A 45,996-nucleotide genomic window follows, 5' to 3' on the forward strand; every position below is an offset into this window, starting at 1 on the left:
GCCGCCCACACCGCGGCCGTCCGCTCCTCCAGCGTGACCGCGAGCGCGACCGCGGTCGCCGGGAACACGCCGAACAGCACCACCGCCCCGAGCAGCGCCACCCACGCCGACCATCGCCGCAGCAGCACCGCCAGGGCCGCGAGGGCGACCACGGCGGTCAGCACCGGGCCGGTCGCGTACAGCACGCCCGGCCAGCCCCACACCGGCAGCTGGTCGGCCAGGTGCGCCGTCACGGCGGTCACGCAGGCCACGAGGAGCACTTCGGCGAGCACCATGGGGAGCCGCCACCGGCCAAGGACGTCCCGCATGGCTGAGCTCTCCCGTTCGTCTGTTCGACCGATCGGGAGACAGCATCACATGTCAGCTGCCCGCCTTGACGCCGCACCTGGCGGGGGCTGCGGGCGGGGTCAGGTCGATGAGGTAGCGGTTGACGGCCGCGTCGACGCAGGGCGAGGTCCCGCCGTAGACCGAGTGCCCGATGTCCTCGTTGGTCAGCAGCGCCGCCGAGGGCATGCTCGCCGCCAGCGCCTGGGCCCACCGGTACGGGGTCGCGGCGTCCACGGTGGTCGCGACCAGCAGGATCGTCGGCGCCCCCTCGGCCCGGATCACCTTCGGCTTGCTCGTGGACGGCGGCAGGAACGCGCAGCTGAGCAGCTCGGAGCCGTCGGCGAGTCGGGAGACGTCGCGGATGCGCTGCGCCGCCTCCTCGTAGGCGGCCAGGTCGGAGGGGTGCGGCCGGTCCAGGCAGTTCACCACGGTCAGCGCCTCGGTCGTGTCGTCCGTGGCGGGTTCCTCGGTCTGCTCGGTCTGTTCCTCTTCCTGAGGCTCCGCGGGCCGATCCGCGTTGATGACGATCTCCGACAGCTCGGGCCACTCCTGCGGGAACGTGAGCTTGCCCGAGATGTCGCCGCGGATCGTGGACCCGTCCCCGGCCTTGTCCGCCTTGTCGATCACCCGGTTCACCGTGGCGATGATCTCCGCCTCGGTGCGGCCGGGGCACGGCTTGCCGGTGCGTGCCGCGCAGTCGCGGGCGTAGGCGTGCAGGGCCTGCTCGATGCTTTCGGCCTGCTGGATCGGGTCGTCGCGCCAGTCGAGGGACATGTTGTCGACGCCGTCGAGCACCATCGCGCGGATCTTTTTGGGGAATCGATCGGCGTAGAGCTGGCCGATCCGGGTGCCGTAGGAGTATCCGACGTACGTCAGCTTCTCCTGGCCGGTCACGACCCGCAGCACGTCGAGGTCACCGACCACGTCGGCGGTGCCGACGTGGCTCAGGACGCTGGCGTCGGTGTGCTTCAGGCACGCCTCGGCGTACTGCTTGCTCTGCGCCACCATCTCGCCGACCAGCGGCAGGTCAGGTCGCTTCTCGGCGGGCGGCTCGCCCTGGGTCTCGCACTTGAGCCGCGGCTCGCTGCCGCCCACGCCGCGCGGGTCGAAGCTGACCAGGTCGAACCGCTCGCGGACCTCGGCGGGCCAGCTGGTCGCCAGGTCCTTGAGCATGGAGACACCGGACTGGCCCGGTCCGCCCGCCCCTGCGATGAGGACCCCGATCCGTTGTTCCGGCTTCGTCGCCGCGGCCTTGATCAGCGGCAGGGTGAATGTCCGTCCGTCCTCCGGCTTCGCGTAGTCCACCGGCACGGTGAGCTTCGCGCACTCGAGCTTGTCGCACGGCTCCCATTTGACGGACTGTTTGTAGAACGCCGCGAGCCTGCTGTCGGTCTCCGGCTCCGGGGCGGCCGACGGCGTGGGGACACCGTTGTTCGCCGAGGGCTGGCACCCGGCCAGCAGAACCCCCACCACGACCGACACGACCACCGCGCGACCCGGCCGGGGTGACCCTCCCGTGCTCGGCGCCTTTCCCCGCGGTGTGCCCATCGTCGCTCCTCGTGCTCGGTGGAAACGGTCAGCCCAAGACAACCGCGCGGCGGCCACCGGGCACGACCGTCCTCGGTCTTGACTATCCGCCGAGTGTCAGCCTCGGGAACTACCCCGAAAGACATATTCCCCGATCAGAGCCAACCCCGCCGCTGGGCCTGCAGCGCCATCTGGAAGCGGGTCGTGGCGCCGAGGCGGGTCATCAGCAGCTCCACTCGGCGGAACAGGGTGCGCCTGCTGACCCCGAGCTCCCGGGCGATGTCGTCGTCGGACACGCCGCCCGCGAGCAGGGCGAGCAGCCTGCGGTCGGCGGTCAGCAGCCGCTGCGGCTGCGGTTCGCGGCCGTAGAACGGCAAGGCGTTGAGCCAGGACTCCTCGAACAGCGCCACCAGCGCGGAGAACAGCCCGCACGGCTGCACGATCAGCATCGAGTTGGCCACGTCGGCCTCCTTGACCGACAGCGACACCAGGGCGAACGCGTCGTCGATGATCACGAGTTTCACCGGGACCGACGGCAGGACCCTGGCCTGCTCGCCCGCCTCGACGCAGGGGTCGATGCTGTCCTCCAGGTTGCCCGGGTACTCCAGCGACTCGCGGCAGTACACGACCCGCTGCGTGACGCCGCGGGCGAGCGTGGCCAGCGAGTCGGCGGTGGCGTCGACGATCGGGACGTACGGCGGCGAGTCGAACTGGCGGATCTCGGTGCGGGCGCTGGCCCACGCCTGCCGCATCCTCGGGCCGATGGCGTCGCCGGTGACCACCTCGACGAGGTTGGTGTTGTACTCGGCCAGCCGCAGCCGCCGGAACGACTCGAACGCCCCGGAGACGGCGATCCGCGACTCGTCGAGTTCGGCCGCCCGGTGCCTGCCGAGGATCTCCAGGCCCGCGGCGGGCGGCAGGGGAGCGACGGTGTCGGACTCGTCGGAGATGGCACTGGCCAGACCCGCGTCGACCAGTTCGGCGTAGGCGGGGCCGAGCTGCTCGCGGGCCACCCCGGCCTTCCCCTCGACGGCGTTCAGCGGTGTCGGCCCGAGATCCAGCAGCGCGAGGTAGATCCGGGCCGCCTCGGCGCCGATTCCCAGCCGCCGCAGTGCTTCGCCGACCTTCGGGTTCGCCATGGTTTCCAAAGTTAACAGCTCCAGGCGGGCGCATCCCCGGCTCGCGGGAATGCGCCCGCCACCGGCACTAGCGGGCGGGAAGTCATCCTCGAAGGCATCGTCCGACTCTGCCCCTAACGTCTTACAAGATCGGTAGTCCGCGACTGGATCCACCCGTAGGATGACCGTGCACCTCTCGCCGAGGTTGTTTGCCCCCGGTCGACGGACCGGGGGCTCTCGGTGGAGGCACCTCGGCGAAAAGGGTGGGACGTATGTCCGTCGACGAACTCGCAGGCCTGTCGATCGGCTCCCGACTGCAGACGATCCGCATGCGCAAGGGCAAGACCCGTGCAGTCGTGGCCGGGCTCGTCGGCCGCACCGACGAATGGCTCAAAGCCGTCGAGCGTGGGCGACTTCAAGAGCCGCGGTGGCCGATGCTCGTGCAGTTGGCCAGTGCGCTTGGCGTCCACATCGCCGAGATCACCGGCGACACATCAGCGGCATAGAAATGGACCTCACCGGCCGCTCAGGCCACGAGGCCGTGCCCGCGATGCGCGAAGCCATCGAGTCCCAGATGCTCGTCGTGACCGGTGAGCCCGTCGACGTCGACCAGCTCGTCCAGCGCGCCGGCGATGCCTGGGCCCTCTGGCACTCCTCGCCGAGCCCTCGTGCCGCTGTGGGTGCCGTGCTGCCGAGGATCATCTCTGACGGTCGGCGGTCGACCCGCCTCCTTGAGGGAGACCAGCGGCGCCGCGCACATGCCGCACTCTCATCGGCCTACGCCCTGTCGGAGCAGCTGCTTGCATGGGTCGCTGACGGCCAGTTGCTGTGGCTCACCGCGGACAGGTGCATGGCCAGCGCCGAACAGGCGGACGACCCGCTCGCGCTCGCGCTCGCAGCGTGGGTCGTTGGCAACGTCTGGCGGGTGACCGGCCGCGAAGACGATGCGCTCAGGCTCGCGACAGACGCGGCCGACCTGCTCACCCCGCGCCTCGACAGCGGCCAGGAGGCGCGCGCCCTCTGGGGAGCCGTTCGCCTGCACGCCGCGATCACCAGCGCCAAGATGGGCCGCGAGGGCGACGCACTGCGCTACCTCGACGACGCGGCTGAGATGGCCGCGGCGATGCCCGACTATGCGCACGCGGCGACCCTGTTCGGAATCCCAAACGCAACCCTCACTGGCGTCTCTGTGCACGTCGAGCTGCGCAAGGGCAGCAAGGCTGTTGATGTCGCCGACGCCGTCGACCCGGACAGCATCCCGTCCCAGGATCGACGGGCCCGTGTCTGGCTGGAGGTGGCGCGCGCCTACAGCCAACGCAAGGACAACACTGTGGCGGTGCACGTTCTTCAGCGCGCCGTGAATACGTCACAGGAGGCGATGATGTGCCATCCGCTCGCGCGCTCCCTTGCCAGTGAGCTTGTCACCTCCGGCGGCCGGATCGTCGAGCGAGATGCTCGCGCTCTGGCGTCCGCGATCGGCGTCTCCGTATAGCCCCGGGGTACAAATTGTCCCCGTTGACGATGGGGGGCTACCTGTACCTGTCGTAGATCGTTGTCACTCTTAGCGTCACTTCCGATACCGGAGGTGACGCGTGAGTCTGTTTTGGATCATCGTCGCGATCGTCATTGTGATCGCGCTCGCGTGGGCCGTTGTTGGCCTCAAGCACGGCCAGCATCGAGATGATGACGAATGATCGCCGTCGTAGTCCTAATGGGCTTCGTCGCCCTGCTCGCGATTTTCGGTGCCGTGGCAGAGCCGGCCATCGCCCGATGGCAGGTCCGTCGCGAGGAACGCGCGCGGCTCGGCGCTGTCGTGGCCGTGATGCACATGTTCAACGGTGGCGGGCGGTCTCGATGATCGCCGATCTGTACGTCACTGGTCCCGCCGTGCGCCTGGCCGCGAGCAAGATCGGCATACATGTCGGGGGAACGTCGGCGCTTCGGCTGCAACCGATTGACTTTGTCCCGGCGAGGATCACATGACCTCCCTCGAACAGGTCGATCTCGCGAAGAACCTGGCAGCGCTGGCGAAGGTCTTGACCGACGTCGTGGTGCCGAAGATGCACGACTACGCCGCCGGCTTGATCATCGAATGGTCGACGCCGGAGAAGGCCGACGACCTCGCCGCGGTGCTCGAGGAAACCGCCCGCCACGTCCGGGCCTGCAAGCCAACTCGGTTGAACTCCAAGGAGGAGCCATGTTCCGTCGTCGATTCGCGCCCCCTGGTGTCGAGATGGAAACCTGTCCCGCCTGCCTCGGCAGCGGACTCGACGCCTGCGGCCGCAATCCCTACTGTCGGCGGTGTGGAGGCCTCGGAGAAGTCCGCAAATGAGTGCTCGCACTGCGACGGCCACGGCGTCATCCGGTGGCAGCAACCCTGGCCGGACGGCGAGGGCGGCACGATCCTGCGCGACATGGAGCACCCCTGCCCGGCTGGATGCGGCCCTGAATGGAAGCATCCACACGCGGAGCGAGGCCGGGTCGTCGAGTCCAGTGGGATCGATGCTCCGACGCGGGTCGCCGGCCAAGCGAAGGCCGCGCAGCAGTTGCATCCGCTGCTCGACGCCGAGCTGAAGCGGATCTACGAGCGCTACAGCCGCGACTAGGAGGGGTTACCAGACACGAAAGCCCGTGGCGGCTGGTCTTTGCCAGTGACCGATTTTCGGTCACATAGGAAAACCCGAGTCCGGCGCGTGCCGGACCCGGGTCGGGTGGATCTTGTGGGGCTCAGACTGTCGGCGGGCGGTCGACCGTCTGCGCGAGGTAGAGCTGCTCGCCGAGGCGGTCCATTAGCTCCAGCTGCGTCTCGAGGTAGTCGATGTGGTGCTCCTCGTCGGCGAGGATCTTCTCGAACAGGGCCGCGGTGGTCGCGTCGCCCTTCGAGCGGCACATCGGGACGCCCTTGCGGAGTCGCTCGACGACCTCGACCTCGATGGCCAGGTCGGCGGTGAACTGCTCGCGCAGCGTCTGCCCGATGCGCAGCGGCAGCAGCTTCTGGTAGTTCGGCAGGCCCTCGAGGAACAGGATGCGGTCGGTGATGATCTCCGCGTGAGTCATCTCCTCGATGGACTCGGCGCGAGTGTGCTCGGCGAGCTTGGTCAGGCCCCAGTTCGCCTGCATCTTGGCGTGCAGGAAGTACTGGTTGATCGCGGTGAGCTCGCTGGTCAGCTGCTCGTTGAGCAACGCGATGACTTCTTCGTCGCCACGCACGGGGGCACCTCCGGTCGAACGGGTTGACGCCCGACCGTAAACCCAGACCTGTGACCTCGCACCACGGAAGCGTGGCGGTCACCCTTAAGGGCGCGTCTAAGCGGCGCTTGTGGCCGCCATCGTGTGATCTTCGAGCATGTCGTCGATGCGGTCGAGGCAGCTGCCGCAGCCGGTTCCGGCCTGGCAGCGGTCGCCGACCTCCTCGGCCGTACGGGCGCCCGCCAGGATGCAGGCGTGCACCCGGGCCTCGCTGACCGCGGCGCAGATGCAGACGTACATGACTCTCCTCGACGCTTTCTTAGGTGAGCCTATGCTAAACACAGCATCAGTGAATTGGGAAGGGGTGCTGCGCCACATTTCGTGGTTCGTGGTGCCGACCGATGGGGATGACCAGCGGCGTTCCGCTCACCGGGTCGGTGACCACGGAGCACCGGACGTCGAAGACCTCGTCGACCAGTTCGGCGGTGAGCAGTTCGGCGGGCGGTCCCTGGGTGACGATCCGGCCCGATTTCATCGCCACGATGTGGTCGGCGTAGCGGCAGGCCTGGTTGAGGTCGTGCAGCACCATCATCACTGTGCGGCCACGGGTGCGGTTGAGGTCCATGACCAGGTCGAGCACCTCGATCTGGTGGGCCATGTCGAGGAACGTGGTGGGCTCGTCGAGCAGCAGGATGTCGGTGTCCTGGGCCAGGGCCATCGCGATCCAGGCCCGCTGGCGCTGGCCGCCGGACAGCTCGTCGACCGGGCGTTCGGCCAGGTCCAGCATCGAGGTGAGCTCCAGCGCGTGCCGGACGGTCTCCTCGTCGCTGTGTGACCACTGGCGCCACCAGCTCTGGTGGGGCGCGCGGCCGCGGCCGACGAGGTCGATGACCGTCATCCCCTCGGGCGCCACCGGGGACTGCGGCAGCAGGCCGACCATCCGGGCCAGCTTGCGGGTTGGCATGGCGTGGATGGACTCGCCGTCCAGGCAGACCTGGCCCGCGGCCGGGGACAGCAGCCGGGCGAGCGACCGCAGCAGCGTCGACTTGCCCGACGCGTTGGCGCCGACGATGACGCTGATCTTGCCGGGCGGGACCGTCAGGTCGAGGTCGGTGATGATGGAGCGGTCGCCATAGGACACCGCGAGCCCCTCGGCCCGCAGTGTCGGCGCGATCTCGGGTCGCATTCGGTCAGCCTCCAGACCCGACCCGGTTCGCGCGGGTCAACAGCCACAACAGGAACAGTCCGCCGAGCGCGCCGGTCACCACGCCGATGGGCAGCAGGGTGCCGGGAATGACGCGCTGGGCGATGAGATCGGACCCCAGGACCAGGAACGACCCGGTCAGCCCGGACGCCACCAGCGGCGGCCAGGCGCTGCCGGTCAGCCGCTGGGCGATCTGCGGGGCGGTGAGTGCGACGAAGACGATCGGCCCGGTGGCGGCGGTGGCGAAGGAGACCAGCGCCGCGGCGGTGACGATCAGCGCGGGCTGCGCGAACCGCACCGGCACCCCGAGCGCCGTGGCGACGTCGGTGCCCAGCTGCAGGAGGCGCAGCCACCGGGAGAGCAGGAGCACGGCGATCCCGAGCGTGACGGTCGCCCAGGCCAGCGGGGTGACGTGCACCCAGTCGGCGCCGTTGAGGCTGCCGATGATCCAGCGCAGGACCTGCTGGGCCTGCCACATGTCGGCCTTGACCAGCAGGTAGCTGGTGAGGCTGGTGCACATCCAGGAGACGCCGATGCCGACGAGGACGATGCGGTAGCCGGTGGTGCCGCCCTTCCAGGCCAGCCCGTAGATCAGCACGGCGGTGGCGATGCCGCCGAGCAACCCGAGGGCCTGGGTGCCCAGTCCGGAGCCGAACCCGAGGACGATCCCCGCGACCACGGCGGTCGCGGAGCCGGCGCTCAGGCCGATCATGTCCGGGCTGGCCAGCGGGTTGCGGGTGAGGGTCTGGAAGAGGGCGCCGGAGACCCCGAAGGCGCAGCCCGCGAGGAGGCCGACCAGGGCACGGGGAAGACGCAGCTCCTCGATGACGAAGAGCGTCGCGCGGTCCCCGACGCCGAAGAGCGCCTGGACGACGTCGGGCAGGGGGATGGGGTAGTCGCCGAAGGACAGTTCGACCGCGAACAGGAGTGCCGAGGCGAGAAGCAGTCCCAGGCAGACGCCGAGCATCCGCGGTCGGATGATCGCCGAAGTGGGGCCGAGGCGGACGGCGATCCGGCCCGGCTGGCGGGTGAGTTCGACGAGGGCCATCACAACTCCGCGAGTCGACGACGCCGGATCAGCGCGATGAAGAACGGCGCCCCGAGGAAAGCGGTGATCACGCCGACGCCGATCTCCCCGGGCCGCGCCACGACCCGTCCCAGGATGTCGGCGGCCAGCACCAGACACGGCGCCAGGACCATTGTGTACGGCAAGATCCACCGGTAGTCCGACCCGGTGATCGCCCGCGCCACATGTGGGATCACCAACCCGATGAACACGATCGGCCCGACCACCGCCGACACCGTCCCGGCCAGCAGCGTGACCGCGACAACCCCGCCGAGCCGGATCAGCCCGAGCCTGCGCCCCAACGAGGACGCCACGTCATCGCCCAGTGCGAGGCTGTTCAACGCGGGCGCCACCGACACCGCCAACGCCGCCCCGACCACCAGGAACGGCACCATCTGGGCGACCACCGCGGTGTCCTGCCCGGTCAGTGAACCGACCGCCCACGAGCGGTACACGTACAGCGCGTTCGGGTCGAGCAGCAGCACTCCGCTGGTCAGCGAGGTCAGCAGCGCCAGCATCGCCACCCCGGCCAGCGCCAGCTTCACCGGGGTCGCGCCGCCGCGGCCGTGGCTGCCCAGGGCGTAGACGACGACGCTGGCGATGGCGGCCCCGGCGAAGGCGAACCACACGTAGGAGTAGAACGACGACAGCCCGAACGCCGCGACCGCCACCGCCACGGCGAAGCCCGCGCCCGCGCTGACGCCGAGGATGCCCGGGTCCGCCAGCGGGTTGCGGGTCAGGCCCTGGATGAGCGCGCCGGACAGTCCCAGTGCCGCGCCCGCGAACAGGCCCAGCAGGGTTCGCGGCAGCCGCAGCCCGCGCACGATGGCTTCCGTCTCACCGCCGTGCGGGTCGAACAGGACGCTGAACACCTCGCCGAACGGGATGGTCTTGCTCCCGATCGCCAGCGACGCGACGCACAGTCCCGCGAGCAGGAGGGTGGCCAGGAGCAGGATCACCGGACGGGTGCCGCGACGGACGCCGGTGGTCACGGTGCGAACGGTCTGATCCACAGGGCTCCCGTCCGGTCCGCGTCGTGTTAGGTTAGCCATACTTTAGTAGAAGGCCGCGCGGGCTTACTAGGCCGTCCGCGCTCCGCCAAGCAGCTTCGCCCAATGCGCGGCCGTCGGGTTCTCGGCGAGCTCCACGAACGGCACCTCGACGCCATGGCGCTGCCAGCGGCTGGCCAGGCCCATCAGCTTGATCGAGTCGACGCCCAGCATGAGCAGGTTGTCCTCGGGGCCGACCCGGTCCACGTCGATGGCCAGCATTTCCGCGACCGACGCGCGGATTCCGTCCACGGTCAGCTCATCCGGGGTCGTCATGGCTTTCTCCTTGCTGGTGGGGGTGTTCAGGTGTCTGATCACGGTGTCGATCACCTGGGCGCGGTGCGGCTCCAGGTAGAAGTGCCCGCCGGGGAACACTTCCAGGCCGAACCCGGCGTCGGTGGCCTCGGCCCAGTCCGCTGCCTGCGCAACCGTCATCCGCGGGTCGTCGGCACCCGCGAGCGCGAGGATCGGGATGGGCAGCGGGTCGGCGGGCGCCGGACGGTACGTCTCGATCAGCCGGAAGTCGTTGCGGACCATGGGAAGCACGAGTTGGCGCAGCTCCGGCTGGTCGAGCACGGCGATGCCCGAACCGCGCAGTGTCGCCAGTTCCCCGACGATCCCGTCGTCGTCGCGCAGGTACACCTCGGTCCGGGTGGCCCGCTGGTGCGACGGTGACGGCCGGGCGGAGACGAACAGCCGTTCCACCGCGGCCCCGCGGCCCAGCAGCCGGCGAGTGACCTCGTAGCCGACGGCCGCGCCCATGCTGTGCCCGAACACCGCCGTCGGCAGGTCGAGCACCGGTGCCAGCGCGTCGGCGATCAGGTCGGCCAGGGTGTCCATTTCGGGCACGCACGGCTCGGTGAAGCGGTCCTCACGCCCCGGGTACTGCACGGCCCACAGCTCGACGTCGGCGGGCAGCGTGTCCACCCATTGGCGGTAGAAGCCGGCGCCACCCGCCGCGTGCGGGAGGCAGATCAGCCGCCGGGTCGCGTACGGCCTCGGTCTGTAGCAGCGGATCCAGTCGCCGCGGAAGATCGTCATCGGCGCATCAGCTCCGCCTCGACGTCCTCCTCGGGCATCCGCGAGATCTCCAGGTACAGCTCGGCGACCTGCTCGATCCGGCCCGGCTGTTCCTGGTCGGCGGCCATCGCGGCGGCGAGCTGGCGCACGGTCACCGTGGACAGCACCGACAGCAGGCCGAGGCCCGGTGTGTCCAGGGCCTCGCGCAGCCGGGCGACGATGCGGGTGGCGAGCAGCGAATCCCCGCCCAGGGCGAAGAAGTCGTCGGTGACACCCACCCGCTCGACTTCCAGGACGTCGGCCCACACCTCGGCGATGACCTCTTCGAGCGGGCTCACGTCGCCATCGACCACGGCGTCCACCGGCTCCGCGGCGGCTGACGCGAGCCCGGTCCGGTCGATCTTTCCGTTGCGGGTCAACGGGAACCGGTCGTGCACGGTCACCGTCGCGGGCACCATGTGCGCGGGGAGCCGCGCCGACAGTGCGCGGCGGATCTCCTCGGGGTCGAGCGACTCGCCGACGACGTGGCCGGCGAGCGCGCGGTACCCGGGCCGGTCCGCGTGCGGCACGGCGGTGACGACGGCGTCACGCACGCCGGGGACCGCCGCCAGGGCGGCCTCGATCTCCCCGAGTTCGATGCGCTGCCCGCGGATCTTCACCTGGCTGTCGCCGCGCCCGGCGAACTCGATGACCCCGCCCGGCAGCAGCCGCCCGCGGTCGCCGGTGCGGTAGAGCCGTTCCCCGTCGTGCTCCACAAAGGACTGCGCGGTGCGGTCCGGGTCGCCGAGATAGCCCCGGGCCACGCCCGGGCCGGCGCAGTACAGCTCACCGGCCACGCCCGCGGGCCGAGTGCGACGCCACGGGTCGAGGATGTGGTAGCGCGTGTTCGCGATCGGCGCGCCGTACGGGACGCTGCGCCAGGATTCGTCGAACTCCTCGACCGGGTGCCAGATGTTCCACAGCGTCGTCTCGGTCGGCCCGCCCATCGACACCAGCCGCAGGCTCGCCGACACCTCGGCGGCCAGTCGCAGCGGAATCCAGTCGCCGCCGAGGAAAGCCAGCCGCAGCGACGACGGCACCGGGCCGGTCTCCAGGAGCATCTCCATCATGGCGGGCACCGAGTTCCACAGGGTGACGCCGTGTTCGGCGATCAGGTCGGCCCAGTGCTCGGCGTCGCGCGCGCGGACCGCGTCCGGGATAACGATCGCGCCACCCGCGCCCAGTACGCCGAAGACATCGAACGTCGACATGTCGTGGTGCAGCGCCGTCACGGCCAACGCGCGGTCGCCCGGCCCGATGCCGAACGTGTCGATGGTGTCGCGCAGGCAGTTGACCATGCCCGCGTGCTCGATCATCGCGCCCTTCGGCGTTCCGGTGGAGCCGGAGGTGAACAGCACATAGGCCAGGTCCGACGGGGTCTGGACGGCATCGAGCGGTGTGTCCGGCAGGTCGCCCGCGTCGTCGACGCACAGCACCTGACGTGCCCCAACATTGTCCACAAGGGACTCGTAGAGCCCGCTTCGTGTCAGCACCAGGGAAACACCGGCCGCGTCGAGCAGACTGGTGATCCGCGCGGGCGGCAGCGCCGGGTCGACCGGCAGGTAGGGCGAGCCCGCGAACAGCGAGCCGTAGGCCGCCACCACTTGCTCCCAGCCCTTGTCCAGCACGACCGCCACCGGGGTCTCGGTGCACGCGCCGTGCTCGCACAGCCAGTGGGCGACCTGCCGGGCGCGCGACCGCACCTCCCGGTAGGTCAGCGAGCAGGCGGAGGTGATCACGGCGACGTCGTCGGGCCGCTGCTCCACCTGGTCCAGGAAAAGCCGCTGCACCAACACCTCGGGCACCGGTCGCTCCGCGCCGGAGAGCGGAGCCGAAGCGGCGAGGGCGAAGTCGGTCGCAGACCAGCTGTCCGGGTCGGTGGCCAGTCGCGAAAGGAGCGCGCCGAACGCGGCGAACGCGTCGGCGATCAGGCCCGCCGGGAAGATCTCGTCGACGCTGTCCCAGTTGTAGGTCATCGCGCCGGAGGGGGACTCCTCGATCTGCACGTCGAGGTACACCTGCGGGGTCTGCGAGATCGCGAACACCCGCTCGATCCGACCGCCGAGCAGGGGAGCGGGCCCGGCGTCGAAGCCGAGGGTGCTGGTCAGCACCACGGGCATGGCCGCGCCGCGCAGCCCGCCGCGAACCCGGCTCAGCTCGCGCAGCACCTGCACGCCGCTGACCTGCTGGTGCGCGAGGTCGGTCCACAGCCGGCGCTGCACGGCCTTGGCCCGCTGGGTGAACGGAGCCGAACCGTCGTGCTCGACGGCCAGCAGCGAGAAGGAGGCGAACTCACCGAGGATCTCGTTGGCCTGCGGGTGCAGCGGCAGGCGGTTCATCCGCGGCACGTTGATGGTGAAGCGCGGCTCCTCGGACCACACCGCGAGCACCTCGGCGAACGTGGCGAGCACGAGCGCGGTCGGGGTGAGCCCGGCCTGCCCGGCCAGCGCCTTGAGGGCGCGCCACGGCTCGGCGTCGAGCGTGCCCGCGCGGCTGGTCCAGCGCGGATGGGAGATGCTCTTGGGGTCGGTGCCGATCGGCAGCCGCGGCGACTCCGGCAGGTCCTCGACCCGGCCGCGCCAGTACTCCTCGGCGCGGCGGTAGGAGTCGGTGTCCTTCAGCGCCCGCTGGGTGTGCACGTAGTCGCGGAAGGTCAGGTCGAGCGGGTCGAGCCGCAGGTCCGGGTCGGCGTAGAACCGGGTCAGGTCGGCGACGAGCAGCTGCCAGCTCAGGTAGTCGAGGGTGAGCCCGTCGAAGCTGATGTGCACCCGGGCCCGCGCGTCGTCGAGCCTGCTGACGACGACACCGAACAGCGGGTACCGGTCGGCGGGCCGCACCTCGTGCGACATCCGGTCCCGCAGCGACGTCAGCCGCGCGGACACCTCGTCCTCGCCCAGTCCGCGCAGGTCGACGACCTCGGGCGCGAACGGCGGCACGTCGGAGAGGATCACCTGCTGCTCGCGCTCGGGCAGCAGGACCGCGCGCAGCATGTCGTGCCGCTCGACGACCCGCTGCCAGGCACGGGTGAACCGGTCCAGGTCGAGTTCGCCCTCGTACTCGTAGTACGCGTGGGTTGACACGTTGCCCAGCTCGAACTCACCGGTCCGGCCGACGAGGTAGGCGTGCTGCTGGTCGGTGACGGGGAACGGCTCGAACCGCGCGTTCGGCGCGGGCTCGACCGTCGGGAATGCCTCAAACACCTGCTGCTGCTCCGTTTTCCTGTGCCGCGCTGCCGAGCATGAACTCGCCGACGGCGCCCTCGGTGAAGTAGTCCCGGCCGGTCGCCGCGGTGAACACGTCCGCGTGGCCGCCGCCGATCGCGCACGCGGCCAGGCCCATGGCCGTGGCGACGGAGTACATGACGTGGTACAGCACGCCGACGTCCTTCAGGATCGCCGCGTAGCCCATCGCCTCGTACTTCCACAGCAGCCTGCCGAAGCGGGCGGCGACGACGAAGACCACCTGCGGGTCCTTGGCGCCGGCGGCCAGTTCGGCCGCCATGATCAGCGTCTTGGTCGCGTCGTTCTCGCCGCACACCGGCTGAAGCCGGTGGGTGTGCCCGTCGTAGTGGTACATCCCGGACTCCAGGCCGTCGACCCGCCGGATGACCGGGTAGATCTCCAGCTCGTGCAACGCGCCGCCGGAGGGGTACGGGCGGTCGACGTGCTCGATGCCGTCGAGCAGGTTGGTGCCGCGCACTCGCATGCAGCGGAACAGGAACTCGCCGAGTTGGTCGACCGTCAGCGGGTTGCTGTCGTCGTGCTCGCGGATCGAGCGCCGGTCTTCGAGCACGGTGGTCAGGCTGGGATCGTCGCGGCGCAACGCGTCCAGGTCCGGCCGGAACAGGTCGATCGGCGTGCCCGGGTAGGGCTCGGGGCGCGCGGGCAGCGGGCGGAACGTGCCGTCGGCCCAGGCGGTGAGGCCCCACGACGCGTTGAAGCCACCGGCCTCGCCGAGCCTGCTTCGGTTGTGCAGCCACAGTTCGAACGGGCTCCACTGGCGCAGCCGCAGCTCGGTCTCCTCCTCCGCGCCGTACGCGACGACCAGCCGCGCCCGCCACAGGTCGGCGATCAGCTGCTCGGTCGCCGCCGCGGGCAGGACCTCCGGCAGCGCCGAGAACCGCAGCGGCGTGGACAGCGCACCGATGACAGTCAGCACGGCCGGGTCGTGCACCCGCACGTCACACCACGCGCGCGGCGACTCGACGAGCAGGGCCGTGCCCTCGCGGTGGATGACCGCGAACCGGGACAGCACCAGTCCGGCGCCTTCCGGCAGCGGACCTGGGTCCTCGCCCCGGCGGGCCGGGTACAACGTGTAAAGCGGGCGCCCGTCGACCGACCGTTCGAGGGGCGTGTCCGCCAGTTCGGCGGTGTTCATTCGCCCATCGCCTCGATCAGGCTCTTGGGCCGCATGTCGGTCCAGTTCGCGCTGATGTGGTCCAGGCAGGCCTGCCGGGTTTCCGGGCCGAACGCGACCGTCCAGCCTGCGGGGACGTCGGCGAACTCGGGCCACAGCGAGTGCTGGCCCTCGTCGTTGACCAGCGCCAGGTACGTGCCGTCGGGGTTCTCGAACGGGTTGGTCACGTGTCGTTCCTTTCGATGGTGGTGGCTAGCAATTCGGGTGTCGGGTGGGCGAACAGGTGGGCGACCGGGACCGGTCTGCCGAATTCCTCGGTGACGCGGGTGCGCAGCGCGACGATCAGCAGCGAGTGCCCGCCCAGGGCGAAGAAGTCGTCGTCGACCGCGACCGACGGGACTTCCAGGACGTCGGCGAACAGTCCGCAGAGGATCTTCTCGGTGAGCGTGCGCGGTTCCCGGCCCACGGTGGTGGCGAGTTCCGGCGCGGGCAGCGCGGCCCGGTCGACCTTGCCGTGCGGGGTCAGCGGCAACGCGTCAAGCACGACGAACGCGGCCGGAACCATGTAGTCGGGCAGCCGCTCGCCGAGGTGTTCACGCAACCCCATCGGCGTGTCCACTGTGGACGAGACGACATGTGCGACCAGCTTGCCCGACATTTGGGTGACCACGGCCTGCGCGACGTCGGGGTGCGTGGCCAGGGCCGCGGCGATCTCGCCCAGCTCGACCCGGAAGCCACGCACCTTGACCTGCTCGTCGACCCGGCCCAGATAGTCGATCTTGCCGTTCTCGGTCCACCGCACCAGGTCCCCGGTGCGGTACATCCGCGACCCGGTCGGGCCGAACGGGTCGGCGACGAACCGCTCGGCGGTCAGACTCTCCCGGCGCAGGTAGCCGCGCGCCAGGCCCGCGCCGCCGAGGTACAGCTCGCCGGCGACACCCGGCGCGACCGGCCGCAGGGCCGCGTCGAGGACATACGCGCTGGTGTTCGCGGTCGGCGTGCCGACCAGCGGGGTGTCGCTGTCCGCCGCGCGCGCGGCGAGCGCGTCCACGGTTGTCTCCGTCGGGCCGTACAGGTTGTGGCACTCAGTGTTCCGCAGCGACCGCATCGTCCGCCAGAACGCGGGCGGCACGGCTTCGCCGCCGACACCGAGGGCCAGCAGCGGGCATTCGCCGGCACTGATCAGGCCCGCGTCGGCGAGCGCGACCGCCAGCGACGGGCTGACCTCGATGAAGTCGAGCCGCTCCGCGCGGACCTGCTCGGTCAGCATGGCCGGGTCGCGCAGCGTCTCCTCGGTGACGATGTGCAGGGCGTGCCCGTCGAGCAGCCACAGCTGCGGCTGCCAGGACGCGTCGAACGCGAACGACCAGGTGTGCCCGACCCGCAGCGTCCGCCCGCCCGCCGCGGCCACGGTCGGCTGGTAGAGCGTCTCCCGGTGGCTGTGGAACAGGTTGACCACGCTGGCATGCGTGACCACGACACCCTTGGGCACGCCGGTCGAGCCGGACGTGTAGATCACGTACGCCGGGTGCCGGCGATCGAGCCCGACCTCGGGCGCGGTGTCCGGGAAGCCTTCGAAGGTCTGTTCGTCGAGCAGCATCCGAGGCGTGTCACCGAGAATGTCGGCGACGGCCGCCATGCTGATCACCAGGTGCGGGTCGGCGTCGGCGATGGTGGCGGTGATCCGCGCGGCCGGGTAGGCCGGGTCGATCGGCAGGTACGCCCCGCCCGCCTTGAGCACCGCCAGCATCGCCACCACGAACTCGGGCGTCCGGGGGAGCAGCAGCGCGACGATCCGCTCCGGCCCGACCCCTTGGGCGACAAGGGCGTTGGCGAGCCGGTTGGCCGCCGCGTCCAGCTCGGCGAAGGTCAGCCCGGTGCCTCCGCACACCAGCGCGCTGCCGTGGGGGTCGCGGGCGACCGCGTCGGCGAACAGGCTGGGCAGCGTGGCCGCGGGCGGCACGTCGAGCGCGGTGTCGTTCCACGTCCGCAGCACCCGGTCGCGCTCGTCGTCGGTTAGCGGATCCACTGCGGCGACCCGGATCGACGGGTCGGCGAGCAGCCCGTCGAGGACCCGGAGGAACCGGTCGAGGACCCGCTGGGTGCCGTCGCGGTCGAAGCACTCGGGGTGGTATTCCAGGTGCAGGTCCAGCTCGGCGCCGGGCAGCACGGCCAGGGTCAGTGGGTAGTGCGTGGCGTCGATGCCCTCCGCGGCGGTGACCCGCAGGCCCGGCGCGGGTTCGATGCGGGTCTGCTCGTCGACCGGGAAGTTCTCGAACACCACCAGCGAGTCGAACAGCTGCCCGGAACCGGCGGCACGCTGGATGTCGGTCAGGCCCACGTGGTGGTGCGCCATGAGTGCGGCCTGCTCGTCGGCGATCCGGCCGAGCAGACCTGCGACGGTTTCGGCTGCCCGCAAGGCGATCCGCACCGGAACGGTGTTGATCATCAGTCCCACCATGGCCTCCGCGCCGGGCAGCTCGGCGGGCCTGCCGGACACGGTCTGGCCGAACACCACGTCGTCGCGCCCGGTGAGCTGGGCGAGCACGAGGCCCCAAGCGGCCTGCAGCACGGTGTTCTGGGTGACGCCGGTCGTCCGTGCCACCTCCGCGAGCCGCGCGGTCAGCGAAGCCGAGAGCCGCGTGCTGACCCGCGTCCGCTCGGTGGAGCCGCCACGCACGGTCTTGGCGACCAGACGGGTCGGCTGTTCGAGCCCGGCGAGCGCCTTGCGCCACGCTTCGCGGCCCGCGTCGGTGTCCTGCGCGTCGAGCCACGCCAGGTAGTCGCGGTACGGGGTGGGGGCGGGCATCGGCCCGCCTTGGTAGAGCCCGAACAGGTCCTGCGCGAGCAGCTGAGTGGACCAGCCGTCGAGCAGGACATGGTGGCAGGTGAACACGATCCGGTGCTGTTCGGAACCCAGGCGCAGCACCAGGAACCGCAGCAGCGGCGGCGCGGTGACGTCGAAGCGGCGGTCGCGCTCCCGCGCGGCGAGCCGGTTGGACTCGTCCTGCTGGGCCGCCGGGTCGAGGTGCGACAGGTCGATCTCGTGCCACGGCAGGTCGGCGGCGACCGGGACGACCTGCACGAGCTGACCGGCCTGATGGAAACCCGCGCGCAGGTTGGGATGCCGGGTCAGCAGCCCCTCGGCCGCGCCCCGCAGCCGGTCCAGGTCGAGCGGGCCCGCCAGGTCGATGAGGTCCTGCACGGTGTAGACGTCGATGGCGTCGGACTCGTCCGCGGCCATCGAGTGGAACAGCAGGCCCGCCTGCAGCGGCGTCACCGGCAGCACGTCCGCGGCCGGGCCGAGCGTGTCGAGTCGGTCCTGGGTCAGGGAGACGAGCGGGACATCCGACGGGGTCAGCGCACCGGCTTCGGTGTGCACCAGCGTGTCGAGCGCGGCGATCCACCTGTCGGCGAGGTCGGCCGCCTCGGCTTCGCTGAGCACGCCGGACGCCCAGGTCCAGTGCGCGAGCAGCTCCGGGCCGTCGGCCGTGTCGCGGACCGCGGCGTTGACCGCCAGCGCGTGTGACAGGGGCGCGGAGCCCGCGGACGCGCCGCCGAACAGCGCATCCGTGTCGGCGGGGGCGAACGGGCCGGTCTCCGCGCCACCGAGCCTGCCCAGGTAGTTGAACTCGACCTGCGGCTTGGCGAGGTCGGCCAGCGCGGGCGCGGTCTCCGGGTTCAGGTGGCGCAGCACGCCGTAGCTCAGGCCGTTGTGCGGCACCGCGCGCAGCGATTCCTTGACCTGACGGACAACCTGGCCCGGGTCGCCCGCCGCGTCGAGCCGGACCGGGTACTGGCTGGTGAACCAGCCGACAGACTGGGACAGGTCGACCGGCTCGGCGACGAACTCTTCCTCGCGGCCGTGCCCTTCGAGGTCGACCAGCAGCGACGACCGCCCGCCGGTGATCGCGAGCGCGGCGAGCAGCAGTTCGGAAACCGAGGCGCGGTAGCGGTTCGCGGTCTCGCCGAGGAGCTCAGCGGTGAGCGTTGCGGGCAAGGTCCGGGTGAGAAGACCGGCGGTGTCCAGGGTGTCGCGGGCGGGATCGAGCGGCCGCGAGCCGATCGGGTCCTCGGGCTGCGCAAGCGTTTGCCGCCAGTGCGGCAGATAGGCCAGCACGGCAGGCGCGCTCGCCTGCGTGTTGAGCAGCCGCGCCCAGCGGCGGAAGGACGTCGTCGGCTGCCGCACAGCCGTGCCATGTCCGCACGCGGCGGCCAGTTCCGGCACGAGGATGCGCCAGGACACCCCGTCGACGACGAGATGGTGGGCGAGCACGAGCAGCCTGCCGTCGCGCTCGGGTCCGCGGTCGAACCACATGAACCGGACCATCACGCCGTTCGCCGGAGCCAACAGCGCGGCCTGCTCCGCGGCGACCTTGGCGACCAGCGCGTCCAGGTCCGACCCGGTGGCGTCCACTCGCGACACCGCGGGCTGCACACCGCGCGGCGGGACGTCCATGGTCCACTGGCCGACGATGTCGCGGCGCAGCGTGGCGCGCAGCAGGTCGTGCCGGTCGAGCAGCGCGGTCGCTGCGGTGATCAGCGTGGACAGCGTCAGGTCGGCGGGCGTGTGCAGCACGACCGACTGGTGCACCTGGTCGATCGAGCCGGGCACAGCGAGCAGCGCGTGCATGATCGGGGTCAGCGGGACCGCGCCGATGCCCGCGTCGGGGTCCTCGGCGCGCTGTGTCTCCGGAGCGTCGGCCGAGCGGGCGACGGCGGCCAGCGCACGGGGCGTGCGCTGCCCGAAGACGTCGCGCGGCCGGATCAGCAGACCGGCGGCCCGGGCCCGGCTGACGACCTGGATGGACAGGATGCTGTCGCCGCCGAGGGTGAAGAAGTTGTCCTCCACGCACACCGCGGGCATGCCGAGGACTTCGGCGAACACCTCGCACAGGATCCGCTCGGCGTCGGTAGTCGGCTCGGCCAGCTCACGGGCGGTGAACTTCGGGTCGGGTAGCGCGGCGCTGTCGAGCTTCCCGTTGGCGGTCAACGGAAGCGCGTCGAGCACGACGAAGGTCGCCGGGACCATGTAGTCGGGCAGCCGCGCCGCGAGGTGCGCGCGCACCGTGTCGGTGTTGATGCCGGTGTCGACCGTCGCATTGGGGACGAGGTAGCCGACCAGCCGCGCGCCTCGGGCGACGACGGCGGATCGGGCGACGCTCGGATGGGCGTCGAGGGCGGCTTCGATCTCGCCGGGCTCGATGCGGAAACCGCGGATCTTGACCTGGTCGTCGGCCCGCCCGACGTAGTCGAGCATGCCGTTCTCGTCCCACCGGGCGAGGTCGCCGGTGCGGTACATGCGTTGTCCTGGTTGCCCGAACGGGTCGGCGACGAACCGCTGGGCGGTGTGCCCGGGAAGGTCGGCGTAGCCGCGGGCCAACGGCGCCCCGGCCAGGTACAACTCGCCGACCGTGCCCGGCGGGACCGGGCGCAGCCAGCCGTCGAGGACGTAGGCGCGGGTGTTCGTCAGCGGCCTTCCGACGACCGGGGTGTCCGCGTCGGCCAGTGCGCACGCCAGAGTGTCCACAGTGCACTCGGTCGGCCCGTAGTAGTTGTAGCCCACGGTGTCCGGCGCGTCGCGTACCTCGTTCCACAGCGCGGTTCTGGTCGCCTCGCCGCCGAGCATGAGCACTCGTGGCCGATGGCGGGTGTCGGTGAGCAGTCCGGCCGCGACGACTTCCTGGGCGAACGACGGGGTCAGGTCGAGCAGGTCGACCCGCTCGCTCGCGACATAGTCCACGAGAGCGCGCGGGTCGCGGCGGGTGTCGTCGTCGATCAGGTGTAACTCGTGGCCTGCTGCCAACGCCAGCAGGCCCTCCCACGACGTGTCGAATGACAGCGCGGCGGTCAGCGCGACCCGCAGCCGTCCGCCGACTTCGCCGGCGTGCGGGGAGAACAGGGTGCGGGCGTGGTCGCGGTAGAGGTTGGCCAGCGACCGGTGCTCGATCACCACGCCGCGCGGGGTCCCCGTGGAACCAGAGGTGTAGAGCAGGTACGCGGGGTTCGCCGGGTCGAGGGTGAGCGGGGGAGCGGAGTCGGGGTACTGGTGCGCGCGCGTCAGGGTGAGTTCGTTCAGCACGAACGCCGGGCGGGCCGTGCCGAGCAGGAAGCTGATGCGCTCGGTGGGCAGGCCGGGGTCGATCGGCACGTACGCGCCACCCGCCTTGTGCACCGCGAGCAGTGCGACGATGAGATCCGCCGAGCGCGGCAGCAGCAGGGCGACCAGCTTCTCGGGTCCGACACCGGCTTCCACCAGCAGGTTCGCCAACTGGTTGGCCCGCCGGTCGACCTCGGCGAAGGTCCAGCGGACCGGTCCGGCCACCAGCGCGGTCGCCGTCGGGGTGCGGTGCGCCTGGTCGGCGAAGAGCTCCGGCAGCAGTGGACCGGCGGTGTCGCCTGCGGTGTCGTTCCACTCCTCCAGGAGCAGGTGCCGCTCGTTCGCGCCGAGGGCGTCGAGTCGGCTGACCGGCTGGTCCGGGTCGGCCAGGAGGGCGTCGACGAACCGCTCCAGCCGCCTGGCGATGGCGTGGACCTCGGGTTCGGCGCACACGTCGGGGCGGTAGCCGAGGTCGAAGCGCAGTCGCTCGCCGGGCAGGACGGTGAGGGTGAGCGGGTAGTGCGTGGCGTCGCCGCCCGCGACGTCGACCAGCTTCAGGCCGGGTGCGGGCTCGAACACGCCGTCAGCGTCGAACGGGTAGTTCTCGAAGACGGCGAGGGTGTCGAACAGGTCCCCGCCGCCGGCGAGCTTCTGGATGGCTGAGAGGCCTAAGTGCTGGTGTGCCAACAGGTCCGCCTGCTCGCCCTGCACCCGGGTGAGCAGGTCGGCGAACGTCTCGTCCGGGCGCAGCCGCAGCCGCACGGGGACGGTGTTGATGAACAAGCCGATCATCGACTCGACGCCGGGGAGGTCGTGCGGGCGGCCGGACACGGTGGTGCCGAAGACGATGTCGTCGCGGCCGGTCAGGGTGTTGAGCAGCAACCCCCACGCCCCGGCGACGACCGTGTTCAGGGTCAGGCCCCGAACTCGGGCGAACGCGGTCAGCCCGGCCGTGCGCTCCGCCGACAGCTCGACCTTGAGCGTGCGTGGGGCGACCGCGATCGGACCCGCCTCCGGGGCGACCCGCGTCGGGCCGTCCAGGCCCGCCATCGCGTTGCGCCAAGCCGACTCGGCGGCGCCCTGGTCCTGGCGGGTGAGCCAGGCCAGGTAGTCCCGGTATGGCGTCGCCGCGGGCAGCGGGGTCCCGGCGTAGAGGGCGAACAGCTCGGAGACGAGCAGCGGCATGGACCAGCCGTCGAGCACGATGTGGTGATTGGTGATCACCAGTCGGTGCCGGTCCGGGGCCTCGGCGAGCAGGGCGAAGCGGATCAGCTTCGGCTGTCCGAGGTCGAACGGCTCACCGCTCTCCTCCGCCGCCACTCGGGCGACGGTGGCTTCCCGTTCGGCGGCGGTTCCGGTCAGGTTCTCCTCGCGCCACACGGGTTCGGCCGAGTGCGGGATGAGGGAGACCGGGGTTCCGTTGGCCCGGTAGCGGAACGCGGCACGCAGGTTCGGGTGCCGCGTCAGCAGTGCCTGAGCGGCATCCCGCAGCGCCTTGCCGTCGAGGGCGCCGTCGAGGGTCAGGATCGTCTGGACGACGTAGACGTCCGACCCCGGCTCCTCCAGCTGGGACTGGACGAGCAGCCCTTCCTGCAGCGGCGAGAGCGGCAGGATGTCCGCAAGACCCGATTTATTCGTGGTGCTCAAAGGAAATCCGCCTCGAACTCGTCGATCTCGTCCTGGCTCAACGAGACCAGGGTCAGGTCGGCCGGGGTGTGCCCGCCCGCGTCCGGTGCGTCGGCGTGGGCCGCCAACGCCTCCAGGTAGCCGAACCAGCGTTCGGCGAACCGGGCCACGACCGCCTCCGACACCACCGCGGCAGGCCACGACCAGGTGGCCGACAGCACCGGCCCGTCGGCTTGGTCGAGCGTGACCACGTTGAGCTCCACCGGATACGCCACGCCCGCGCGGTCGTCGACCCCGGCGGGCAGCGGGCGCAGGTCGACGGCCCAGTCCGCGGTCGGCGCCGGATCGGCGGCGAGCCTGCCGAGGTAGTTGAACAGCAGCTGGGGCTTGGGCAGCTCCGCGAGGTACGCGGCTGTGTCCGGGTTGAGGTAGCGCAGCCTGCCGAACCCGGTGGTGTCCTCGGGCAGCTCGGCGAGCCGCTGCTTGACCCGCTTGATCGCCTCGCCCGCGGCCCGCCCGCCGACGGCGGCGTTGGGCAGGTCGATCCCGGACACGTCGAGGCGGGCCGGGTAGACGCTGGTGAACCAGCCGACCGTGCGGGACAGGTCGAGCCGGTCGTCGTCGCGGCCGTGGCCTTCGAGGTCGACCAGGAACTCCGTGTGGCCCAGGCAATCGGCCAGCGCGAGACCGAGCCCGGTGAGCAGGATCTCGGTCACTCCGGTGTGGAACAGCTCCGGCAGCCGGGTCAGCAGCGCCGTTGTCGGCTCGGTCGCCAGCCGCAGCGTCAACCGCTCCACTGTGGACGCGGTGTCGACGGCGGGGTCGAGCGGCCGGTCGGCCAGGGTGGGCGTCGGGCCGTCGAGGACCGCGGCCCAGGCCGCGAGATCGGCGGGACGCGTCGCCTCCTGGTGGGAGCGCTCGGCCCAGCGGCGCACCGACGTGCCCACCTCGGGCAGCTTCGCGCCGCGCCAGGCGTCGACCAGGTCGGGCTGAAGGACCCGCCAGGACACGCCGTCCACCACGAGGTGGTGGATGACCAGCAGCAGCCTGCCCCGGGGGCCGGGTCCGGCGTCGAACCAGACCGCCTGGACCATGACGCCCTCGGTCGGGCGCAGCCTGCCGATCGCCGCCGCGGTTTCGGCCTCGATCAGCGCGGTCGTCGCGATCTCGTCCATAGTGGACACGTCGACTCGAGTCAGGATCTCCTCGGCGACAACCGATCCGGGTTCGTCGATGTCGAGCGACCAGTCGGTGTCGAGTCGGGCCCGCAGCGCGTCGTGCCCGTCCAGGACCGCTTGCAGCGCCGTGCGGAGCCCGGCTTCGTCGAGGTCGTCTGGCGTGCGCAGCAGCAGCGACTGGCTGAACTTCTCGATCGGGCCGCCGCGCTCACGCAGCCACAGCGCCACCGGAGTCGCGGGCACCCGGCCGACGCCGTACCCGGCGGGTTCGGTGTAGCGGTCGGCGCTGTCCACCACCGAGGCGGACTGGGCCAGCGCTGCCGGGGTCTGGTGGGCGAACACGTCGCGCGGGGTGATGCCCAGGCCCGCGGCCCTGGCCCGGCTCACCAGCTGGATCGACAGGATGCTGTCGCCGCCGAGGCCGAAGAACCCGTCGTGCGCGCCCACCTTGGGCAGGCCGAGCAAGTCGGCGAACAGCTCGCAGAGCAACTGCTCGCGCGGTGTCTCGGCTTCGTCATCCCCGGTCTGGGCGGCGAAGTCGGGTGCGGGCAGCTTCGCCCGGTCGAGCTTGCCGCTGGGGCTGATCGGCAGCGCGTCGAGAGCGACGAACGCGGCGGGCACCATGTGCTCGGGCAGCAGCCGCGCCGCGTGTTCGCGCAGGCCCGCGGTCTCGCCGACGACATAGCCGATGAGCCGGTCGTCGCGCACGACGACCGCGGACTGGCTGATGCCGGGGTGCCCGAGCAGGGCCTGCTCGATCTCGCCGAGCTCGATGCGGAAGCCGCGCAGCTTGACCTGGCTGTCGACCCGGCCGAGGTACTCGACGGCGCCATCGCGGTTCCAGCGGGCCAGGTCGCCGGTGCGGTACATCCGCGATCCCGGTTCCCCGAACGGATCCGGCACGAACCGCGCCGCGGTCAGCCCGGGCCTGCCCAGGTAGCCGCGGGCCAGCTGGACGCCGGTCAGGTACAGCTCACCGGCGACTCCCGGTGCGACCGGGCGTAGTCCTGAGTCGAGGATGCGCAGTCCGGTGTTCCAGACCGGCCTGCCGATCGGGACCACAGCAGACGGCACGGTGCACGCCCACGCCGTCACATCGACCGCGGCTTCGGTTGGCCCGTAGAGGTTGTGCAGGCCGGCGCTGGGCAGGACTTCCGCGCAGAGCGCCACCGCGTCGGCGGGCAGTGCCTCGCCGCTGCACACGACCCGGGCCAGCGACGAGCAGTCCGCCGCAGTCGGCTCGGCCAGGAACGCGCGCAGCATCGTGGGGACGAAGTGGACGGTCGTGACGCCCTCGGACTGGATGAGTCCGGCGAGGTATTCCGGGTCCTTGTGGCCCTCGGGCGCGGCGACCACCAGCGTCGCACCGGTCAGCAGCGGCCAGAAGAACTCCCACACGGACACGTCGAAGCTCGACGGCGTCTTCTGCAGGACCCGGTCGGACTCGGTCAGCTGATAGGTGTCCTGCATCCAGAGCAGCCGGTTGACGATGGCGGCGTGGGAGACCACGACCCCCTTCGGCCTGCCGGTCGAGCCGGAGGTGTAGATCAGGTACGCGGCGCACCTGGGGTCCACCGCCACGGCAGGCGCACTGTCCGGGTAGGACTGCACGGACCCGACGATGTCGGCGTCGTCGAGCACCACGGGGGCGTCGACCTCGGGCAGGACGTGCGCGAGGTCGGCCGTGGTGATCACGACGGCCGGGTCGGCGTCGGCGAGCATGTACGCGATCCGGTCGGCCGGGTAGTCCGGGTCGATCGGCAGGTACGCGCCACCCGCCTTGTGCACCGCGTACAGCGCGACGATCAGCTCCACCGACCGGGGAACCGCGACCGCGACGACCCGCTCCGGGCCGACACCTCGCTCGATCAGCAGGTGCGCCAAGCGGTTCGCCGCCGCGTCCACGTCGGCGTAGCTCACGCGCCTGCCCTCGAACACCGCGGCGGTGGCGTCCGGGGTGCGCGCCGCCTGAGCCGCGAAGAGCTCCGGCAGGGTCGTCGCGGGCACCGGGTGGGCGGTGTCGTTCAACCCGTCCACCACGGCGTGCCGCTCGTCGGCGGTCAGGATGTCCGCGCCGCCGATGCGGGTCGCGGGGTCGCGCACCAGGTCGGTGAGCAGCCGGACGTAGCGGTCGGCGATGGCCTCGGCGGTGTCCCGGTCGAACAGGTCGGTGCTGTATTCGACGAAGCCCTCGATGGCCTCGCCCGCCAGCCCCTCGACCACGGTGACGGTCAGGTCCATCTTCGCGACACCGCTGTCGACCACGACCGGTCGCGCGTCGACCCCGGTCAGCTGGGGACTCGCCGCGGCGGCGTCGTTGTGCACCAGCATGACCTGGAACAGCGGGTGCCGGGCCTGCGAGCGCCGCGGGCTGAGCAGCTCCACGAGCCGCTCGAACGGCAGGTCCGCGTGGTCGAACGCGGCGAGGTCGGCGGCCCGGACCCGGCCGAGCAACTCGGTGAACGTCGGATCGCCGGAGGTGTCGGCACGCAGAACCAGAGTGTTGACGAAGAACCCGACCAGGTCCCGCAGCGCCTCGTCGGTGCGACCGGCGACCGGGGTGCCGATCGGCAGGTCGGTGCCCGCGCCCAGGCGGGTCAGCAGGGCGGCGAGACCGGCGTGCAAGACCATGAACGGGCTGACCCCGGTGGCCTTCGCCAGCGCCCGCACCGCGCGGGCGGCGTCGGTGTCGAGCCGGAACTCGATCAGGTCACCTTCATGGCTCGCCACCGCGGGCCGTGGCCGGTCGGTGGGCAGCGCCAGTTCGGTCGGCGCGTCGGCCAGGGTGTCGGTCCAAAAGGCGGTCTGCCGGGACTGCTCGCTGCGCGGGTCATCGGCGTCGCCGAGCAGTTCCCGCTGCCACAGCGCGTAATCGGTGTACCCGACCGGCAGCGGTATCCACTCAGGATCGTGTCCGGCGAGGCGGGCGGCGTAGGCCACGGACAGGTCGCGGGTCAGCACCTCGATCGACGCACCGTCTCCCGCGATGTGGTGCACCAGCAGCAGCAGTACGTGGTCGTCGGCGCCCAGGGTGAACAGGCTCGCCCGCAGCGGAATCTCCGCGGCCAGGTCGAACGGCCTGCGCGCCGCCGAAGTCAGCATCGCGTCCACAGTGGACTCGGTGGATTCGACGGAGTCGGCGCCGGCGGTAGTGTCAATGAGATCGAGGGCGGGTCGGACGGAGGTCAGCACGACGCGTTCCGCGTGGCCGCCGGACTCACCGAACAGGGTGCGCAGCACCTCGTGCCGTTCGGCGACGTCGGCCAGCGCGGACCGAAGCGCGCCGACGTCGAGCGGGCCGGAGAGCCGGAACGCGGCGGCGATGTTGTAGGTCGGGCTGGGGCCTTCGAGCTGGTGCAGGAACCACTGCCGCTGCTGGGCGAACGACAGCGGGGCCAAGCCTTCGCCGCGCGCGACCAGCGGCGGCCGGACAGCACCCCCGGTGACCTCGGCGAGCTGGGCGACGGTCGGTGTCTCGAACAGCGTCCGCAGTGGCAGTTCCGTGCCCAGGGCGGCGCGAACCCGGCTCACAAGCTTCGTGGCGAGCAGCGAATGGCCGCCCAGGGCGAAGAAGTCGTCGTCGATCCCGACCCGCTCGACCCCGAGCACGTCGGCGAACGCCTCGCACAGCACCTCTTCGCGCGGCGAGCGCGGGCCGCGTCCGGCAGGCACCGAGTAGTCGGGGGCGGGCAGGGCACCACGGTCGATCTTGCCGTTGGGCAGTGTCGGCAGTTTGTCCAGCACCACGAACGCGGCGGGCACCATGTAGTCCGGCAGCACCGCGCCGAGGTGCCTGCGCAGGTGCGAGGCCTCCGGCGTGGAGCCGGGCTCGGCCGAGAGGTACGCCACCAGTCGCTTGTCGCCGGGGCGGTCCTCGCGGGCGATGACCACGGCGGCGGCGACATCCGGGTGGCCGACCAGGACGGCGGCGATCTCGCCGGGCTCGATGCGGAACCCGCGGATCTTGACCTGGTCGTCGGCGCGGCCGAGGAAGTCGATGCGGCCGTCGGGGGTCCACCGCGCCAGGTCGCCCGTGCGGTACATCCGGGAACCGGGGGCACCAAACGGATTGGCCACGAACCGCTGCGAGGTCAGCGCGCCTTGGCCGTGGTAGCCGCGGGCGACACCGTGGCCCGCCAGGTAGAGCTCACCGACGGCGCCGACGGGCACCGGCCGCAGACCGACGTCGAGCACGTAGCCGAACATCCCGGGGTCGGGCCTGCCGATCGGCACCGACGCCGCCGCGGCGATCGCGTCGAGGTCGCACTCGCCGAGCGTCGCATTGACGGTGGTCTCCGTCGGCCCGTAGCAGTTGACCATCCGTCTGCCCGGCGCCCAGCGGCGCACCAACTCGGCCGACACGGCCTCGGTGCCCACCAGCAGGTGGATTCCGGTCGGCAGGTTGACGTCCTCGGGCAGCACGGACAGCACCGACGGCGGCAGGAACGTGTGGGTGACGTTGTGGTCGCGAATGTAGTCGGCCAGCGCGGGGCCGGGCACGCGCCGGTCGGCCGGGAACACGACCAGCCTTCCGCCGGAGAGCAGACCGACGACGAGTTCCCAGAACGCCAGGTCGAAGCTGGGGGAGGAGAACATCGTGACCGCGTGCTCGGGGCCGAAGCCGAGCCGGTCGCGCTGGGTGGCGACCAGCTTGGCGACACCCTCGTGCGGGACCACCACGCCCTTGGGGCGGCCCGTGGAGCCGGACGTGTAGATGACGTACGCGGCGTTGTCCGGGCCGAGCGGGCACGGCCGGTCGGCGTCGGTCACCTCGCGCGCGTCGGAACCGCTATCCGGTGCCACACAAGGCAAGGCCGCCAGCTCGGGCAGCCGTCCGGCGATGTCGGGGGTCGTGACCGCGCAGACCGGGTGGGCGTCGGCGACCATGTAGGACAGCCGGTCCGCCGGGTAGTCGGGGTCGAGCGCCAGGTACGCCGAGCCGGACTTGCCGACCGCGAGCAGCGCGATGATCAAGTCGAGCGACCGCGGCAGCGCGACGGCGACAATGCGCTCCGGGCCCGCGCCTTGGGCGAGCAGTTCGCGGGCCAGCCGGTTGGCGGCCGCGTCGAGTTCGGTGTAGCTCAGTGAGTCGTCCTCGAACTCCACGGCCGTCGCGTCGCCGCGCAGGCGGACCTGCTCGGCGAACAACGCGGGCAGCGTGGACGGTTCGGCGGACGGGCCGCCGTCGCCCCACTCGGAAAGGATCGTGGCGCGCTCGTCCTCGGCCAGGATGTCCACGGCGCCGATGCGGCGGTCGGGGGCGGCGAGCACCCCGGTGAGCAGCCGGACCAGCCGTTCGCCGAGGGTGCGCGCGGTGGCCGGGTCGAACAGGTCGGCCCGGTATTCGATGCCCGCGGCCAGCCCGTCGACACCGTCGGTCTCGGTGACCACGACGGTCAGGTCGAACTTGGCCGTGCCGGTGGTCACCAGCTCGACCGACGTGCCCAGGCCGTCCATCGACGGTCCGGCGCCGGAGCGGCGCTGGTAGCCCAGCGCGACCTGGAACAGCGGGTGCGCGGAGGTGGAGCGGACCGGGTTGAGCGTTTCCACGAGGTGCTCGAACGGGACGTCGGCGTGGTCGAACGCGGCCAGGTCGACCTCACGCACGCGGCGCAGCAGCTCGGTGAACGTCGGGTCGCCCGCGGTGTCCGTGCGCAGGACCACGGTGTTGACGAAGAACCCCACGGCGTCGCCGAGGGCCTCGTCCGGGCGGGCGGCGACCGGGGTGCCGATCGGGATGTCGGTGCCCGCGCCCAGTCGGGTCAGCAGCGCGGCGAAAGCGGCCTGCAGCACCATGAACGCGGTCGTGCCGGTCCGCTGGGCCAGTGCCCGCAGTTCGCGGTGCAGCTCCGGCGGCAGGTCGAAGGTGGCGAACCCGCCCGCGTTGCCCGCGACGGGCGGCCGGGGGCGGTCGGTGGGCAGCGGGAGCTGCTGCGGCAGTCCGGCCAGGGTCTTGGTCCAGTAGGCGCCTTGGCGGGAGACGACGCTGTGCGGGTCGTCGGACTCGCCGAGCAGCTCACGCTGCCAGAGTGTGTAGTCGGCGTACTGCACGGGAAGCGGATTCCACGCCGGGGCCTGGCCCGCGCGTCGCGCGTCGTACGCGGCGGCCAGGTCGCGGGTCAGCGGGTCCACCGACCACTCGTCACCGGCCACGTGGTGGGCCAGCAGAAGCAGGACGTGCTCGGTCGCGCCCAGGGTGAACAGGTGCGCCCGCAGGGGAAGTTCGGTGGTGAGGTCGAAGCGGTGTCGGACGGTCGCGGCCAGGTCGTCGTCGATCCGGTCGGCGTCGCTGACCGACGTGCCCAACGGGACCCGCGCCTGCTCGGCGGGGACGACCACCTGGCGCGGTTCACCATCCACTTCGGACAGCAGAGTGCGCAGACTTTCGTGCCGGGCGACGACATCGCTGATCGCGGCGGACAGCGCGTCGGTGTCCAATTCGCCGGTCAGGCGCAGCACCACTGGCAGGTTGTAGGTCGTGGCAGGCCCGTCCCACTGCTGCAGGAACCACAGCCGCCGCTGGGCGTGCGACAGTGGAATCCGGTCGCGCCGGACCGCGGGCCGCAGCGGGATCCGCCGGGTGCCGCCGTCGCCGAGGCGCTCCGCGAGCCGGGCGACGGTCGGGTCGTCGAAGACCTGCTTGATCGCCACCGGCATGCCCAGGGTGGCCTCGATCCGCAGGGCGAGCCTCGTGACCAGGAGGGAATGCCCGCCCATGGCGAAGAAGTCGTCGTCGATGCCGACCGAGTCGACGCCGAGGATCTCGGCGAACAGCCCGCACAGCACCTCTTCGCGCGGCGTGCGCGGCGGACGACCCGCGGCGGCCGTGGTCGGCTCGGGGGCGGGCAGCGCGGCCCGGTCGAGCTTTCCGTTGGGGGTGACCGGGAACTCGGTGAGGCTGACGAACGCCGACGGGACCATGTAGTCCGGCAGCCGGGACCGCAGGTGCTCACGCACCGCCTCGGTCGACACGTCGCCCCCCGACGGACTGTCCTCAGATTTGATGACGTACCCGACCAGGCGCTGCCTGTCCGGATGGGCCACCACGACCGAGCGCGCCACGCCGGGGCACCCGGCCAGCACGGTCTCGATCTCACCCAGTTCGATCCGGAACCCGCGAATCTTGACCTGGTGGTCGCCGCGGCCAAGGAAGTCCAGTTCGCCGGAGGCGGTCCACTTGGCGACGTCGCCGGTGCGGTAGAGCCTGCTGCCCGGCGCGCCGAACGGGTCGGCCACGAACCGCTCCGCCGTGAGATCCGGCCGCCCGCGGTAGCCGCGGGCCAAGCCGTCACCCGCGAGGTAAAGGTCGCCCGCCACGCCCATCGGCACCGGACGCAGGTGTGCGTCGAGGACGTAGACCTGGGTGTTCGCGATCGGCGCGCCGATCACCGGCGGACGGTCGCCCACCTTGGCGACAGTGGACCAGATGGTGGTCTCCGTCGGTCCGTAGAGGTTGGTGACGTCGGAGGCGACCCCGCGCATGCGGTCGGCCAGGTCGGTGGGCAGTGCCTCGCCGCCGACGAGCATCCGCAGGCCACGCAACGGCTTGCGGCTGGTGTCCACAAGGGACCGCCACAGCGATGGGGTGGCCTGCATGACGGTGGCGCCGCTGCTGGTGATGAGGTCACCGAGCACGCGCGGGTCCAGCACGGCCTCGCGCGGGGCGAGTTCCACGGCGGCGCCGCTGATCAGCGGCGCGTAGAGCTCCAGCGCGGCGATGTCGAACGACACGGTGGTGACGGCGAGCAGCCGCTGCCCTGGGCCGAAGGCGAACCTGCCGGTCATGTCGAGCAGGAAGTTGGTCAGCGCGCCGTGCGGGACGACGACGCCCTTGGGCTTGCCCGTGGAGCCGGAGGTGTAGATGACGTACGCCGGGTTGTCCGCCCGGACGGTGACGCCCGGGTCGGAGTCAAGGTACGCGGCGGTGTCGCGGATGGCGGTGAGGTCGTCGAGCACCAGGGCAGGCTCGGCGTCGGCGAGCATCGCGTCGATGCGGTGGCGCGGGAAGTCCGGGTCGATCGGCAGGTACGCGGCACCGGATTTGAGCACGGCCAGCAGCGCGACGACCAGGTCCACCGAGCGGGGCAGCGCCACCGCGACGAACCGCTCCGGCCCGGCGCCCTCGGCGATCAGCTTGTGCGCCAAGCGGTTCGCCAGCGAGTTGAGTTCCCGGTAGGTCAGGGACTCGCCGCCGCACGACACCGCCGTCGCCTTCGGCGTGCGGGTGGTCTGCTCGGCGACCAACTCGGCGACGGTTTTCGCTGGGACGGCCACGGCGGTGTCCTGGGTGAGCAGCCGTTCGGCCTCGGCCTCGGTGAGCAGTGGCAGTTCCGACACCACGCGGTCGGGATCGGCGAGCGCCGCGCGCAGCACGGTCTCGACGTGGCCCAGTAAGCGGTCCACAGTGGACTCGGCGAACAGCTCGGTGCGGTAGGTGACCTCCAGCACCGGGTCGTCGCCGAGAACGGCGGCCAGCGCGAGGTCGAACTGGGCTGTCCCGTTGAACACCGGGCGCTCACTGATCTCGATGCCCGGCAGCTCGAAGCCGCGCAGGATCGGTGTGCGCAGCGAGAACATCGTGTCGAACAGCACCGACCGGCCCGGTGTGCGCGGCGGGTGCAGGCGCTCCACCAGGGTGTGGAACGGGAGTTCCTGGTGCGGGTACGCTCCCGTGCACGTCTCGCGGACGCGGCGGAGCAGTTCGCGGAACGTCGGCTCGCCCGCGACATCGGTGCGCAGCGCGATCATGTTGCCGAAGTTGCCGATCAGGCCCGCCAGTTCCGGCCGGTCCCGGTTGACCACCGGGGAGCCGACGCAGATGTCCTCCGCGCCGCTGTATCGGTGCAGCACGGCGGTGTACGCGGCCAGCAGCAACATGAACGGGGTGACACCCTCGCGGCCGCACACGGCGGGCAACGCCTCGGCGAGGTCGGCGGGCAGCGGCCGACTCCGGCGGCCGCCGGACTCGGACTGCACTGCGGCACGGGGGAAGTCGGTCGGCAGGGCCAGCGGCTCTGGGGCGGGATCGAGCCTGCCGCGCCAGTACTCGAGTGCCTGGCCGTAGTCCCGCTTCTGCTCCCAGACGGAGTAGTCGGCGTAGGACAGCTTCAGCGGAGGCTGGTTGGTGCTTTCGGTGTAGCGCTCGGCCACCTCGCGCAGCAGCAGCATCCAACTGGAGTCGTCCCACGCGATGTGGTGGGCGACGAGCAGCAGGACGTGTTCCTGTGCGTCCATTCGGATCAGTGACATCCACAGTGGCGGTTCGGCCGTAAGGTCGAACGCGCGCGACCCGATGCCGCGGGCCAGATCGTCGATCATGGACTCGCGCTCCTGCGCGGGAAACGCGCCGCAGTCCATCAGCGCGACCGGTACCGGCTGGTCGTGGACGGTCTGGATCGGAGCGCCGTCCGCGTCGACCCCGTATGTCGTGCGCAGAACCTCGTGCCGGGCGATCGTCGCGGTCAGGGCGCGGTGGAACGCGGCGGTGTCGAGCGGACCGCGCAGCCGGATGCCGACGCAGAGGTTGTTGGCCGCGCTGTGCGGCTGCAGCTGCTGCATGAACCACATGCGCCGCTGCGCCGAGGACAGCGGTGCGGGTCCCGCGGCCTGCCCCGCGGTGATCGCCTCAGCGCGTCCGTCGGAGGAGAGTCCTTGTGCGGCAAGCCTTCGCCGCAGCAACTCCATCCGATGCGACGACGCTGCTGCCCCCGAAGCTGCCCCCGACTGTGCCCCCGACGCTGACCGCGCACCAGCCACGTGATGTCACGCCTCTCTGTTGACCCTCGACAGCAAGTTAGGTAAGTCTTACCTCAGTCATCGTGAGAGCCTAGGTGATCGAGTTTCGTTAGGCTAGCCTAACTTCTGATAGCCGGATCACGTCCAAAGAGGGGTCAACACTGATGCGCCTGGGGCAACTTGTCGTCGACGTGACGCCTGCCAGGGTCAGCCGAGATTTTCGACTCCTGTTGATCTGCCGGACCGTCGTGCTGCTCGGCGCGGGGTTCATCGCGGTGGCCGCGCCGGTCCAGGTCTACCGGCTCACCGAATCGTCGCTCCAGGTCGGACTGATCAGCCTGACCCTCGGGATGACCATGCTGCTCGGCTTCATCGCAGGCGGCGTGCTCGCCGACCGGATGGACCGGCGCAAGCTCATCCTGCTCAGCAGCGCGACCGTGGTGCTGGCGTTCAGCGCGTTCGCGATCAACGCGGCGGTTGCGTCCTCGCACGAACTGCTCTTCATTTACCTCATCGTGATCGTCGGTGCGGGTGTGGAGGGCATCGGCGAGACGGCGCTGTCCGCGGTCACCCCGGCGCTGGTCGCACCGGAACACCTCGCCGCGGGCAGCGGCTTGATCGTGGTGACCTCGCAGCTCGGCCTGATCGCCGGTCCCGCGCTCGGCGGCGTCATCATCGCGGGCGCCGGACTCCCCGGCACGTACGCGGCGGCGGCGGTGGCAATCCTGATCAGCACGGTCCTGCTCACCACGCTGCCCGCACTGCCTCCGGGGTCGGGCGAATCCACCGCGGATGGCGAGAAGGAAGGCGTCTTTGCCTCGATCGCCGAGGGGTTCCGCTTCGTCCGGCACAACAAGCTCATCCGCGGTGTGTTGATCATCGACTTGTGCGCCACCGGTTTCGGCGTTCCGCAGACACTCTTCCCGCAGTTGGTCGCCGAGGTGTTCCACGGCGGTCCCGAGATGATCGGCTTCCTGGCCGCCGCGCCCGCCGCCGGCGCGCTGCTGGCCTCGGTGAGTTCGGGATGGACCAGCCGGGTTCGGCGCAGCGGTCGCGCGCTGATCATCGCCGTCCTGCTGATGGGTGTGGCCTACATCGGCTTCGGCCTCAGTCCGCACCTCGTGCCCGCGATGGTGTTCCTGGCGATCATCGGCGGCGTCGACTCGGTGTCGGAGATCCTGCGTCGCGCACTGCTGATGCACAACACCCCGGACCACCTGCAGGGTCGGGTCAACAGTCTGTGGTTGGCGCAGGCGAGCACCAGCTATTCGTTGGGCAGCACCACTTCCGGGTTCGCCGCGGGCCTGTTCGGACCGGCCGTGGCGATCATCGGCGCCGGTGCGCTGTGCGTCAGCGGCGTCGCGGCGCTGGCGTCGACCTCACCGGAACTGCGCGACGCGACATTGGCCACTCAGGACTCTGATGGTGTGAGCGGGAGCACCGAGAAGGACCCTGGCGTAGAAGTTAGCTTAGGCTAAGCTCACCTTCGATTTTCGCTGATGGTTGATCCGCGATCGGAAGGACACCGATGAATTCCACCCGCCCCCGCCGAGCCGTCCGGCTCGCGGCCACGCTGCTGGCCGCCGCGCTCGTCGGCACCCTGGCCGCCTGTGCTTCGGCCGACAGCAGCAAACCGGCCGGCCAGGCATCCGAGGCCGCGACCGGCCCGTGGGAGTTCACCGACGACCGCGGCACCAAGGTGTCGCTGCCTTCCAAGCCCAAGCGCATCGTCGCCCAGGTGCACGCCGCCGCGGCCCTGTGGGACTTCGGCGTGAAGCCGGTCGGCGTGTTCGGCCCGCAGCGCAAGCCCGACGGCACCCCGGACCCGCAGGTCGGCAGCGTCGACCTGAACTCGGTCAAGTCCGTGGGCGCCGAGTTCGGCGAGTTCAACCTCGAGGAGTACACCAAGCTCCAGCCCGACCTGGTCGTGACGATCATGTACGGCCCGGCGCTCTGGTACGTCCCGGAAGAGGCGAAGCCGAAGATCGAGAAGCTGGCCCCGATCGTCGGCATCCGGCTCGACGGCAAGTCCGCGGCCGAGTCGATCAAGAAGTTCGGCGAGCTGGCGAAGTCGCTCGGCGCCGACCTCGACGCACCCGCGGTCAAGGAGGCCAAGGGCGAGTTCGACAAGGCCTCCGCGGACGTCACCGCGGCCGCCAAGGGGAACGCCGGCCTCAAGGTCGCCATGGTGATCGGCCAGCAGGAGGGCTACTGGGTCGCGGACCCGAAGTGGCACGGTGACGCCATCCTCTTCAAGGAACTCGGCGTCGACGCCGTCGCCCCCGGCAAGCCCGACCCGGCCTTCGGCTTCGAGATGCTGAGTTGGGAACAGGCCGGGCTCTATCCGGCCGACCTCGTCCTCGAAGACGCGCGCACGTTGGGCTTGACCCAGGCCGAGCTGTCGGCGAAGTTCCCCACCTGGAACGAGATCGCGGCGGTCAAGGCGAACCAGGTCGGCAACTGGCGCGCGGAGACCCCGTCGAGCTACAAGGAATACACCACGGTGCTCAAGGAGCTGGCCGAGAAGGTCAAGAGCTCGCGCTCCGACGTCGTCTCCTAGTCGAGACCGGGGGATATCGACGATGACCAGTGATCTCGGACCGGACCTGACCGAGTGGCCCGCGGACGTCGCCGAGGGCTACCGGCGGGACGGCTACTGGCGCGACCGCACGCTCGACGACCTGCTGCGGCAGTGGGCGGCGGACTACGCCGACCGCACCGCCGTGGTCGACGGCGACCGGCGCTGGACCTATGCCGAACTCGCGCGGAAGGTGGGCGGCCTGGCCGCCCGCCTGCACGGGCTCGGCATCGGCCGCGGCGACCGGGTCGTGGTGCAGCTGCCGAACAAGGCGGAGTTCGTCGTGCTGTGCTTCGCGCTGTTCCGGCTCGGCGCCCAGCCGGTGCTGGCACTGCCCGCGCACCGCGCCGGCGAGATCACCTATCTGTGCCAGACCAGCGACGCGGTCGCGTACGTGGTGGCCGACCGGCAAGCCGGATTCGACTACCGCGACCTCGCCCGCGAAGCCCTGCGCGCGGCGCCCGCGCTCAAGCACGTCCTGGTTGCGGGAGACCCGGCCGAGTTCGAGCCGCTGGAAACCGGTGCTGGGGAGGTGGGGGACCTCCCCAGCACCGGGCCCGCATCCGAGGTCGCGTTGTTCCTGCTTTCCGGCGGGACCACCGGGCTGCCGAAGCTGATTCCCCGCACGCACAACGATTACGCGTACAACATCGAGGCCAGCGCCCGGGTGTGCGGCTTCGACGAGAACACCGTCTATCTGGCCGCTTTGCCGGTCGCGCACAACTTCCCCTTCGGCTGCCCGGGCATGCTCGGCACGTTCTGCGTGGGCGGAACCGTCGTGCTGGCGCCGAGTCCGGCACCGCCGGACACGTTCCCGCTCATCGAGCGCGAGCGGGTCACCGTCACCGCGCTGGTGCCGCCGCTCGCGCTGCTGTGGATGGAGGCGGTGAAGTGGGCGGGCCGCGACCTGTCCAGCCTGCGGGTGCTCCAGGTGGGTGGCGCCAAGTTCAAGCCCGAAGCCGCCGCCCGGGTCCGGTCCACTTTGGACTGCCAGGTGCAGCAGGTGTTCGGCATGGCTGAGGGACTGCTCTGCTACACCGGCCTCGACGATCCCGACGAGGTCGTGGTGGGCACGCAGGGCCGCCCGATGTCGCCCGCCGACGAGATCCGCGTCGTCGATCCCGACGGCAACGAGGTCGCCCCCGGCGAACTGGGCGAGTTGCACACCCGAGGCCCCTACACGCTGCGGGGCTACTACCGGGCCGCCGCCTACAACACCCGCGCGTTCACCGCCGACGGCTTCTACCGAACCGGCGACTTGGTCCGGGTCACCGAGACCGGCCACCTCGTCGTCGAGGGACGCGTGAAGGACATCATCAACCGCGGCGGGGAGAAGATCTCCGCCGAGGAGGTGGAGAACCACCTCCTCGCCCACCCGGCCGTCCGCGACGCCGCCCTCGTCGGCATGCCCGACGACGTGCTCGGCGAACGGACCTGCGTCTACGTGCTGCCGCGCGGCGACGCGCCGACCCTGCCCGACCTGGTCGCCTTCCTGCGCTCGCGCGGTCTGGCCGACTACAAGCTGCCCGACCGGCTCGAAGTCGTCGACGCGTTCCCGGGAACCGGGGTCGGCAAGGTCAGCAAGAAGGACCTGATGGCCGACATCGCGGCCAAGCTGGCGGACGGCCGATGACCGCCGGTATTCACCCCGAACCCTTGGGAGTCACGGTGTCAACCGAAGCCCTGCTGCTCGACGAGCAGTTCACCGGCCGCCTGTCGTACCACGAGATCGAGGTCGACGCGCCCGGCGACCCGCTGCTGGTGAGCACCCGGTTGGTCGAGTCCGGCATCTCCGACACCCACGTCGTCTACGAGCGTCCCGGCGCCTGGGCGGTCGCCCTCGGCGCGCTGGCCGAGATCACCCTGACGCCGTCCGAGGCGGTCCTGGAGTTGGTCGACGGCCCCCGCACCTCGCTGCGCTGGACGGATTCCCCGGTCGACCGGGTCGCCGAACTCCTCGACCGGCTGGCGATCGACGGCTGGCGCGCCTACGGCTGGGCCGCGTTCGAACTGGCCTACGCCCACGCGGGCATGCCCGAGCTGATCCCGGACGACGAGACCCTGCTGCACCTGGTCGTGCCGCACACCGAGGTCCGCATCGCCGAGGGCCGCGCGCGCATTCGCAGCACCAGCACCGACCTCCTCGACAAGATCCGCGCGCTGCTCGTCACCCCCGCGCCCGTGCGCGACTACGAGCCCAGCCCGGTCGCCGTCGAGCACTCCAACGCCGACGCCTACCGAAAGTCCGTCGCGGCGGCGGTCGAGGACATCAAGGACCGCAGGCTGCAGAAGGTGATCCTGTCCCGCGTGGTGGAGGTCGACCACCCGGTGGACCTGGTCGGCACCTACGTCGTCGGCAGGCAGCGCAACACCCCGGCCCGCTCGTTCCTGATCAGCATGGGAGGCTTGCGCGCCACCGGTTTCAGCCCGGAGATCGTCGCCGAGGTGGACGAGGCCGGCTGGGTCACCACGCAGCCGCTGGCAGGCACCCGCGAACTGTCCATTCTGGACGCCGACAACACGGACCTGCGCGCGGACCTGTTGAGCGACACCAAGGAGATCTTCGAACACGCCATCTCGGTGAAGGTGTCGTGGGAGGAACTCACCGAACTGTGCGAACCGGGCAGCGTCGTGGTCGACGACTACATGGCGATCAAGGAGCGGGGAAGCGTGCAGCACCTGGCTTCCTCGGTGTCCGGACAGCTGGCGGCGGGGCGAAACCCGTGGCAGGCCTTCATCACCCTGTTCCCGGCGGTCACCGCGTCCGGCATCCCGAAGAAGGCCGCCTACCCGGTCATCCAGCGCCACGAGACCCACCCGCGCGGCCTGTACAGCGGAGCCGTGCTGACGGTCGACCAGTCCGGTGCCCTGGACGCGGCTTTGGTGCTGCGCACCATCTTCCAGCGTGCGGGGAAGACGTGGCTGCGCGCGGGCGCGGGCATCGTCGAACAGTCCCGCCCGGAACGGGAGCTGGAGGAGACGTGCGAAAAACTCCGCAGCGTCGCCCTCCACGTCGTCCGGCGCTAGGACCGGCGGTCACGACACCTTTCGCTGGGTGAAGCCACCCAGCGCGGCGATCCCGGAAGCACTCAGGAACACCCTACCGGTAGGGCGATCGACTTCGATCAGGCAGGCGCGGGTCAGCTCGTACAGCGCGACCAACTCGTGCCCGGGCTGGAACCGGCTCTCGCCCGCGGTCGCGAATCCGCCGGACACGCCGATGTTCCCGCGCCAAGTGATCTCGTGGTCGCGGACGGCGGCGAGCATCCGCAGGTGCATTGGTGTGAGGTTCATGGAGGACTCCGGTGGTCGTGTGAGCTGGACCACACAACTCTGACCCGTTCGGGTGTGTCTCCGCGTCCGCATAACCACGGATGCGGGTACGTAGGTCGCCGCCGATGGGAGACTGAAAACCGTGATCCTCGACGTCAGGCTGACCCGCGGCCGAATCCTCACGATGGACCCGAACCGCCCGGCCGCGAGCACTGTCGGCGTGTGGCGCGGGCGGATCGTCGGGCTCGACGACGACGTCGCCGACCTGCCCGCAAGGCGCACGGTCGATCTCGACGGGGCCACCGTGCTGCCCGGCTTCATCGACGCCCACACCCACCTGACCTGGGCGGGGCGGGCGCGGCGCACCATCGACGTGTCCGCCTGTCGCACAGCCGAACAGGTGCTCGACGCGTTGCGGGGTGCGGCGGGGGAGGGGTGGATCGAGGGGTCCGGTTACGACCGGCGGACGCTGGACCGGCCGGTGACGGCCGCCGACCTCGACACCGTCAGCGCCGACCGCGACGTCTACGTGCAGGATGCCTCCGGCCACGCGTGCGTGGTCAATTCCGCGGTGCTCAAGCAGCTGCCGGGCATCGTCAGCGACGGGTGGCTCACCGAGACCGACCAGTCCGCGGCCCGCGCCCTGCGGCTGCCGTACTCCCTCGACGAGATCTGCGAAGACCTCCACCACAGCGCCCGGCAGGTGCTCTCCGAGGGCATCACCACCTGCGCGGAGGCCGGTGTCGGCGCCGGGCTGCTCGCGGGCAGCCCCGTCGAGGTCGCCGCCTACCAGCGCGCGAACCTGCCCATCCGCGTGCAGCTGATGGTGTCGGCCGACGTCCTGCACCCGGTCGGCGCGCACGCCGACGACGGCATCACCCGGTCGATCGACCTGGGGCTGCGCAGCGGTTTCGGCGGTGACCGGCTCTCCATCGGCGCGCTCAAGGTGTGGACCGACGGCGGGATGATGGCGCGCACGGCGGCGCTGACCGAACCGTATGTGGGCACCGACAACACCGGTGTCCTCCTCGACGAGCGCGCCGCCATCCTCGACGGCCACGCGGCGGGCTGGCAGCTCGCCGTGCACGCCATCGGCGACCGGGCGGTCGACTTCGCGCTCGACACCATCGCCGAGGCCCAGTCACGTCATCCGCGGCCGGACGCGCGCCACCGCATCGAGCACTGCGGGCTCGTCCGCCCCGACCAGCTGTCCCGGATCGCCGAACTCGGCCTGGTGCCGGTGCTGCAGCCGACGTTCCTCTGGGCCTACGGCGACGACTACGCCACGATCATGGGCCCGGAACGCGCGCCCTGGATGTACCGGGGACGCTCGTTCCTCGACCACGGCATCACGATCGCGGGCAGCTCCGACCGGCCGGTCGCCGACGGCGCGCCGCTGCGCGCCATCGAGTTCATGGTCGAGCGCCAGTCGGTGGGCGGCGGGCACATCGGCCCCGGCGAGGAGATCACCGTCGACGACGCGCTCGCCGCGTACACCCTCGGCGGCGCGTACGCGTGCAGGCTGGAAGACGACCTGGGCAGCGTCACACCGGGCAAGCTGGCCGACTTCACGGTCCTGGCCGACGATCCCCGCACCGCCCCGCGGATCTCCGCCGTGGAAGTCGTCGCGACCGTCGTCGGCGGTGAGTTCGCCTACGGCTCGGGCGTCACCGCCTAGGGCAGCCGAGTGCGGCGTGCGGGGTGTTGCCGCAGGTGGCTCCTTCGGCGAACTGCGGGGCGACCAGGTAGACGAACTCGTAGAGCCGGTCCCGCGCGGGCCCGTCGAGCACGATCGACTCGCCGATGCGGATGCCGAAGCGCAGCAACAGGTCCTGATGCACGGGGAACACGGCGCCGTCGTTGTTCACCGGGTTGCCGAGCACCTCCAGCGCCCATGTGTCCCCGCCGATGAGCGCCGGGCGAAACCACGATGAGTAGCTTCGTGATCACTCGAACGGATCACTGGATGACCGGTTGGTGAGTCGTCTCCGGGCCGTCCGTACGGCAGAGTCGAGGCATGCGCATTCGATCTTCGCTCCGCGTCCTCGCGCTCGCCGCCGCAGGACTGTTCGCCGCGTCCGGTGTCGCCACGGCCGCACCGGCGGTAACCCATGCCCCGATTGAAGTCCGCTTCCTCGGGCACCACGTGGTCCCCCAGTTCCTGGAGTTCGAGGGCACCACCGTGGGCGGTCTGTCCGGGCTCGACCGTGATCCGCGCACCGGCGAGTGGGTGATGATCTGCGACGACCGGTCCGACCGGCAGCCCGCCCGATTCTACACCGCCGACATCGATCTCGACGGCGCTGGCGTGCACGGCGTGCGGTTCACCGGCACGAAACCCTTGCTGCGCCCCGACGGCGCGGTCTACCCGCCCGCTTCGACCGGGGATGGCACCACGGTGGACCCGGAGGACATCCGAATCGACCCGCTGACCGGCGATTACTGGTGGAGCCAGGAAGGCAACCGCCCCCGGTCGGTGCCGACACCCACCGACGCACTGATCCAGCCGTCCATCCAGCGGGCCGGCCGCGACGGGTCCTACCAGGGAAGCCTTCCGCTGCCCGAGAACTATGCGTTCAGCACCGAGCAGTGGGGCCCGCGGCGCAACCTCGCGCTGGAGGCCATCACGTTCAGCGCGGGCGGCGCGCTGCTGACCAGCGCGATGGAGTCGCCGCTGATGCAGGACGGACCGGTGCCCACACCCGAGAAGGGCGGGCTGTCGCGCGTCACCGTGCACACTCGCGGGGGCAAGGTGTTGTCGCAGTACGCCTACCCGCAGGAGCCGCTGTTCGCCGCACCGGTCCCGGCGGGCTCGTTCGCCGACTCGGGAATCCCGGAGATCCTGGCCCACCCCACCGACCCGCACCGCTACCTGGTGCTCGAACGCGGCTATGCCAACGGATTCGGCTACAACGTCAAACTGTTCGAAATGGACACCCGGCGGGCGACGGATGTCGAGGACGTGGAGTCGCTGGCCGGGGCGGACATCACGCCCGTGCGCAAGCGTCTTGTGCTGGACTTCGACGACCTTGCGCTGCCCCAGTTGGACAACTTCGAGGCGATGGCCTGGGGTCCGCGGCTGCCCACCGGCGAACGCACCCTGCTCGTCGTCAGCGACGACAACTTCTGGCCGGGCGAGGCCACCCGCTTCGTCGCGCTCGCGGTCCGCTGACCGTCCGTGCCCGGACTACTCGATTCGGCGAAAGGACGTAGAGATCGGGTGACTTGAGCTGCTTTCCCGGTGGGCAACCACGATCCTGGTCGCGAGGCGCAGATGAGGTCGATCGCCGGAGGGCTGGATCGTGGTTGTCACCGTTGTCGCGGTACTCCTCGCGCTTGTCGCGGGGTTGTTGGCCAACAGGTTCGTCCGTGACCGGGTGGTCGGCCCGGACGCGGAGGGCACCACGGTCCGCGACCTGCTGAGCCCACTGGAGACGCTGGCAGTCTTGGTGCTCGCGTTCGTGCTGGTCGCCGCGTCCGAGTCGTTCGGTGAGGCGGAGGACTCGGCCCGCGTCGAGGCGAACATGGTCGACCACCTCTTCGAAGTGGCCGAGTACGCGCCCGCCGCCAACCGGGAACGCATCCAGGCCGACGCAGTCTGCTACGCCCGCGCGGTCCGGTCACTGGAGTGGCCCGCGATGGCGGAGGGGAAGTCGTCGGCCGAGGCCAGCGTGTGGACAACGGATTTGCGGGCCGCCTTCAAGGAGATGGACACCGACAGCGCACCCTTCGAGATGCTCGTCGAGGCCGACAAGGAACGTTCGAGCGGCCGCCAGCAACGGCTTGCGGAGTCCACACCGGCGATCCCAGACGTCGTCTACTTGTTCATGCTGGTCACCCTGATGATTATGGTGGCGGCGTTCGCCTTCTCGTTGCCACGGCGCAGAAACCGTGCCGAGGTCGTCACCCTGACGGTGCTGACCGCCCTACTCACGTTGTCCCTGCTGCTCATCCGCGATGTCGACCGGCCGTTCGCCGGCGTGATCACGGTCAGCTCGGAACCGATGTCGCTCACCGCGGACGACATCACCGAGGACTTCGTGAAGGCGTACGGCCAGGAACGAATCCCCTGCGACGAAGAGGGCCGCAAGGTCGCGGCGGGGTGAAGGGTCACGACACGCTCCGTGGGAGATGAGAGCGACCTTCACCCGGCCGGGTGTTTGTCCCGGTGCCGGTGGGGGACTCACAGCGCGGTCCGCATTGGTGTGCGGTCCACTTGAGACATGACGAAACACGCCCCCATCACGCGCCTTCTCACCGCGCTCATGTTGTGTTGCGCCATGCTCGTGCCGACGACCGGGACCGCCGCGGCCACCCCGGCCGCACCCACCACCGCCGAGCACGACGCCACAGCGGACAAGGTGAAGGCAAAGGTCAACGCCAAACTCCTCGACACCAAGGTGAAGGTCAACACCGACGCCCGCATCGACGGCAAACTCGACCTGCCGACGAACAACGCCCGCTCACTGGAACTGATCGTCGTCCAGCGATTGGTGGCGGGTGCCTGGGTGGACGTCTCCACCGGATCGTGCAGGCCGAACTACAGCTTCCGCCTGACCGTGTCGTTCAGCATCGCGGCCACCTACACTCTTCGAGTGTTCTACCCGGAAACCGCCACGGCCACGGCCGCCGCATCGGGAACCTTCAACCTGACCGTCCTGGGCTGACACCAGTCCCGTCGAACCTGAACAAGCCCGCGGTGGCCCAGCCACCGCGGGCTTAAGGGCGGATACCAACCGGACAAGCAAGAACAGCCCGACCGCACCCCCACCACGGACGGGGTTGCCTAGCGGTCTTTGGCTTTTGATCCCTGGAGGCAACCCGAGTTCGGGGTGCCGTGGCTGCGTGCGTGGTCTTCGATCGCCGAAGCGGCCCCGCCTACACGGTGACCGCCGGAAAGTCTCGACTGGTCGGCGCCTCGTTCCCCAGCACGGGTGCCTGCGTCGACCTCTACGCCCCCGGTGCCGCCATCGTCTCCACGGTGATCACCGGTGGCACGGCCGCCCAACCGCCTGCTGTTCTCGAACAACCGCTAGAAACCGAACCGGGCGCCGCCGGATCGGCGGGGCCCGGTTCGTGTTCGACAGCTCAGCCCGCGGGCTGGGGGATGAAGCGCAGGTACGGCTTGACCTCGTCGACGTCGCCGAACTTCGCCTTGGCGTCCTCGGTGGACACGGTCGGCGGGACGATCACCCGGTCGCCTTCGCGCCAGTCCACCGGGGTCGCGACAGTGGCGCGGTCGGTGAGGCGCAGGGCGTCGAGGCAGCGCAGAATCTCGTCGAAGTTGCGGCCGACGCTCTTCGGGTAGGTGAGGGTGAGGCGGATCTTGTCGGCCGGGTCGATGATGAAGACCGACCGCACCGACGAGGTGTCGCCCGCGTTCGGGTGGATCATCCCGAAGAGGTTCGCGACCTTCTTGTCCGGGTCCGCCACGATCGGGTAATCGACGGTGGTCTTGTTGACCTCGTCGATGTCGGGAACCCACTTGTTGTGGTCCTCGACGGAGTCCACCGACAGCGCGATGGGCTTGGCGTCGCGGGCGGCCCACTCCTGCTTGAGCTGGGCGACGCGGCCCAGTTCGGTGGTGCAGACCGGCGTGAAGTCGGCCGGGTGGCTGAACAGCACGGCCCAGCTGCCGCTCTTCCAGGCGTGGAACTCGATCGCCCCGGCCGTGCTGTCGGCGGTGAAGTCAGGCGCGGTGTCACCCAATTGCAGGCTCACTGGCGGGCCTCCCATGATGTCCGGACATTTGCGCCGCGAGTCTAGGGAGATCTCAGCCCGGTGGCGATCGATCCCACCTGGTAGACGCCGCTGATGGGCGTGCTGCCCGGTCTCAGAGTTGGTCGGTGGGCCAGGCCGAGTAGCTGCGCAGGCCATAGAGCAGCGGAGAGCGCGGCTGCCGGTGTTGCACGCCGAACACCTCGCCGAACAGGACCAGGTGGTCGCCCATCTCGACGGTGCGGACCACCTGGCAGTCGGCGATGGCATGCGCGTCCGCCGTCAGGTGCGGGCCGGCGTAGCCGCGTTCCCACTGCACCCGGCCCGCAGGCAGATCAGCAACGTCGGGCCGCAGGGTCACGCTGCACACCGAGGAGCACGTCATGCCCCATGGGCGCCCGTCCGGGGCCAGCGCCGTCACCACCGTGACCCCGGTCGGGAAGGTGGCCATCAGCTCCCGAAACCCATCAGGGCCAGCGCGGGCGGCGGCCGCAGGGGCAGGCCGCCCAGGCCGATCAGCATCGCCTGGTACGAGTACGGCTCGAAGCCGTGGTAGTACGGGAAGATCGACTCCGGGTCCGGCAGCTTCGACTGCCACTGCTCGATCCGCTCGGCCAGGCCGTCGGGCAGCGGGCGGGTCTTGGTGTCCTTCCAGTACTGGTTGTCCTGCCGCTTGGCGGCGTAGTAGTGCAGCACCAGGAACTCCCGCACACCGTCCATCATCTTGCCGATGTGGCTGTTGTACGAGCGGCGCAGGCCTTCGTCCCAGTCGTCGCCCGGGAAGTGCTTGACGAGCTGCTCGATGCCGTTCTGGATGAAGAAGATGCCGGTGGACTCCAGCGGCTCGACGAACCCGGCGGACAGGCCGATGCCGACGCAGTTCTTCACCCAGG

At 70.8% G+C, this 45,996-nt stretch carries 31 protein-coding genes; 12 read left to right on the forward strand and 19 right to left on the reverse strand.

Translation table 11 applies throughout. The features are described from left to right. The 3 genes from ACRDSQ_RS21495 to ACRDSQ_RS21505 all read right to left on the reverse strand — a co-directional run. Positions 1-308: hypothetical protein (locus ACRDSQ_RS21495; RefSeq protein ID WP_431423554.1), on the reverse strand; the 308-nt coding region annotated here is incomplete at its 3' end. Between the two features lie 52 nt (positions 309-360). Beyond that, the gene (locus tag ACRDSQ_RS21500) at positions 361-1,875 is read right to left on the reverse strand and encodes an alpha/beta hydrolase (RefSeq protein ID WP_431423555.1); all 1,515 of its coding nucleotides are present in this window, start codon (positions 1,873-1,875) and stop codon (positions 361-363) included. A gap of 134 nt (positions 1,876-2,009) precedes the next feature. Continuing rightward, a complete protein-coding gene (locus ACRDSQ_RS21505; RefSeq protein WP_431423556.1) occupies positions 2,010-2,993 on the reverse strand; it encodes a helix-turn-helix transcriptional regulator in 984 nt (327 codons plus the stop codon). Between the two features lie 251 nt (positions 2,994-3,244). On the opposite strand from ACRDSQ_RS21505, the gene ACRDSQ_RS21510 reads away from it, so the two are divergent. The 4 genes from ACRDSQ_RS21510 to ACRDSQ_RS21525 all read left to right on the forward strand — a co-directional run bounded on the left by ACRDSQ_RS21510 (position 3,245) and on the right by ACRDSQ_RS21525 (position 5,578). After that, the gene (locus ACRDSQ_RS21510) at positions 3,245-3,478 is read left to right on the forward strand and encodes a helix-turn-helix domain-containing protein (protein ID WP_431423557.1); all 234 of its coding nucleotides are present in this window, start codon (positions 3,245-3,247) and stop codon (positions 3,476-3,478) included. A 2-nt stretch (positions 3,479-3,480) separates the two neighbouring features. After that, positions 3,481-4,464: a helix-turn-helix domain-containing protein gene (locus ACRDSQ_RS21515; RefSeq protein WP_431423558.1), complete on the forward strand. Its 984-nt coding sequence runs from the start codon at positions 3,481-3,483 to the stop codon at positions 4,462-4,464. A 198-nt stretch (positions 4,465-4,662) separates the two neighbouring features. Further along, positions 4,663-4,830, forward strand: coding sequence for a hypothetical protein (locus ACRDSQ_RS21520; RefSeq protein WP_431423559.1), 168 nt, complete (start codon positions 4,663-4,665; stop codon positions 4,828-4,830). A gap of 121 nt (positions 4,831-4,951) precedes the next feature. Further along, positions 4,952-5,578 carry a hypothetical protein gene (locus ACRDSQ_RS21525; protein ID WP_431423560.1) on the forward strand — a complete coding sequence of 209 codons (627 nt, stop codon included), beginning with the start codon at positions 4,952-4,954 and terminating at the stop codon, positions 5,576-5,578. A gap of 121 nt (positions 5,579-5,699) precedes the next feature. Here ACRDSQ_RS21525 and bfr read toward each other — a convergent pair whose 3' ends face one another. The 11 genes from bfr to ACRDSQ_RS21580 all read right to left on the reverse strand — a co-directional run bounded on the left by bfr (position 5,700) and on the right by ACRDSQ_RS21580 (position 33,483). Further along, positions 5,700-6,182 carry a bacterioferritin gene (bfr, locus tag ACRDSQ_RS21530; protein WP_431423562.1) on the reverse strand — a complete coding sequence of 161 codons (483 nt, stop codon included), beginning with the start codon at positions 6,180-6,182 and terminating at the stop codon, positions 5,700-5,702. 96 nt (positions 6,183-6,278) lie between these two features. Beyond that, positions 6,279-6,461, reverse strand: a complete 183-nt coding sequence (locus ACRDSQ_RS21535) for a (2Fe-2S)-binding protein (RefSeq protein WP_431423563.1) — start codon at positions 6,459-6,461, stop codon at positions 6,279-6,281. Positions 6,462-6,507: 46 nt separating this feature from the next. Beyond that, the gene (locus ACRDSQ_RS21540) at positions 6,508-7,347 is read right to left on the reverse strand and encodes an ABC transporter ATP-binding protein (RefSeq protein ID WP_431423564.1); all 840 of its coding nucleotides are present in this window, start codon (positions 7,345-7,347) and stop codon (positions 6,508-6,510) included. A gap of 4 nt (positions 7,348-7,351) precedes the next feature. Further along, positions 7,352-8,413: a FecCD family ABC transporter permease gene (locus tag ACRDSQ_RS21545; protein ID WP_431423566.1), complete on the reverse strand. Its 1,062-nt coding sequence runs from the start codon at positions 8,411-8,413 to the stop codon at positions 7,352-7,354. Then, a complete protein-coding gene (locus ACRDSQ_RS21550; RefSeq protein ID WP_431423567.1) occupies positions 8,413-9,423 on the reverse strand; it encodes a FecCD family ABC transporter permease in 1,011 nt (336 codons plus the stop codon). Before ACRDSQ_RS21550 ends, ACRDSQ_RS21545 begins: the two co-directional genes overlap by 1 nt. An 87-nt stretch (positions 9,424-9,510) precedes the next feature. Further along, positions 9,511-10,521: an alpha/beta fold hydrolase gene (locus tag ACRDSQ_RS21555; RefSeq protein ID WP_431423568.1), complete on the reverse strand. Its 1,011-nt coding sequence runs from the start codon at positions 10,519-10,521 to the stop codon at positions 9,511-9,513. After that, positions 10,518-13,739, reverse strand: a complete 3,222-nt coding sequence (locus ACRDSQ_RS21560; protein ID WP_431423569.1) for a non-ribosomal peptide synthetase — start codon at positions 13,737-13,739, stop codon at positions 10,518-10,520. The genes ACRDSQ_RS21555 and ACRDSQ_RS21560 overlap by 4 nt, the downstream gene beginning before the upstream one ends. Then, the gene (locus ACRDSQ_RS21565) at positions 13,732-14,916 is read right to left on the reverse strand and encodes a SagB family peptide dehydrogenase (RefSeq protein WP_431423570.1); all 1,185 of its coding nucleotides are present in this window, start codon (positions 14,914-14,916) and stop codon (positions 13,732-13,734) included. Before ACRDSQ_RS21565 ends, ACRDSQ_RS21560 begins: the two co-directional genes overlap by 8 nt. Continuing rightward, complete coding sequence (locus ACRDSQ_RS21570; protein WP_431423571.1) at positions 14,913-15,122, reverse strand: MbtH family protein; 210 nt, start codon at positions 15,120-15,122, stop codon at positions 14,913-14,915. The genes ACRDSQ_RS21565 and ACRDSQ_RS21570 overlap by 4 nt, the downstream gene beginning before the upstream one ends. Then, complete coding sequence (locus ACRDSQ_RS21575; protein ID WP_431423573.1) at positions 15,119-22,642, reverse strand: amino acid adenylation domain-containing protein; 7,524 nt, start codon at positions 22,640-22,642, stop codon at positions 15,119-15,121. The genes ACRDSQ_RS21570 and ACRDSQ_RS21575 overlap by 4 nt, the downstream gene beginning before the upstream one ends. Then, positions 22,639-33,483: an amino acid adenylation domain-containing protein gene (locus ACRDSQ_RS21580; protein WP_431423574.1), complete on the reverse strand. Its 10,845-nt coding sequence runs from the start codon at positions 33,481-33,483 to the stop codon at positions 22,639-22,641. Before ACRDSQ_RS21580 ends, ACRDSQ_RS21575 begins: the two co-directional genes overlap by 4 nt. Positions 33,484-33,698: 215 nt before the next feature. Here ACRDSQ_RS21580 and entS point away from each other — a divergent pair, with 215 nt between their 5' ends. Genes entS through ACRDSQ_RS21600 form a run of 4 tightly spaced genes read left to right on the forward strand, consistent with a single transcriptional unit; the run spans position 33,699 to position 39,139 of the window. Next, positions 33,699-35,012: an enterobactin transporter EntS gene (gene entS / locus ACRDSQ_RS21585; protein WP_431423575.1), complete on the forward strand. Its 1,314-nt coding sequence runs from the start codon at positions 33,699-33,701 to the stop codon at positions 35,010-35,012. Positions 35,013-35,062: 50 nt separating this feature from the next. Beyond that, the gene (locus ACRDSQ_RS21590; protein ID WP_431423576.1) at positions 35,063-36,094 is read left to right on the forward strand and encodes an ABC transporter substrate-binding protein; all 1,032 of its coding nucleotides are present in this window, start codon (positions 35,063-35,065) and stop codon (positions 36,092-36,094) included. A gap of 22 nt (positions 36,095-36,116) precedes the next feature. After that, positions 36,117-37,745 carry a (2,3-dihydroxybenzoyl)adenylate synthase gene (locus tag ACRDSQ_RS21595; RefSeq protein ID WP_431423577.1) on the forward strand — a complete coding sequence of 543 codons (1,629 nt, stop codon included), beginning with the start codon at positions 36,117-36,119 and terminating at the stop codon, positions 37,743-37,745. A 35-nt stretch (positions 37,746-37,780) separates the two neighbouring features. Next, positions 37,781-39,139 (forward strand): salicylate synthase, encoded by a 1,359-nt coding sequence (locus ACRDSQ_RS21600; protein ID WP_431423578.1) that lies wholly within the window; start codon positions 37,781-37,783, stop codon positions 39,137-39,139. A 9-nt stretch (positions 39,140-39,148) separates the two neighbouring features. On the opposite strand, the gene ACRDSQ_RS21605 is transcribed toward ACRDSQ_RS21600, so the two are convergent. Then, positions 39,149-39,406, reverse strand: a complete 258-nt coding sequence (locus ACRDSQ_RS21605) for a hypothetical protein (RefSeq protein ID WP_431423579.1) — start codon at positions 39,404-39,406, stop codon at positions 39,149-39,151. 121 nt (positions 39,407-39,527) lie between these two features. Between ACRDSQ_RS21605 and ACRDSQ_RS21610 the strand changes: the two genes are divergently transcribed. Then, positions 39,528-41,063 (forward strand): amidohydrolase, encoded by a 1,536-nt coding sequence (locus ACRDSQ_RS21610; RefSeq protein WP_431423580.1) that lies wholly within the window; start codon positions 39,528-39,530, stop codon positions 41,061-41,063. Here the strand turns inward: ACRDSQ_RS21610 and ACRDSQ_RS21615 are convergent. Beyond that, a complete protein-coding gene (locus ACRDSQ_RS21615) occupies positions 41,053-41,268 on the reverse strand; it encodes a hypothetical protein (RefSeq protein ID WP_431423581.1) in 216 nt (71 codons plus the stop codon). The genes ACRDSQ_RS21610 and ACRDSQ_RS21615 overlap by 11 nt on opposite strands. 134 nt (positions 41,269-41,402) lie before the next feature. On the opposite strand from ACRDSQ_RS21615, the gene ACRDSQ_RS21620 reads away from it, so the two are divergent. The 3 genes from ACRDSQ_RS21620 (at position 41,403) to ACRDSQ_RS21630 (ending at position 44,052) form a co-directional block, all read left to right on the forward strand. Continuing rightward, complete coding sequence (locus tag ACRDSQ_RS21620) at positions 41,403-42,557, forward strand: esterase-like activity of phytase family protein (RefSeq protein ID WP_431423582.1); 1,155 nt, start codon at positions 41,403-41,405, stop codon at positions 42,555-42,557. 130 nt (positions 42,558-42,687) lie between these two features. Beyond that, positions 42,688-43,491, forward strand: a complete 804-nt coding sequence (locus tag ACRDSQ_RS21625) for a hypothetical protein (RefSeq protein ID WP_431423584.1) — start codon at positions 42,688-42,690, stop codon at positions 43,489-43,491. A gap of 117 nt (positions 43,492-43,608) precedes the next feature. Continuing rightward, complete coding sequence (locus ACRDSQ_RS21630) at positions 43,609-44,052, forward strand: hypothetical protein (RefSeq protein ID WP_431423586.1); 444 nt, start codon at positions 43,609-43,611, stop codon at positions 44,050-44,052. Between the two features lie 421 nt (positions 44,053-44,473). On the opposite strand, the gene ACRDSQ_RS21635 is transcribed toward ACRDSQ_RS21630, so the two are convergent. From ACRDSQ_RS21635 to ACRDSQ_RS21645, 3 genes are all read right to left on the reverse strand, one after another. Next, positions 44,474-45,106 (reverse strand): peroxiredoxin, encoded by a 633-nt coding sequence (locus tag ACRDSQ_RS21635; protein ID WP_431423588.1) that lies wholly within the window; start codon positions 45,104-45,106, stop codon positions 44,474-44,476. A 112-nt stretch (positions 45,107-45,218) separates the two neighbouring features. Further along, positions 45,219-45,554 carry a flavin reductase family protein gene (locus ACRDSQ_RS21640; RefSeq protein ID WP_431423590.1) on the reverse strand — a complete coding sequence of 112 codons (336 nt, stop codon included), beginning with the start codon at positions 45,552-45,554 and terminating at the stop codon, positions 45,219-45,221. Beyond that, positions 45,554-45,996 (reverse strand): tryptophan 7-halogenase (locus ACRDSQ_RS21645; RefSeq protein WP_431423591.1); only part of this gene is annotated, 443 nt, incomplete at its 5' end. The genes ACRDSQ_RS21645 and ACRDSQ_RS21640, both read right to left, overlap by 1 nt.

The sequence above is a fragment of the Actinokineospora sp. genome (assembly GCF_050699995.1).
Taxonomy (GTDB): domain Bacteria; phylum Actinomycetota; class Actinomycetes; order Mycobacteriales; family Pseudonocardiaceae; genus Actinokineospora.

Excerpts from the sequence above, each read along its gene's own strand:
- ACRDSQ_RS21540 (WP_431423564.1), bottom strand. The coding sequence starts at position 7,347 with ATGCGACCCGAGATCGCGCCGACACTGCGGGCCGAGGGGCTCGCGGTG.
- ACRDSQ_RS21510 (WP_431423557.1), top strand. The coding sequence starts at position 3,245 with ATGTCCGTCGACGAACTCGCAGGCCTGTCGATCGGCTCCCGACTGCAG.
- entS (WP_431423575.1), top strand. The coding sequence starts at position 33,699 with ATGCGCCTGGGGCAACTTGTCGTCGACGTGACGCCTGCCAGGGTCAGC.
- ACRDSQ_RS21595 (WP_431423577.1), top strand. The coding sequence starts at position 36,117 with ATGACCAGTGATCTCGGACCGGACCTGACCGAGTGGCCCGCGGACGTC.
- ACRDSQ_RS21555 (WP_431423568.1), bottom strand. The coding sequence starts at position 10,521 with ATGACGATCTTCCGCGGCGACTGGATCCGCTGCTACAGACCGAGGCCG.
- ACRDSQ_RS21605 (WP_431423579.1), bottom strand. The coding sequence starts at position 39,406 with ATGAACCTCACACCAATGCACCTGCGGATGCTCGCCGCCGTCCGCGAC.
- ACRDSQ_RS21640 (WP_431423590.1), bottom strand. The coding sequence starts at position 45,554 with ATGGCCACCTTCCCGACCGGGGTCACGGTGGTGACGGCGCTGGCCCCG.
- ACRDSQ_RS21580 (WP_431423574.1), bottom strand. The coding sequence starts at position 33,483 with ATGGAGTTGCTGCGGCGAAGGCTTGCCGCACAAGGACTCTCCTCCGAC.
- ACRDSQ_RS21565 (WP_431423570.1), bottom strand. The coding sequence starts at position 14,916 with ATGAACACCGCCGAACTGGCGGACACGCCCCTCGAACGGTCGGTCGAC.
- ACRDSQ_RS21590 (WP_431423576.1), top strand. The coding sequence starts at position 35,063 with ATGAATTCCACCCGCCCCCGCCGAGCCGTCCGGCTCGCGGCCACGCTG.
- ACRDSQ_RS21500 (WP_431423555.1), bottom strand. The coding sequence starts at position 1,875 with ATGGGCACACCGCGGGGAAAGGCGCCGAGCACGGGAGGGTCACCCCGG.
- ACRDSQ_RS21525 (WP_431423560.1), top strand. The coding sequence starts at position 4,952 with ATGACCTCCCTCGAACAGGTCGATCTCGCGAAGAACCTGGCAGCGCTG.
- ACRDSQ_RS21515 (WP_431423558.1), top strand. The coding sequence starts at position 3,481 with ATGGACCTCACCGGCCGCTCAGGCCACGAGGCCGTGCCCGCGATGCGC.
- ACRDSQ_RS21620 (WP_431423582.1), top strand. The coding sequence starts at position 41,403 with ATGCGCATTCGATCTTCGCTCCGCGTCCTCGCGCTCGCCGCCGCAGGA.
- ACRDSQ_RS21505 (WP_431423556.1), bottom strand. The coding sequence starts at position 2,993 with ATGGCGAACCCGAAGGTCGGCGAAGCACTGCGGCGGCTGGGAATCGGC.
- ACRDSQ_RS21535 (WP_431423563.1), bottom strand. The coding sequence starts at position 6,461 with ATGTACGTCTGCATCTGCGCCGCGGTCAGCGAGGCCCGGGTGCACGCC.
- ACRDSQ_RS21630 (WP_431423586.1), top strand. The coding sequence starts at position 43,609 with ATGACGAAACACGCCCCCATCACGCGCCTTCTCACCGCGCTCATGTTG.
- ACRDSQ_RS21520 (WP_431423559.1), top strand. The coding sequence starts at position 4,663 with ATGATCGCCGTCGTAGTCCTAATGGGCTTCGTCGCCCTGCTCGCGATT.
- ACRDSQ_RS21545 (WP_431423566.1), bottom strand. The coding sequence starts at position 8,413 with ATGGCCCTCGTCGAACTCACCCGCCAGCCGGGCCGGATCGCCGTCCGC.